This window comes from Fodinibius sp. AD559, assembly GCF_052712805.1.
Map to the genome: position 1 here is coordinate 1 of NZ_JBQPVW010000009.1, position 57,671 is coordinate 57,671.

Consider the following 57,671-nt stretch of genomic DNA (forward strand, 5'->3'; position numbering starts at 1 on the left):
GTCTTCCCGTGGTCTACGTGACCTATCGTTCCTATGTTTACATGTGGCTTGTTTCGCTGAAATGTCTCTTTTGCCATAATACTATTAGTTAATGATGTTTAAGATCGTTCTTCCAGAATTTCTTTTTCTACATTGTCAGGGACAATCTTAAACTCAGCAAATTCCATCGTGGAAGTTGCACGTCCCTGCGTCATTGATCTAAGATCAGTCGTATAACCAAACATTTCTGACAGAGGTACTTTGGCTTTCACAACTGAACCTTCTTTGTTGTTATCCATCTTGCCAATAATACCTCGTCGTCCATTTAGGTCTCCAATTACATCTCCCATAAAGTCTTCGGGGGTAATCACTTCGACGTCCATAATCGGCTCAAGAATCTTCGGTGAAGCCTTTCTTGTTGAGTGACGAAATGCCATCTTCGCACAAAGCTCAAAACTCACCTGGTCAGAGTCTACATCGTGATATGAACCGTCAAACAAGCGAACCCCAATATCTTCGACAGGATAATCAGCCTGAATACCAGAATTCATAGCCTCTTTAAAACCTTTTTCTACAGAAGGAATAAACTCGGTTGGAATATTACCACCTTTTATCTCATTGATGAATTTAAATCCTTCTTCTTCATCAACAGAAACGTTCTTATCCTCCTCGTCAAATTCTTCAAAATGCTCAAGCGGACCGATTTCAAATTCCATATCGGCAAATTTACCGCGGCCACCAGACTGCTTTTTATACGTTTCGCGATGGGTAACGCTTGAAGTAATGGTCTCCCGATAAGACACTTGAGGAGCACCAACATTAGCCTCAACTTTAAACTCGCGTTTCAAGCGATCAACAATAATTTCCAAGTGGAGCTCACCCATTCCGGCAATAACGGTCTGACCCGTTTCCTCATCAGTATTTACCTGGAATGTAGGATCTTCTTCAGCTAATTTAATCAATCCGTTCTGCAACTTTTCAGCATCAGCCTTTGATTTAGGCTCTACAGCCAGCTTAATAACCGGTTCGGGAAATGTAATATCCTCAAGAAGTATTGGGTCTTCCAAATCACAGAAAGAATCTCCCGTTCTCACCTGCTTAACCCCAACTGCAGCAGCAATATCACCGGCACGTACAATCTCGAGGTCTTTCTTTTCATTAGCATGCATCTCAAGTATCCGGCCAACTCGTTCCTTTTCACCCGTCGTGGCATTATATATATATGAACCTTTTTCCAGTTCACCAGAATATACACGGAAAAATGTCAACTTACCCACATAAGGGTCTGTCATAATTTTAAATGCCAAGGCAGAAAACGGTTCCTGCACGCTGGGCTTACGCTCTAACTTCTTGTCGTGATCCTGGGGATGCTTACCAATAATTGGAGGAATATCATAAGGACTTGGCAAATACTTAATAACCTTATCAAGTACCGTTTGAACTCCCTTATTCTTAAGGGCAGAACCACACATTACAACAGTAATATCTCTGTTTAGTGTAGCTTCACGAAGAGCATTTTCAATCTCCTCTTCACTAATTTCTTGATCCATCAGATAATTCTCCATCAGAGCATCATCATGATCAGCAATAGCCTCGATCATTATCTTGCGATACTCCTTAGCCTTTTCTTTGAGATCATCCGGAATTTCAATCTCGTCATACTCCATACCGAGCGTTTCCTCATCCCAGATGATACCCTTCATCTTAATAAGGTCAACAACGCCACGGAATGTATCTTCCACTCCGATTGGAATCTGAATTGGTACCGGATTCGCATTCAGCTTATCTCTCATTTCCTCAACAACGTTGAAGAAATCAGCACCAACACGATCCATCTTATTCACAAAGGCCATTCGGGGCACATCATACTTGTTAGCTTGCCGCCAAACAGTTTCGGATTGCGGCTGAACAGCACCAACTGAATCAAAGACACCGATCATGCCATCCAAAACTCGAAGCGAACGCTCTACCTCAACGGTAAAGTCAACGTGACCGGGAGTGTCAATAATATTAATGCGATGATCTTTCCAGATACAGTGGGTAGCAGCAGAAGTAATTGTAATACCTCGCTCCTTCTCTTGATCCATCCAGTCCATCTGGGAAGCGCCATCATGCGTCTCACCAATACGATGCGTTATACCTGTATAATACAGAATACGTTCTGTCATCGTCGTTTTACCAGCATCTACGTGAGCCGCAATTCCAATATTACGGGTACGCTTAATGCGGTCTACTACTTTTGGATCTGTTTTTGTCTTCGTCTCAGCCATTACTATAAATTAGTATCGTAAATCGTTTAAAATCTAAAGTGTGCAAATGCTTTATTTGCTTCAGCCATGCGGTGAACTTCATCCTTCTTTCGCACCGCTCCGCCTTCATTATTTGATGCATCTAACAGCTCACGAGATATCCGTCGAGCCATCGACTTATCGTTTCGCCCCTTGCTGGCCGAAATCAACCAGCGCATTCCAAGCGCAGTACCTCGATCAGGACGAACCTCCACAGGTACCTGGTATGTTGAGCCACCCACTCGTCGTGCGCGAACCTCAACAACCGGCGTTACATTACTGAGGGCTTCTTTAAATACTTCCATCCCCTCTTCACCGGTTTCTTCTTCAATTATTTCAAAAGCCTGATAAAGAATTTTTCGGGCAACATTTTTCTTGCCGTCTCTCATCAGATTATTAACGAAACGCGTTACCAGCTTATCACCAAATACGGGATCTGGTTGAACATCGCGCTTATCTGCTGTCTTTCTTCTCATATTCTTATCGGTTTATTTCCTACTCAACAATTATATCTAATTTGGCTTCTTAGTACCGTAAAGACTTCGACCCTGCTTGCGATCCTCAACACCAGCAGTATCGAGCGTTCCCCTTACGATATGGTAACGAACACCGGGCAAGTCCTTAACACGACCGCCACGAACAAGCACAATACTGTGCTCTTGCAAATTGTGTCCCTCACCGGGAATATATGCAGTTACCTCATATCCATTCGTCAAACGCACACGAGCAACCTTACGCAAAGCCGAATTTGGCTTTTTGGGCGTAGTAGTATAAACTCGAACGCAGACTCCGCGTTTTTGCGGACAGTTTTCTAAGGCAGGCGCCGTTGTTTTACTCGGCTTACTTTTTCTACCTTTGCGAATAAGTTGTTGTATTGTAGGCACGATTTATAAACGCTTAATTGATTTTTCGGTCGAACAAGAGTTGCCAATGATAAGGAATTTGCACCTACTAATGCAAGAAAAAAATGGTATTTATTTCTATTTTTATCCCATCGGACTCTTTAGTTTGTAAAACGCCCATAAAGTAGCTCAATTTTCCTCAAATAAGTAGTATAAAGTAATATATCAGTATATCTATTTTGAAATTAGTTGATCTTCCAAACTTAAGTACCAAGCGATTAAAGGCCCTTTCTGAGAGCGGAATCGATTCTCTGCTGGACCTGTTAAATTGGTTTCCACACCGGTATTTAGACCGTACAACCGTTCTCCCTATTCGAAAAGTGAAAGGCCAAGGCGAAGAAGTAACTGTAGCTGGGCGCATAAAAAAAATACAGCACAAGGGATACGGAAAAAAGAAAAGACTTGAAGTTATTTTACAGGATGATACTGCATCCCTTAAAGGCGTATGGTTTAAAGGAGGATATTATATAAAGAAACAATTCTCTGAAGGCGACGCAGTGGCCTTCTTTGGAAAAGCCAAACAGTATGGACGCTATATTTCTATGGCACATCCCGAATGGGATAAAATTGATGACACTTCGGATATACAAGATCTCAAACAGATAGTACCCATTTATCCCAGTAACAAAACATTTTCGAAGCGCCGAATCACCAGCAAACTTATTCACCAATGGCAAAAGGTTATCCTAAAACACGAGCGTCCGCCGGAATTTTTACCTGGCGAAATTCGCAATCAACACGATCTGCCAAAGCGGCACGAGAGTTACCGCATGATTCATTTTCCCGAATCCCAATCGGAATACAAACAAGCTTTTAAGCGATTCAAATTTGAGGAGCTCTTCCTTTTTGAGCTAAGTGTAGCTAAAACAAAGCATGAAATTATTGAAAAAGCGCAAGGTCCTCTTTTTGAGGATATGGAAAACTACACCCAGCAATTTTTTAATGAACATCTCCCCTTTAAACTAACTGGCGGGCAAAAGTCCGCTCTTTCGGATATCAAAAAAGATGTGCGCTCGGGCAAACAAATGAATCGACTCATTCAGGGCGATGTGGGATCAGGAAAAACGATCGTTGCACTCGGTGCTATTTTGATGGCACTGGACAATGGTTACCAAGCTGCATTTATGGCTCCGACGGAAATTCTGGCCGAACAGCACTTTCGAACACTTTCGGACTTTTTGGATCCGCTGGATATCAATATTCGGTTACTGGTTGGCAATCAAAAAGCAAGCTTGCGAACTGATATTCTTACTGATATTGAAGGCGGCAATTGCGATATTGTTGTCGGTACTCATGCCGTTATCCAGGATAAAGTCAACTTTAATAAACTCGGATTGGCGGTCATCGATGAACAGCATCGCTTTGGCGTGAAACAGCGCGCCGAAATCCTCACCAAAGGGTCACATCCACATGTGCTTGTAATGTCAGCCACCCCTATCCCCCGCTCATTGGCAATGACTTTATACAGTGATCTGGATATCTCTATCATTAAAGGGATGCCCGGCGGACGCAAACCCGTTAAAACGGCTGTTCGCCATCAAAGTAAACACGATGATATCTATAACTTCGTAGAACAAGAACTCCGTGACGGCGGTCAAGCATATGTGGTTTATCCATTAGTAGAAGAATCTGAAAAAATGGATCTCAAAGATGCTACCGCCGGATATAAAAAACTCAAAAAACGCTTTTCGGATTTTGACGTCGGACTACTCCATGGACAGATGAAATCTGAGGAAAAAGATGGCGTGATGCAGCAATTTATTAATAATGAAATTCAGGTACTTGTTTCAACTACAGTTATTGAAGTAGGGGTTGATGTGCCAAACGCCAGTATTATGATTGTAGAACACGCCGAGCGATTCGGGCTTTCTCAACTCCATCAGTTGAGAGGACGCATTGGACGCGGAAAGCGACAGAGCTACTGCATTTTAGTGTACGGACAAAAAGTAAGTAAAGAAGGACAATTCCGCCTGCGAAAAATGGCACAGACGAGCGATGGATTCAAAATTGCAGAAGCGGATCTCGAACTACGCGGACCGGGAGATTTTCTGGGTACCAAACAAAGCGGACTCCCGGAATTTCGTGTAGCTGATATCGTTGAAGACCAATGGATTCTGGAGCAGGCAAAATCAGCAGCATGGAAGGTTATGAATGACGATCCCGATCTGCAAATATCGAAGCACCAAGAGTTAAAGAAAGTCTTCACTCCCTATTATAAAGAAAAAAGTAAATTTTACGGGATGAGGTAGGAATTAAAACTGATGAATTTTGAATCATGACTATTGTGCTGACGACTAACAATTTCTTTTGTTTTTCCGCATTTGGCCCGAGCTGTCAATTTATTCTAAAATACCAGATCGAGTAGTTCGGCAATAGCCCATCCGATGAGCAGAGTAATCCCTATAAGTATTGCAATAAACTGAATGATCACAAACCATATCCACAGACGACTTTCGGTGGTTGTCTTCTCAGGATGTTCTTGCAATTCATCTAAAATACGGGCATTGCGTAGATTGGCTTTCCAATAGACATCAAAAACTTCTCCTAACACTGGGATTGAGCCAATGAGTACATCCAACAAAATATTGATAAACATACGCCCCAGTACCGATGCCTTACCTCCTAACAAGGCAGCCTGAATCAGAAAATAGACCGAAATCATACCCGCAAATACATCTCCAGCTCCAGGAATAAGTCCAATCAGGGGATCAATTCCAAAACGGATATTGGTATTAGGAATTTTGAACTTGCTGTCAAGGAGTTCGGCAAATTCAGTGGCAGATTTTTGGTTATTGTTTGGCATAAAGCATTTTCATTGTAATATCGTCCTTTTTATTTCAGAGGATCATATTAAACGCACAATAGTTTCCAAGTTGATCCACATACAGCCAAAATAAAAGATGCCATCACATAAGTAATGACATCTTTATACAGTACTTACTTTTGTAATTACCTATGCAAACTGCTTATTCTTCTTTGCTCGCTTACGCTCATTGAAATCGAGATGTTTTTTGCGGATACGCAAACTTTTGGGCGTTACTTCCAGTAGCTCATCATCATCAATAAACTCGATGCACTGCTCCAGACTCATCTTCTTAGCAGGAGCAATTTTCACATCATCAGCACTTTGTGTAGCGCGATGATTCGTCAAATTCTTCTTTTTCACCACATTTACGACCAAATCATCAGAGCGGTTATTGATACCAATAACCTGTCCCTCATACACTTTGTCGCCGGGCTCAACCAGAAACGTACCGCGATCTTGTAATCCTTCAAGAGCATAACTGGTTACTTCTCCTTTTTCCAGTGCAATCAATGTTCCACTATTACGGCCCGGAATTTTTCCTGCAAAAGGCTCATAAGCATCAAACTGTTGATGCATAATACCCGTACCACGTGTTTCGGTAAGCATTTCACCACGGAAACCAATCAAACCGCGGGAAGGTACCTTAAAAACAAGTCGATTGTTTTCTCCCTCCTGGGTCATAGATGTCATAATTCCTTTCCGTTGCTGGAGATTATCAATCACCCGGTTGCTGTAGTCTTCGTGAACATCTACCACCACCTCTTCAAAAGGTTCGTGCTTTTGACCATCAATTTCTTTGTAGAGCACTTCGGGACGAGATACTGAAAATTCATATCCCTCGCGCCGCATCGTCTCGATAAGGATAGCCAGCTGTAGTTCACCACGTCCGGACACTTTATAAATATCCGGATCTTCGGTCTGCTCCACTTCAATAGAAACATTAGTGCGAGTCTCACGCATCAATCGATCTTTAATCTGATTGGATGTCACATAATCCCCTTCCAATCCCGCAAAGGGAGAATCATTCACACGGAAAAACATCGCCATCGTCGGCTGGTCGATATCATAATAATCCAGTGCAGTCATATCGGTAGTGGCCGTAAGCGTATCGCCGATATCCACCTTTTCATATCCGGCCAGCGCAAAAATATCACCGGCTATCGCCTTTTCAACGGGCTCACGCTTTAATCCATTAAACGTAAAAAGTTTTGTCGCCTTGGCTTTCTCTTTGAGATCTCCATTGCGATCGAGCAGTGCAATCTGCTGCCCCTGCTCAATAGTTCCCTGCTCCACACGTCCGATGGCAATACGTCCTACATAATCGTTCCAATCCATACTACTAACCAGCATCTTAAAGGGAGCATCCATCACCTGCTCAGGAGCAGGAATCGTTTCAATGATTTGCTCAAAAAGCGGACTCAAATCGTCGTTGTCATCTTCAAGCTCATTTTTTGCGATGCCGTTGATGCCTTCAGCATAAATGATGGGGAAATCGAGCTGCTCATTCGTGGCATCAAGCATCACAAAAAGATCAAAAATCTCGTTCAATACATCATCGGGACGTGCGTCCTTGCGATCAATCTTATTAATGACAACGATGGGCTCATATCCCAGCTGCAGTGATTTGCGGAGCACAAACTTGGTCTGCGGAAGCGGACCTTCAGCAGCGTCTACCAAAATAATGACTCCATTTACCATTTTAAGGATGCGCTCTACCTCTCCACCAAAATCGGCGTGACCGGGCGTATCCACAATATTGATTTTAGTATCGCCCCATTTAACGGCAGTGTTCTTCGAACTAATCGTAATTCCTTTTTCTTTCTCCAGATCGCCGGAATCCATCACACGCTCAGCGACCTCTTCATTCTCGCGAAACGTACCGCTCTGTTTTAACATTTCATCGACCAACGTTGTTTTGCCGTGGTCAACATGAGCAATAATCGCAATATTTCTGATATCCTTGTACATAAACTGTATTGATTAAAATCGGATTGAATGCCTCACAGCACTAAAATACTATAGTATCACCCTGAATTTATTTTAGAATGACACAGAAGTGCATGTTGATGAGTCGAACAATCCTATAAAATTTAGCCAGCAAAGATACGGTTTTATTTCCCCAATTCATTATTATAAAATTTTGCTTTTCCTGATCTCTGCTTAGTCTTCGATTGCTCATAGATTCTCATTTTGGTATATATACCATCAGTGAAGACTTTTCTATACAATTTGAATATAATTTTTACAAAAGATGGATTTAAAAATTGATGACCAGCGCTTTATCGTTTGTGGCGCAAGCAGCGGATTCGGACGTGCAATTGCGGAACTATTACTGGATGAAGGGGCAACCGTTATTGCCGTTGCCCGCCGGGAAAATAAACTTAAGGAGCTCAAAGAATCATACGATGAACAAGTAGATATCGTAGTCGGTGATTTAACGGATGACGAAACCCACAACGAAATTGAAGCGGCCATCGGCAATGAGCAGCTCCATGGGGTCGTTATTAATGCAGGAGGACCTCCGGCCCTGAGCCCGCTTGAAACAGCTATTTACGACTGGGATGAAGCATACGAAAATGTAATGCGCTGGAAAATCGAGCTGGTACTTCGATTGGTCTCCTATTTTACCTCTAAAGAATACGGGCGTATTCTATTTATAGAAAGCCAGTCGGTAAAACAACCGATTCCCTCATTGGTGCTCAGTAATTCATTCCGCGCCGGTGTAGTAGGATTTGCCAAATCGTTATCACAGGAAGTTGCCAACCAAGGCGTTACAGTAAATATTCTCGCACCCGGATCACACGATACCCCCGCCATTGAACGTGTTATCAAAAAAGTGGTTGATGAATCTGACAAATCCATGAAAGAAGTTCGCGAGGAGATGGAGGCTTCTATTCCGGTCGGACGCTTTGGAAAAGGTGAGGAGCTGGCTTCGCTGGCGGGATGGATTTTATCTCCCCATGCTTCTTACGTTACCGGACAGACCATCAGTCACGACGGCGGCAATATTCAGGGTCTTTTTGGATAATTAATAGAACACGGATAACACAGATTTAACAGATCCTCACGAATTTTTATTTTTAAATCTGTGGAAATCCATGCAATTCGCGTTATCTGCGTTCAATCCTATATTAATATGTGGCATCAAACAAAAATAACGCTTTCGGCGAAGTCACGGGGCTACCATATCATCACCGATAAAATTCTAAAAGAGATTCCAGAGATCAAGAACATAAACACAGGCATTGCCCATATCTTCATTCAGCATACCAGCGCCAGCCTCACCATTAACGAGAATGCAGATCCATCGGTGCGGCGCGATTTTGCCACTCATTTCAAGCGAATGGTTCCAGAAGATACCTCAATGTATGAACATACGCTCGAAGGACCCGATGATATGACTTCGCATATCAAAAGCTCAATATTGGGTCATTCGGTGAGCATACCGATTACTGACGGCAAATTTAATTTGGGAACCTGGCAGGGTATTTATTTATGCGAACACCGCAACAACGGTGGTCCTCGAAAACTGGTCGTAACATTGCACGGAGAGTAAACTATTTTCCCTTGGCAAACCGACACTACAAAATTACTGTTATCCCTTCTTTACCGATTGTAACTTCTTATATTGGGCATCATAAAAATTGAAGATCTGTGTAGTATAAAAGAGGGTCATTACTATTTTGAGGATTGCTGACCAGCTCCAAAAAGGGATTGAATACATACAGGAGGTTTCCCAAGACGAACAATTCTACCTTAGCCTGCGTCATGCTGTCGGGGCTTTAATTCCTCTTGTGATTGGCGAGATGCTGGGCTACCAAACGATTGGCCTGACAATGATGCTTGGGGCCTTTTTTGTATCCGGTGTAGATATCGCAGGTACTTTCCAATCAAAGGCTAAAGCGCTACTTATTACTACGGCCTTGTCGCTCTCTATTACCTTTCTTTTGCTACTTGCCGGAGGACAACAGCTGTTAATACTTGTTTTACTCTTTGTCTTCATTTTTGGTCTTGCCTATATCTCTCCCTTTAGTCTTCGCTATTCTCTTATGGGGATTATGGGGTATCTGGCTATTATCCTGGCCATAAGCATGACTGGACGTTTTGATACCGTATCACAGATATTACACCACTGCTTTTTACTACTCGGCGGGTCGCTTTGGTATATAGCTTATGCTTTAGCCATACACTTTTTTACCGGTACCCGGGTTATTACCCGGCGTCTTGCCCGATGTATGAAACAAACAACACATTACTTTCAACAGCGTGTGGCTCTTGTTGAGCCCGAAGTTGATCATGATCGGGGTATATTCAAATTAGCACAGCTCCAGCAAGAGCTTAACGAAACCCAAGAAAGTGTCCGTGAACTATTATTCAGCAACACCTCTTTACTATCAGGACGAAGTTCTGAGCGGCGCCGGTACTATCTTATCTTTATTGAACTTGTTGATATGCATGAATTGGCCATGGCAACCCCTATTGATTATCCCAAGGTCCGAGACCTGCTCCATCGCTACCCTGAGTATAACATTATTCGTGAAATCATTGACAAGATTCACAATGAAATACATTTACTGGCCGAAGTCTTACTCAAAAACAAAGAATATAATCGCCCTCTTAAACTTCAGGAGGAATTAGAATCACTGGAGCGGCATCTAATCCAACTAAAGCAAGATGCTTTCAGCGACAAAGAACATGATGAAGAGGCTTACCATACCTTAAAGCGCATTGAGCTGTACCTGCATAAGCAGCTCCAAAAAGTAGAAGTAATCCAAAATGTTGTCTTAGACTATAAGACGTATGAAGAAGACAAAGAGGTAACGGATAAAGAACCTTCTACCGACTTATCAACAACTGACTTACCGCAGTTTATTACACCGAACCCATTAAATTGGGGCAGTATTATTGATAACCTCAGCTTTGATTCCAGTTACTTTCGGTATGCACTCAGAACAGCTACTACTGCTGTTGCCGGCTATTCACTGGCTCATTTTTTGGGGTTTCAAAACGCTTATTGGGTACTGTTAACGATACTTGTGGTTATGAAGCCGGGATACGGCGCTACCAATAAACGCTTTTTCCAGCGTATTTTCGGTACACTCATTGGAGCTGCTATTGCCTATGGATTATATCTACTTGATCCCACCCACCTAGCATCACTCGCTATTTTCGGTATTTCCCTAACCCTGGCCTTTACCTATGTTGTGCGCAATTATGTGGTGGCCTCCTCTTTCTTTACTATTTTCGTAATATTTATGTATAGTTTTCTAAATCGTGAAATCCCCTCCATGGTAGTATTTCGCGTAATTGATACCATCGTAGGTGCCGTTCTCGTTATTGGTTCTGTACGATATTTATGGCCTTCATGGGAGTACCAAAAATTTCCGCTCCTATTACAACACTCTCTTCGTGACAACAAAAAATACTTACAAAAGGTCGTAAATTATCTTTTTCAAGGAGACTATGATGAAAAAGAATACCGCCTGGCACGTAAACAGGCCTATGTTAATATGGCGAATGTTATTTCTTCTTACCATCGACTCTCCGATGATCCTAAATCCAAGCAAAAAGGGGCTCAACTATCCTACGATATGGCACTACTAAATTATATGATTCTATCTACCACTACATCTCTGGGGATATTTTTGCAACGACATCCTAATCAACAGTTCCATTATAAAGAGTTTGAAATTATTGGAGAAGGCATTCATGATAACTTAGAACTTGCGGAATACTGCCTGAAATACTCTTCTAATTCAGCGCCCGAAAGTAAAGTTGCTAAATCTGAGCAAATTGAAGAAGCCAGCGAGGCACTGTCTAAACAGATTTATACCCTGAAAGAACAGCTGGGAACTCGTGATATGCCCTCCGCGAATCCCACGGACACGTATTTGCATTATGCCCATTTTAACTATTTGAGCAGACAATTACGCTGGATGCTTGAGCTTAGCCGGTCGATTCTAAATCGTGCTGCTTACCCTGAACGCTATACCAGTGCTTCAGAATCTGTAGATGCTGAAACAAAGCCTGTCCCGACTCATCGGGGTTCAGCATGACATGGAAATAATATTTAGAGTAGCCAACAAGTTACTTCCAAACACTTAAATGAACTACAAACAACAAAAGGCTTCGCCGAGCAAGCTTTTCCAAGCCTGCTCAACAAAGCCTTGGCGTAGTTGAGCGGAGAGGGAGGGATTCGAACCCTCGATACCCCTTATGGGGGTATACTCCCTTAGCAGGGGAGCGCTTTCGACCACTCAGCCACCTCTCCAATAAAGAGTCGCAAATATAAGTGCCTTAGCAAATTTTATCAATGGTTAACTTATATTTCTTTTTATTAATAGAATTTATTTCTCCGCATCACTATCAAGAATATAAATTTGTGCTAAATTTCGTCCCTCTTGGGCATAATCCAATCCATATCCCAATACAAAAAGCGTGGGAATTTCAAATCCCACGTAATCGAGTTGAACATCGTGATGCGTTGCTTCCGGTTTGTGTAAAAGCGTTACCGTAGCAATAGATTCAGGATTTTTCTTCTGCAATTTATCCACCAGATAATTCATCGAGAGCCCGGTATCCACAATATCTTCTACCAAAATAACATGGCGTCCTTCGATATCAGCATCAATATCTTTGAGATCGGTTACTTCTCCCGACGACACTTTTTCATCACCGTAGCTACTGAGCTTCAAAAAGTCGACCTCGCAGGAAATATCAACCTGGCGCATCAAATCAGAAAGAAAAATATACGCCCCGTTAAGTACGCCAATAAAAATAGGATCTCTGCCTTCATACTCCGATGAAAGCTCATCCCCCAATTCCGCTACTCGTTCTTCGAGTTCTTGCTGAGTAAGATATATGTTGAATGTTTCACCGTTACAAGTAACGGTTTCGGGATTATATAGTGACATATATTGGAGTAATTACTTTATTGTAAGGCAATATTTTGTTTCGGAATCACACTTAACCTGTTCCGAAATTGTGCCCGGGGATGACTGATTTTTAATTGGCGGAAAGATAAGAGCACAGATCGTTTCTTCAAAAGATTCTATGACAAGTGCTTTCTGTTTATCAGCAGCACTTACTTTACGGTTTGTTAAGTGTTCTGCAACGGTTTGATGCCCCTGCATTCCCAATGGCTGTAATCGGTCCCCCTCTTCCCATTGACGTATTGTGATAGGCCAGGATATTTTATCGGCATCCATAAAGAGAGCTTTGCTCAAATCAGGTTCGCCAAATTGTTCTACAGTTAGCATATGGTCACCAACCTCAACTTTAAAATTCCCCAACTTGCTTCGCGTAAATGTCTGGGGCTTAAAAGTGTTCTCCCCACTTCGAGTGATCACATAATATTCACGATCCCGGACGATCGAGAACTCTGAGGTAATCCCAATCTTTTTTCCCGTTTGTAATTTTTTTAGCTCGCTAACGCGATGTAAATTTTGTTGTGATATTTGAATACCCGGTTTTTGTTTTTTGATCAGGTACAACACTAATGACCGCTGCAACCCCGGATCTAAATCATCAAAAGCTTGTTTATTGAGGCCATCTTTATCGGAAATCCGGTTGACAATCCATTCCAGTGCATCTTCATAGTTTTGAGCCTCATCCCCTACGCTAAGTATATTCTCTTCCCATCCCGGGAAAAATTCTGATAGTCTATCCGTCCACTCATTGCGCAAAAAGTTCCGGGCAAAATCATTTTCTAAATTAGATTTATCAATTCGATATGGAATTTCTTTTTGTTCAGCATATTGTTCAATTTGTTCGCGTGAAATTGGTAACAACGGACGAAAAAGCTCTCCATCCCATACATCCATACTACTCCAGCTGACCATGCCCGCACCGCGCAGAAGTTTTTGCAATATCGTTTCTACCTGATCGTCTCGGTGATGGGCCAACGCAATCCCATCGGCATCATACTCCTCGGCCAAATCCCTAAAAAAGCGGTATCGAACATCGCGTGCCCACCGCTGAAAGTTTTGTCCCCGGGCTTCGTTGAGATTGGCTTTTTTAAGCTCAAACTCAAATCCCCATTTCTCTGCTTGCTCAGCTACAAGCTCAGCATCTTTATCAGAGGCCTCTCCTCGCTTCTGATAGTTCACATGCGCAACAATTCCCGAAATATTAAACCTATACAAGCTATGGAGTAAACTCATAGAATCTATGCCGCCGCTAACTGCGATAATCAACACGGGCGCTGTACTATCAAAAGTAGAATCTATCGACTCCTTAACGGCCTGTTCAATTGGTAACGAGTTGGATCTGCTCATAAGAAAATGAATCTATTCCGCCATCTCTGTTCAACATCAGTAATGCTCCGTTCTCATCAATACCCAATAACTTATACAATTCATCTTGTATCTCATCATCAATTTTGAGACCAATCCATTGCCCGTATCCAATAATATTCCGGTTAATCGCCTTTATTAAAGATGCTTGCTGCTGCTCCCATAATGTATATTTATACTCAATGCGGTTTAGCAGATCTGCCAAAAATTTCTCGCGATTTATGGTTTCTCCCTTCTCCAGCGAAACAGAGGTGGCAATATCTTCTAACTCATCGGAGAATTTTTGCTGATTGATATTCAAACCAATCCCAATAATTAAACGATCAAAAGTATTACCGCTAAAAACCGTTTCTGTTAAAATGCCGGCCGTTTTTTTATCATTCAGGATAATATCATTGGGCCATTTTATAGCTGCACATGATGCACTTAAAAAGTCATTTAGCTTCTCAACTATCGCTAATGCACAAGCTAAGGTCAAGACATGAAAACGTCCGGTATCGGCAGGTGTAAGCACAATCGAAAATGTAAGGTTTCGTCCTTTTTCGGTCTCCCATCTCCGCTCATATTGTCCCCGTCCCCTCGTTTGATAATCCGTCAAACAAAACAGTCCATGTTCTATTTTTTCGGGTGCCAGTTTTTTTAGATAGGTATTCGTTGACTCTAACTCCTCAAAATACCGAACGCTGTGCCCCAACCATTGGGTATTCAATTGTTGAAGAAATACAGACTGATCAAATGTTGAACTCAATGTTCTGAAATACTAAGGGTTAAATATTATGCTTCAGCCAACTTACTTTTAAGAAGATCTATTTTAGTAATGGGCGTAGGATCTATATTATTCACTATTGCCAGATAGAAGCTTGTCCAGTCAGCCAATTGAATGAGTGAAAACATACGTGTGAGACGTGTTTGTCCTCTTGTTTTCAGGATATGGAGTGAAGCAGTTTGATCTTCTACCAGCTCCTCCACAATCTCCATACGGCGCTGTATCCTCGGATTATCCTCCTTGTCAACCAATAAGATCACCGACAAGCGGCCGGTTAGGTGTACAATACGCTCCCAACCTACAATTTCATTGTGATTCATTTCCGGAAGCGTATTACCGTATGCCAACGTCTTAGCATTTTCTGCAAACTGATTTCGCCACCTAATATTCACCGACTCCATCATTGTAGCATCGGAGTAAACAATCGGTAACGTATCGTTAATCTCTTCCGCTAAGTTTAGTGCTTCGTTATCTTGTGGATTTGAAAATATATCATTCTGCTCGGATAAAAATCGAGCTGTATCTTTCAATGCCCCATCACGCTCGTCGACTATTCCCAAGTGTTGAAAAATTCGATACAACGGCACAAAACTATATCCAAGTGCTGCACGCGGAGGCATTCCCCCGGGGATTTTAATGTAATCAAATTCCTCCTTAGCTGCCTTTACCATCAGCTCACCGCCAGATGTTACGGCTATAATTTGTGCACCCTTTTCTCGCGCAGCCGTTAAAGCCTTTAACGTCTCTTCCGTATTACCAGAAAAGCTACACGCTATAAACAAGGTGTCCTCATCCACCCATTCTGGTATTTCATAGTGTCGCACTACCTGAATAGGATATGGACTACTGTCGTAGCAAAACGACCGGATAAGATCAGCTCCCATTGCGGAGCCGCCCATCCCTGCAAAACATATATTGGAGATATCTTCTTTATCAATGGACAACTCAATATCCTTTGTATTCTTTACAGCTTCTTTCCACTGCTTGGGAAAGGTGGTTAAAAACTCCCACATATTTTGACTATCAATCGATTTAATGTCCTTCAGATCCATATACACTTATCCTTTTGTCTCCCAATTTGAAAATAAATTATCAATATCATCCAACGTTTCAGCTTGTAATACTTTTTTAGCCAGCTGTTGCATTTCAGCGTGAGAATACGATCGCAACATCTGCTTTACCGATGGCAATACCACCGCATTCATGCTCAACGTATCAATTCCGAGCCCCATTAAGCAACTGGCTGCAATCGGATCGGAGGCCAGCTCTCCACATACACTTACCGGTATTTTATTACGTTCACCGGCTTCGGCAACTTCTTTTATTAACCACCAGATAGCTGGATGACGCTGATCGTACAAATTCGATATACGCTCATTCCCCCGATCTACTGCCAAGACGTACTGCGTAAGATCATTAGTACCAATACTTAAGAAATCTGCATGACGGGCAAAAAGATTAGCCTTAAGAGCCACACTCGGTACCTCTACCATTAACCCCAGCGGTATATTTTTGTCAATGTTAATTCCCTCACTTATTAACTCTTCCTGAATCTCCCCAATAATGTTTTTAAGCTTACGAATTTCATCCATCGCTGAAACCATCGGGACCAATATGCGAATACGTCCCATAAAGCTTCCGGATGTTTTAAAGATAGCCCGCAGCTGATTTTTTAACAATTCCGGCTGCTCCAATAACATTCTAATTCCCCTCCAGCCGAGAAAAGGATTCTGTTCCTTTTCTTCATCACCAAAAAACTTATCTCCTCCCACATCAAACAATCGTATTGTAACCTGATGGGGAGCGGTCAGTTCAAGAATGGAAGTATAAAAAGCTACCTGGTGATCAATATTTTGAAAATGTTTTCGGCTTAGATAAATAGACTCTGTTCGCAGCAATCCCACCCCTTGAGCCTGATATTTATTGGCGATACTCAGCTCCTCGGCAAACTCGATATTAGCCTGCAGCGTAAATGGTTTTCCATCAGATGTTTTATTCGGCTTTTTACACAAAGACTCAAAATCAGCCTGCCTTTTACTCTGCTGCTCAATCAGACTTTCATATTTTTGCCGTGTTTCATTTTTAGGATAAACAATCACCTCTCCGTTACGTCCATCAAGCACCACTTCATCATCAGAGTTGATAATTTCAGTCGCCCTTTTAGCTCCTACTACTGTAGGGATATTCATCGACCGGGCAATAATTGCAGCATGTGATGTGGCTCCGCCCCGATCAGTAATTAATCCTTTGATATCACGGCTGGAAAATGAAATAATCTCCCGGGGACTCATTTCTTGGGCTACCAAGATCGTACCCTCTTTAATTTCATCCCCTTTGTTGTGGATGATCTGTAACAAACGATCGCGGATATCAGAAATATCCACTGATTTATTTTGGAACGTCTCTCCATGATTTTCGCGAATTACCTGCAGGTAATTTCGAAAAATACTTTCTACTGCTGAATCAACCGGTTTGTTATTTGCTGAAATTTCTTGCTCCACCCGATCGTGAAGTTCCGGATCTTTTAAGATGGCAATCTGCATCTGAATGAGGTCAGACAAATCTTCCATATCAGTATTCTTCAGCAATATCTCAAGTTCATCCTCGGCTATATCAAGAGCCTCATAGAATTTATGGATGTGATCTTCTACCTCATCATCGGCAATTTGAGTATCAGAGATATGCGGACGCACGCGTTGGTAAAGACTGGCATTACCAATCACAATACCAGGACAGGCAGGAGCCCCGGAAATATACCTCTCTTTATGATCCACCTGGTCACTCATTTTCATCCTCGTAAACTTCACCAAATCCATCATTAATCAGCTCACTAATAGCCTCAAAAGCTTCTTCCTCATCAGGGCCGTCAAGTTCCAGCTCAAGCTCTGCTCCTTTTTCAGCAGCAAGGGTCATTACCCCCAGAATACTCTTACCATTTATCTTATACCCATACAAATGGATGTAAAAATCTGACTCATACTTCGATGCCAACTTTACCAATGCAGCAGCAGGTCGTGCATGCAAACCGGCATCATTAACAATAGTTATTTTCTCTTTTATCATCCTATATTATTTAGTTTAATGCGTAAAATGCCAATTATTAAAGTAACTATCCACAGCTGTTGACAACAAAATACCGTTCACAGAAGGCTTCGAAAGAATTGTAAACTTAGCTGCTGTTTTCTTAACTTATTTGCCATTTATAACTACTAAAACTAAACTTCATGTCTGTAACAAAAAAGGACGTAAACTACGTTGCCGATCTGGCTCGTCTACAACTGAATGAAGAGGAAACGGAATCGTTGGTGAATGATATGAACCAGATTCTTGACTATATGACTACCCTCGAAGAACTCGACACATCTGATGTAGAACCACTCGAGCACGTTATTGATCTGGAATATCGCCTGCGTGATGATAAAGCTAAAGAACCGCTTTCGCACGAAGATGCCCTTAAAAACGCACCCGATGCTGACACCGATTACTTCCGCGTGCCGCGTGTTATTGAATAATATTACTCATGTCATGCTGTCCCGACTATTCGGGATAGCATCTGAATATACTCCAAAACTTAGATCCTGCATATAAGTTCAGGATGACATATTTTAAATTGCATTAAGTCCATTGCCTTGAGTTCTAACAAAGAACAAACCCATTCTTTAAAGGAAGATTTTATTTCAAAACTATCAGCCAATAAGAAACATTGGATTTCACTGGCTGTGCTTTTTATCCTACCGCTGTTGCTATACTCAGCCATCTTTTTTGGCGGCAAGCAATTTCTGGGCAACGACGTTCTGCAGTGGCGGGCCGGTGCCGAGTCTGTCATAGAACATGTTGACACCTACGGTGAGCACCCGCTTTGGGCATCCAATATGTTTTCAGGAATGCCGTCAACTGTCATACATAATCCTCCGCCCCCACCCAGTATCGATTCTTTCTTTAAGTGGATCGGAGGACAAACTCATCCCCTGGCGTTCTTTTGGATATTATTGAGCGGCGCATATGTCTTTTTTGTCGTTCAAAAAGTTCGCCCGTTTTCGGCCGCCATTGGGGCTATCCTTATGGGATTTACAACCTATCTGCCCATCGTTATTGAGGCGGGTCACTACGCTAAATTTATGGCCTTTGCGTTTATCCCCTGGATGTTTGTAGGCTATTATCTGATCTCCCGATCTCAAAAAAAACTGTTAGCCTTTTTTACTTTTGCACTGGCGGTGACGCTACAGCTCCGGGCGAACCATCCCCAGATAACTTATTACTTTTTGTACCTGCTGGGTTTTTGGTGGATGTACGACAGCTGGCTGGCCTATAAAAAAGATGAACTATGGGATTGGGCGCAGCGCACCGGGATCGCCTTTGGAGCGGGTGTTCTGGGAATCATCTGCAGCATCGATTTATACTGGCGGCTCTACGAATATTCACAATACAGTACCCGGGCAGGATCCACCCTCGAAACATCAGGTAGTGGGGGATTAACACTCGAATATGCTTTCAGCTGGTCGCAGGGGGTTGGAGAGCTATTAACACTCATCATCCCGGGACTCTATGGCGGATCATCCGGCGAAGCCTACTGGGGACCAAAATCGTTTACCAGCGGTCCGCACTACTTCGGAGCCATCGCTTTCATCTTAGCCTTAATAGGACTTTTCGCATACCGCAAGAAAATAAAGTACCTCTTCTTTGGCGTGGGTTCGCTGACCCTCATGTTTTCGCTGGGCCACAACCTGCCGGCATTCAATGAATTTGCATTCAACTATATCCCCTATTTTGATAAATTCCGCGTGCCCGAAACCTGGCTTATTGCAACCGTTTTCTGTTTTGCGGTCTTGGCTGTATATGGTATCGAAGCTCTGTTTGATATCGCAAAAGACAAGCAGAAATCCATAAAAGAATTATATACCCCACTGGGTATTGCCATCGGTTTGGGCGTTATTTTTGCCTTCGGCAGTAACGCGCTGCTTTCTTTTGAAAAGCCGGGAGAATTCAAACAGTACGCTCAACAAGTTGCACAACAGAACAATGTATCGCCTGATAATCCCCAGGTACAACAGCGTGTTCAAAACTTTATCAACACGCGGCTAAAACCCGATCGCAAAGATATGGCCAGTAGTGATTCGATCCGCTATCTTATTTTGGCCTTACTTGCAGGGGGACTTATTGTCGGATTTGTAAAACGGAAAGTCAGTAAAGGATATCTGCTCATTGGCTTGCTCGTTCTTGCGGCCTACGATATGCTCAGCGTTGACAGCCGCTACGTTAATGAAGATCAAATGGCTTCGGATGCCCTTGAAGCCGAGCAAATGATCCAACAGCAGCAAACACCGGCCGATAAATTTATTATGCAGAATATTAATTCCGGAGACGGCTATCCCTATCGTGCCTTTGCATTGGATCGCAATCCCTTTAACAACGCCATTCCCTCGTATTTTTATCCTACCCTGGGCGGATACTCCGGGGCAAAGCTGGCCCATTACCAAGACCTGATCGATCACTTGTTAATGGATAATCAAACGGGCTTTAATCACGCTGTTCTGGACATGCTGAATACAAAATATATTACCATTCAGCAGCAACTTCCCTTTGGGGGATATACGGAGGTATTCAGTAAAAATAACCAGCGGGTGTACCGCAACAATGATGTATTACCCAAAGCCTTTTTTGTGGATTCTGTTGCCACCGTTGATTCACCTCAACAGGCCGTTGACCGAATGAAACCTTCGGCTAATTTTAATCCCTCTGCAACAGCTATTGTAGAAACAGATGATGCAGTCAGCTCATCTGCAGATACTGCGGCTCAGGTTACTATAGAAAATTATAAACCTAATGAAATTACGCTCAGCACCAGATCCGAAAAAGAACAGTTTTTAGTACTGAGTGAAATCTACTATCTCGTCGGATGGGAAGCCACCATCGACGAAGAACCTACCGAAATATATAAAACCAATTTTGTGCTTCGTGGGCTGGAGGTTCCGGCCGGTGAGCATACGGTACAATTAACATTTGAGCCGACATCAAACATTTGGGGCGGACGCATCGCCTGGGCGGGACATATTGCGCTATATTTTCTGGGGATTACAATTGTTGTTAAGTCCTTTAGAAAACAGGATCAAGAATAAAGAACTATGGGAAAAGCGTCCGGCATTTCTTTTGTTATTTGTACCTATAACCGGGCACAATATCTACAGGACACCCTGCAATCTCTGCTCGAAAATGAAGCCGATCCCGATCGTTTTGAGCTTTTGATTGTCGATAACAACTCATCTGATGAGACGCCTGATATTGCTCATACATTTATCGACACCTACCCCAACCACGATATCCAATATATAAAAGAACCACAGCAGGGACTTTCATTTGCGCGCAACCGCGGTATCAAAGAGGCGAAAAATCCAATCATTACTTTTCTTGATGACGATATCTCAACGGATATCGACTTCATAAACAACTGGCTTCATTTTTTTGATACTTATCCCAATGCACAATGTGCAGGTGGAAAAATCGAAGTTCAGTTTGACGATCCGCGTCCCCATTGGATGTCTCACTTTCTGCTTCCACTATTGGGACACCACGATTGGGGGGATAGAATTAAAAAATACAAACGGCACCGATATCCATTTGGCGGGAATATGGCATTTAAGCGATCCGTTTTTGATGAGTACGGCTTTTTTGATACGGAACTCGGTCGCAAGGGAAATCAATTAAAAGCCAGCGAAGAAAAAGAGTTTTTCCAGCGCCTGAAAAACGCAAATACTGATATCTATTACGTACCCAATGCAAACCTGTATCACCGGGTTGATAAGCAGCGGCTTACCAAGGAATATATCAAAAGACAAGCTCTTGGATTAGGGCAGAGTATTGCATTACAGCTGAAAGAAAAAACAGTGGCAGATAAATTCGTCAAAGGTGCCGGCGAAATTTTCAAAATGATAATTACGCTGGGATTATTCCTGCCCTATACCCTAACTTTTCAACTTTCGAAGGCTGTAATGCTTATCAAATTTCGTAAATGGATTATAGAAGGCTACCTTTCGGTTAGTAAATAAATTTATATCGGTTTATCGATTCAGATTTATATCTAATTTTGCCTGACAATGATTTTAACAAACGACTTTGTCTTTATTCATTTTCCAAAGAATGCCGGATCATTTGTCACCCAGTGCTTAAAGAAAGTCTACGATGGCAGATCCGATAAAACCGAAGAGAAAAAAATAACAGACTACTTTTATTACCTCTTCGACGGGGAACGCACGAACTATTCCAAAAAATACATGTCGAAAGCACTGGCCTACACCGGGAAAAAAATAAAGACGCAACATCAGGGGTGCGACGAGATTCCACAAAAACATCGACATAAGCCCATTGTAAGCACGATACGAAACCCATTTGACCGGTATGTATCACAATATAACTTTGGCTGGTGGAAAAGGAACCCGGTTTTAAAAGAAGAAAGGCTCAAACAGATATTTCCCAGCTTCCCGGATCTCAGCTTTTCTGAATACCTTGACCTTGTACTGAATTACAACTTGGAAAATACCAAGCAGAAAAATGATATAACGCTGGATATCGGTATTTACAGCCTCTACTACATCAAGCTTTTCGGCAAAAACTATTTAGAGTTACTCTCCTCAATAAATAGTATTGATGATCTGGAGGAGCACCATTTTTATGATGCAGATTTCCTACACCAGGAAAATTTACGTGAAGATCTGTTTCAGTATCTAAAACAGTTTGGATGGCCTGAAGAAAAACTTCAGGTGGTCTATGAACACAACAAAGTAAATACCAGCCGAGATGATTTTTCGTACCGTGAATATTATTCACAGGATAATATCGACTTGATTAAAGAGAAAGAAGCCTTAATATTCAAGTTATTTCCATCTTATTCATTTTAAACACGTGGGGAATTTCCCTGATTTTAACATCTATGGTTACTCTTCCCACAATGAATATTTTATGATAAAGAAGTTAACAAATTATTTTCCTGCTGGATTAAACATATTTGCAAGAAGAACACTCAACAAGCTTTTAAAGCCTACGAAAGAACGAGTTTTTTGCATCTCCATGCAGCGAACCGGTACGACTTCAACGGGTGATTTCCTGGCTGATCACGGCTATTCTGTCGCCGGATGGACGGTATCAGACTATTATAATTGGCCGTACCTTTGCTCCACTGGCAACTATAATGCTATTTTCAATTCTGCTTCTTTTAACGCACATAATGCCTTTGAAGATTCTCCGTGGTATCATCCCGGCATGTATAAAAAGCTGTATCACCGGTTTCCAAATTCTAAATTTATTTTATTTCAGCGGGATAGTGACAAATGGTTCGACTCAATGATCAGACATTCTGGTGGCAAGACCCCGGGAAACACCTTTCGCCACTGTCAGGTCTATAATCGATTACCGGAATTTTACAAACGACTGGAAAACGACGATGATTTTCGTCCGACGCTTAACCAAAACGACAACCTTATGAGCCTAAAAGGAAAAAGAGAACACTACAAAAAGGTTTATGAAAGTTACAACAATGAGGTTATTTCTTTTTTTGAACACTCAAATCCTGACAGGCTGTTTACTGGACAACTTGAGAACCCGGATAAATGGAAAAAGCTGGGCGACTTTTTGGACCTTAGCGTAGATAACAATTATCACAAGCATTCTAATAAATCCTGATGAGCACTGTTTTAAATATAATAGCTCATCAACAAAACGTACCCGATGGAAGATAAGATACCTGTTACACAACCTTTTTTGCCTCCGCGTGAGGAATACGAGTCATTCCTGGCAGATATTTGGGATCGCAACTGGCTTACCAATAACGGACCTTTGGTACAGGAACTGGAAGATAAGCTGAGTAACTATCTTGGAGTCAATGAGCTCAGTTTAGTCAGTAATGGTACTATTGCACTTCAAATTGCTATGAAAGCCCTGAATTTGGAAGGTGAAATTATTACAACACCTTTTTCGTATGTAGCAACCACAAGCAGTATTGTTTGGGAAAACCACACCCCTGTTTTTGTTGATATCCATCCGGATACGTTTAACCTGGATCCTCACAAAATTGAAGAAGCGATTACCCCAAAAACATCGGCCATCATTGCCACGCACGTTTATGGAAATCCTTGCGATATTGAAAGTATACAGGCCGTCGCCGACCGCCATGATCTTAAGGTTATCTATGATGCAGCCCACTGTTTTGGCACAAAATATAAGGGGCAATCTATCTTCAACTATGGAGATATCAGCACATGCAGTTTCCACGCCACAAAACTTTTCCATACCGTAGAAGGAGGAGCCGTTGTCACCGATGATCCAGACTTGCGACAAAAAATAAACCTGATGCGAAATTTTGGTCACGATGGGCTAAACAATTTTACCGGCGTAGGCATTAACGGCAAAAATTCTGAGCTACATGCGGCCATGGGGCTGGTAAATCTCCGGTATATTGATTCAGTACTTGCCCAACGCAAAAAGCTGAGCGGAATCTATGACCGCCATTTAGAAGATGCTGATATTAGCAAGCCTACCATACAATCCCATTCGGAATACAATTTTTCTTATTATCCGGTGTTGTTTAACAGCGAAAAACAGCTTACCGAAGTTCAGGAAAAGTTAACGGAAGCGAACATCCAAACGCGCCGGTACTTCTATCCCTTACTTTCCAAACTCGATTACATAAACGGAAGGGCTACACCTGTTGCAAATCGAATTTCTAAACGGATTTTATGTCTCCCCTTTTATCATAAGCTTTCTGAAGAGACGATTACAAGAATCTGTAAGATCATAAAAAGCGTTTAATTATGGAACTCAAACGAGTTTTTATCCTTTACTCAGAACGGTCTGGCAGCAACTTACTCCGCGTTCTTTTAGGTAATCATCCCGATCTTGCAGCTCCGGTTTCTCCACAGTTTTTTGACAGCTTTACCCCTCATGTTGAAAAGTTTGGGGATCTTAGAAAAAAGGAGAACAGCATCAAGCTTATTTCACATTTGATCAAATATGCCAATCATCCATTCAGTGACTGGAACCTTGATATTTCAGCGGAGGATATCTATTCTGAATTCAGTCCTCGGAATTTTATTGAAGCAGTGGATGCCTTATACGCTTCCAAAGCTCAAGAGGAGGACAAGTCAGGCTATGTATGCAAAGAAAGACATTTATTTAACTACAGTGGACTTGTAATAGCCAGCTTATCTGATATAAACTGGATTTTTCTGCATCGCGATCCCCGTGATGTCGTAAGTTCCTGGCTAAAAAACAATATGCTTTACTTCACTGCCTACGAAGCAGCACAATCTTGGAAAGAAGATCAAAAAAAGTGCCTCGCATTGCACCATGCCTATAACGTCTCTTACCATCAGCTGAGTTATGAACAACTTATTACCGATACAGAACAAACCCTGACGCCCCTGTTGAAATATATAAGCCTAAATATCGAGGAACAGTGCTTCCAAAATGAGCAAGATAACGAGGAAGCTAGTCGAAATGTGCTGTGGAAGAACCTGAACAAACCCATTGATTCATCAAACAAAAAGAATTACGTGGATATTCTTTCCCAAAAACAAACCTTGATTGTTGAATCCGTCTGCAAACAACAGATGAAAACACTTGGCTATCAATTAGAAACGGATGGACAATGGGCTCCCGCTATCGGAGAGAACAATTATCAATATTTTAACAAGGTCAAAGAGCTTTTGAATCAAAAAATACGGTCAAATAACGAAACCTCTGATCTTCTACAAGACCGAAAGAAATTGAAGCACGAACTTATAAGCCGTTTATAACATGAGTATCGGAATTGTCCAGCCATATCTCTTTCCCTACATCGGATATTTTCAACTAATATCTGAGGTAGATACCTTTGTTTTCTATGATGATGTGAACTTTATTACGCAGGGATGGATCAACAGAAATAAAGTGCTTGTCAATGGTAAGGCCAATTATTTTACCATTCCATGCAAAGACGCCTCACAGAACAAGTTCATCAACGAGGTCAAACATGCGATGACGGACAAAAAGCGGGGCAAGCTTCTCCGAAAGATCAAGTTTTCTTATAGCAATGCCCCCTTTTTTGATGATGTATTTACCATTGTTGAAAATGTACTGCATACCGAAAGCAGCTATATTGCCGATTTGGCGATGCAAAGTATCCGCCAAACCTGCAGTTACCTGAACCTGGATACTACATTTAAAATCAGCTCTGAAGAATACCGTAATACAGATCTTGGAAAAGCAGAACGACTTATCGACATCTGCAAACAAGAGAAGATAACAACGTATATAAATCCCACAGGTGGAAAAGAGCTTTACAGTAAAGCGGAATTCCAAAAAGAAGGCATCACATTACAATTCATCGAACCATCCCTAAAAGAATACCAACAATTTGATAACGATTTTGTGCCCGGATTATCCATTATTGATGTTATGATGTTTAATTCTCCTGAAAAAATACGCAACGATCATTTAACAGCCTATAACCTGGTATGATATGCAGAACGTAGCAATTTTCGGCGTGCCCAGATCAGGAACTTCTTGGCTCGGCCAAATTTTCAACAGCTCACCAAAGGTAGTTTACCGCTATCAACCGATTTTCGCCTATTCATTTGATGGAAGTCTCACTGCCGAAAGCAGCTCCAAAGAGATCGCCCGGTTTCATGAAGAGCTATTGCACACGGATGATGATTTTGTGTGTCAAAAACAAAATATAAGCGGCAATCAAACGCCAACATTTTCTAAAGAAGAGTGTACTCATCTGGTATGGAAAGAGGTGCGATACCTCGATATCATTCACAATCTTTTAGAACAATCAGAAATAAAAATTGTTGGTATTGTCCGTCATCCCTGTGGAACGATACATTCCTGGCAGAAAGCCCCAAGGGAATTCAATAACCAATGGGATATTTTAGAAGAATGGCGGCATGCTGATAAAAAGAATACTTCTGAACACGATTTCTACGGGTATGAACGCTGGCTGGATGCCACCCGGATGTTTCTCCACCTTCAGGAAAATTTTCCAAATCGCTTTCATCTGCTTTGCTATGAAAAATTGGCTGATGATCCCGAAAAATATACAAAAGAAGCTTTCGATTTCGCAGGACTTGCCATGGAAGAGCAGACAGAAACTTTTTTAAAAGAAAGTACCGCTTCCACGTCGGATGATCCCTATGACGTCTACCGGAAAAATAAAACCGGATTTGAATGGATAAGTCAGCTTAATCCCGTTATCATAAATGAGATTAAAACGGATGACCGATTTCTTGAAATTGAAAAGCATTTTGGATGGAATACCTTGGAACAGAAAAAGCGGTAAATAAGATAGAACCGCAGGTATCAGTCTGTATCACCACCTATCAACATGCTCCGTTCATCAAAAAATGCGTGAAAAGTGCACTCGAGCAACAGACGAATTTCCCGATAGAAATTATTATAGGAGAAGATGAATCTACCGATGGAACGCGAGAAATTTGCAAACAGTTAGCCGAACAGCATCAGGATAGCATTCGGCTGTTTCTGCGCTCGAGAGAAAATGTGCGCTACATAAATGGTAATCCCACCGGACGTCATAACTTTTTGGAAACGCTGAAAGCAGCCCGCGGGAAATATATCGCTTTTTGCGACGGTGATGACTATTGGATCGATTCCCGAAAATTGCAAAAGCAATATGAGTACATGGAATCGAATACGGATATTTCCCTGTCACTCCATAACGCCTATGTGGTCGATAAAAAGGGGCAGAAAAAATCTATTTTTCCAAAAATACAGGATCAGTCCATTATCAATCCGGAAAAAATTATTGAGAAAGGAGGCGGATTTTGTGCTACGAACAGTGTCTTTTTTCGTAGCAATATGCTAACAAATATGCCAGACTGGTTTATCGATTCCTATGTCGGTGACTACTCGCTGTACTTGCTGGCTATCGAACACGGTAAAATCGGGGCCCTGCCGGATATAATGAGCTGCTACCGAAGCGGGCATACCAATTCCTGGAGTAATTTAAGTAACCAAGCACAGCATTTGAATCAATACCTCGAATCATTAAAGATGATGCTCTTTGAATTCAATGAATTTTCAGATCATCAATACAACTACAGCATCCATATCCGAATAGCACTTGAGGAGATATACACGGCTTTTAAAATCATTCTCAGTGGTAAGTTGAGCTACCTCAAAAAGCTTTCTATCCATAATAAACGGTACACCTTGCCCGCTTTTAAAAAGATTTTAAAACGTAAACTTGGATTGTGATATTTTCTACACAACTCCTATGATAACCGATCAAAAATATTATTAAGTTCTCATACCTTTTTAAATAACGAGCAACCGTTTTGGGAGTCATATTCAGGCAAAGCATTCAAAACACGATCATCTCCTATATAGGCGTAGCCCTGGGATTTGTGATTACTATCTGGATGTATCCCAATATTCTCACTCCTGAGCAGTATGGACTTACCCGAGTACTGTTGTCACTGGCTATGGTCTCGACTCAGCTGGGCAGTTTGGGCATCAAAAACACGATCATACGATTCTTTCCCTTTTTTAGAGACAAAGAAGAGAATCATCACGGCTTCCTATTTTTATCTCTTATTGTTCCCCTTGTGGGATTCCTATTACTCGGATTGGGACTCTATATCTTCCGCCCCCAGATCACCCAATATTTTGTAGAACGCTCGGAGCTGCTTCTCGATTATTACTGGTTTATACTTCCACTGGCGTTCTCCATTCTTTTCTTTCATGTTATTACCAAGTTTGTACAGGCACTATACGATACAGTGCTCTCTTCATTCCTGATGGATGTCGCCGTCCGCATTTTAACGGCCCTGTTACTAATCATCTATTTTATGGGATGGGTCACTTTTTATCAGTTTATCATCCTGTTCGTCCTAAACTACGGCATCGTCCTTTTTATTCTTTTTGTCTACATGCTCTGGACTTCCAACGTATCACTCATTCCCGATTTCGATTTCCTGAACAGGTCGCTCATTCAAAAGATGATGAACTACAGCCTGTTCTCTTTTTTCGGAGGCATTGCATCCATTATTGTCTCCAATATCGATATTATCATGCTCAGCTCCCTCGCTGGACTGGACGATACCGGAATTTATGCCATCGCATTTTATATTGGATCGGCAATAACCATTACCCGGCAATCAATCTATAAAATATCATCGCCGGTAATTGCAGATGCTTTCAAGGATCGTAACTTTGACCTCATCGAACAGATCTACAAACGATCTTCACTAAATCAGGTTCTGGCCGGTGGATTACTATTCTGTGGAGTGATTGCAAGCCTGTATAATCTTATGGATATACTCCCCGAGGAATATTCGGGAGGTGCAAGGGTCATTATCATTATCGGGCTGGCCAACATGTTTGATATGGTAACCGGCATTAACGGGGCGATTATCCTTAATTCAAAGCACTATCGGTTTGACCTCTATTCAACGGTACTGCTCATTATCATAACCGTGATCTTAAACTACCTATTAATTCCTATATACGGGATTGTTGGCGCCGCTATCGGTACCGGATCAGCGATCATTATTTATAATACGCTCAAATTATTTTACGTGTGGTTGCGCTTTTCCATGCAACCTTTCCAATGGAAAATGTTGCTGATAGTACTCATTGGGATACTGTCGCTCGCAGTCGCTTACCTCATCCCCCATCCCATAAACAACTATTTAGATATACTTTTACGCTCTGTTGTTGTTACTATTACATATGTACTTCCCTTGTGGATGATGAATATTTCTGATGAATTAAATCAGCTTATTGAGGGTATTCTCAACCAAGCAAAAGCACTATTATCTAAAAAGAATTAAACGACTTTCTACTGTTATGCAAGCAATTCACGTTATCAACCAGGATGAACAAAATACTCTTGAAATTGGCCCAGTCCCAGATCCCAAACTTTCGGATAAAACCATTCTTGTAAAAATAGAAGCCACCGCGCTCAACCGTGCCGATTTGCTTCAACGTACGGGAAACTATCCTCCTCCTAAAGGTGCCAGCGAAATATTGGGACTCGAGATGGCAGGTGTTGTGGAAGAAGTTGGTTCCGAAGTTACAAAATGGCAAGCCGGCGATCGTACCTTTGGATTACTGGCCGGCGGCGGATATGCGGAATACTGCACCATCCACGAAGATATGGCGATGGGGATTCCGGAGAACCTGTCTTTTGAAGAAGCGGCCGCCATTCCCGAAACCTTTTTGACAGCCTTCCAGGCACTGGATTGGCTGGCGGAGCTGAAAGAGCAAGAAACTGTTCTCATTCATGCTGCGGGCAGCGGTGTGGGGACTTCAGCTATTCAACTGGCACGCCACCTATACAATGCAAGAATCATTGCTACCGCCGGAAAACAGCACAAGTTGGATACGGCAAAAGAGTTGGGCGCAAATTATGCCTACAATTATAAAGGGCAAAATTACGCCGAAGAAATCATTAGTGATGTCGGTCCGGATTCTGTTGATGCAATTATCGATTTTATCGGCAAGCCCTATTGGCATAAAAATGTGGAGGTACTGGCCATGGATGGACGGGTGGTCTACCTGTCGTTTTTGGGCGGACACAAAGTCGAAGAGGTAAGCTTAGTACCTATTCTCCGCAAACGATTGTCTATTATGGGATCAACGCTGCGCAATCGATCCGAGCAATATAAAATTGATCTCACCAAGGATTTTACCCAAAAAGCACTTCCACTGCTTAAAACCGGGTCCCTCTCTCCTGTCATCGATTCTATTTATGACTGGACGGATACCGAAGAAGCCCACCAGCGCATGCAAAACAACAAAAACACCGGCAAAATTGTTTTGACAGGAATGTAGGTTTAGCCACAGATTTTCACTGATTTAAACTGATTTGTCTTTAATCTGTGAAGATCTGTGGCCTCATAGTCACTTATCAAAAATGAATCTCTTGAACTCGGGTTTATCACCAAAATTCATTAAAAGCCCCAATTCAATGTCAGTAACTTTCAAATAATTGATCAATTGTGCTTTATGCTCAGGCAATAATTTAGAAACAGCCTTTAATTCAACTATAACCTTATTTTCAACCAATAAATCTGCCTGACAATTACCCACAACTCTATTTCTAAATCGCACTTTAATAGGTTTTTGAGTAACCGCATCTAAATCAAAATTATCTTTTATTACCATTAACATTGCTTTCTCATAAACTGACTCAAGAAAGCCAGTACCCAACTCATTATAAACTTTGTAATATCCTTTTATAATTTTACGAGTTAGCTTGTGATATTTATAAGTATTCATCAGTCTATTATCTGTGTTGATCTGTGGCCAACTATAAGTAAGACCATTATTACAAGCACTCCTTACGAAATTGGGTGAGAATTTCTACAGGCAGACTCTTATCTTTGGAGCGAATAATTTTTAGAACCGAACTGATTTACATTCATGGCGCAACCGACCTTTAGCACGCATGTGGGAATGGTAGACATCCTGCCCGGCGAAGTAGAAAAATGGCAAGCACTGGAACGCATCATCCACGAAGAGGCCAAAAAGTTTAACTTTGAGGAGATCCGAACGCCCATCATGGAGCAAACTGAGCTTATTGCTCGCGGCGTGGGACAGCTTACTGATATCGTCTCCAAAGAGATGTTTGCCTTTGAACGCGGTGATGACCAGTATGTGCTTCGTCCCGAGTGCACCGCACCTGTAGCGCGCGCCTTCGTTGAACATCACCTGGAGCAGCGCGGGGGCACACAGAATCTTTACTATATCGGACCAATGTTCCGGGCAGAAAAGCCGCAAAAAGGTCGACAGCGTCAGTTCCACCAGTTCGGGGCAGAAATTATCGGCGCCGATGATCCCGCTGCTGACGTCGATATTATTGCGCTCATGATGTCGATTTATGATCGCGTCGGTATCACCAATACCTCGCTAAAGATTAACTCTGTAGGAGATCCTGAAAGTCGAAAGGCGTATACCGAAGCGCTCAAAGATTATTTTCGTCCCCATCTTGATAAGATGAGCGATATTTCCAAGGAACGCTTCGAAAAAAATCCCCTGCGGATTCTGGATTCTAAAGAGGAAGAAGACCAGTCATTTATTGAAGATGCGCCTGTAATAACAGATTTTCTCACAGAGGAGACAGAAACACACTACGCCCGAGTCAAAGAATTACTGAATGAACTGGAAATTCCCTTCGAAGAAGACCCGTATTTAGTACGGGGACTCGATTACTATACGCGTACCGCCTTTGAACTCATTAGTCCAGATTTAGGAGCACAAGATGCGTTGGGGGGTGGCGGTCGCTATGATCTTCTTATTGAAGAAATTGGTGGACAGCATACCCCAGCGGTGGGATTTGCAGCCGGTATGGAACGATTATTTATTGCTTGTGAGGAGCTCGATATCAATCTGGTGGAAGAAGAAATGCTGGATGTGTATATCGTTACGCTCGGTGAAGAGGCACGCACTTGGGGAATGAAACATCTGCCGAAACTTCGCAAAGCCGGACTCTCGGCCTCCATGGATTACATCGGTCGCTCGATAAAAGCACAAATGAAGGACGCCGACCGCGAAAATGCACGTCATGTAATTATTGTAGGCGGCAATGAACTGGCTGAGGGTAAATTCACGCTTCGCAACATGAAAGCCAGCGAAGAAGATGCTTATAGTTTTGAAGAAATCCTTAACAAGCTAACGAATTAAAACAGTGCGCATCCTATGAAGAACATAAAATATTATCTCATAGGTGCTCTTGTACTTGTTATAGCTATCATTGGGTATCATTTCTTAGCGGCCTCACAAGCTGAACAGCAAATTGATGAGGCTATCCAGGAACAGATTGGAAAATCAAATTCGATATCGGTTCAGTATTCCGAGATTAATATTACCCCCTTCTCGGCAGATATCGTCATTAGTAACCTCAATATTATTTTCGGAAATCATATTGAACGAGCCCACCAACTCAAGCTCGATCTGGGATACTTTGATTTTCTCAATATCTATTTTGGCGGAACCGAATACGGCTTACATCATTTAAATAAGGCAATTATAACTGCTGTATCCTCCTCATATACAAACAAGGTAGAGCTGCAAGAAGTTAAATCCGATTCACTTACAATTACATACCAAGGTGATGCCTTTGATGGCATTCAAAGTGCTGTCAATGGTACCCCATTTGGTGCAAATCAGTCTATTGAAATTCAAGGTAGTAATATAACTTTTTCTGTCCCCCGAACGCTGCTTTCAAAAGTTAAAGCACAAAAGCTGAATTATTCAGGCACTATTTCGAAAACACAAACAAACTTTTGGAAAGAGGGTACTCATAATATTCGTTTGGATTCCCTGCTTTGGACACCCCCAAAATCATTTCAAAACAAGTACAGTTTCTTTATCAAAGGTTTTGGCTACCCAAGCGATGCCATCCCCTTCCAATCTATAGAACTGCGGACAAAACCTGTCTCTCAAGCTGATGATACATTAGAGATTAACTCTACCGTTAAATCGGAATTGGCTTTACTTACCAGCCGGGGAAACATCATTCTAAAAAAGCCCTTGCAAGATTCCGAATTTCAAAATATGAAGATTTCCCTTTCTAATTTCTCGGAAACATTCAGCAACGTGTTAAACAATATTGAGCAACTGTTATCTATCTCACTGCCAAAATCCAAAGAGGGAATAACCATTCAACTACAAGGCTCTATTGATAATCCCAAAGTCACTGAATAGAATTCATCTAAGCTTCCCATACTTCTTGCCCAATCCCCCATAAACTTCAATGAATATCCAATAAAAAAGGCGACCCGAAGGTCGCCTTTTTTAACTATCAAACTAAGTTATGTGAGAATTAAGAAGTTGCCTCGCTTCCCTCAGGTACATCGTAGGGTTGTTGCGTTTCTGCTCCGTAATCCGGACGTCGGCTCAAGAAGTAATAACCCAATAGGCCACTGGCAAGAGAACCAATTAAAATTCCCACCTTCCCAAATTCAAGAACTTCCGATCCAGCCTCAAATGAGAGGTTTGCAATAAACAGTGACATCGTAAATCCAATTCCGGCAAGCAGCGCAACGCCATATACTACTTTCCAGGTTTCCTTATTGTCAGCCAAATCAGTAAAACCTAACTTGGTGAGTATCCAGGTAAACCCTAAGATGCCTATCTGCTTACCCATAAATAATCCAATCGCGATTCCCCACGTTAAGGTCGAAACAAATGCATGTCCCATCACTTCAGCATCAAAGACAACGCCGGCATTGGCAAAAGCAAATATTGGCATAATGAGAAAGTATACCGAGAAATGTAGCTTGTGCTCCAAGCGATGGAGAGGTGATTCTGCGTGACTCACGGTTTCTTCCATGTGATGAAGTGCCTGTTCTTTGGTAACGGACATATCTTCGTCTTCAGCCTGCTTAAACAGATCAAAGCCTTCCTGTGCGTATTCTTTCAAGCGCTCCAGGCTCCATCCGCGGCTGGCCGGCATCACAAACCCAAGCATTACACCTGCGATGGTTGCGTGAACACCGGATTTTAGAACGGCCCACCACATGATAAATCCAATAATCATATACGGAGAAATTCTATTAACTCCACGATAATTAAGAAGCATCAAAAAGAGGAAAGAAATACCGGCAACGCCCAGCGCCATCATACTTATGGATTCGGTATAAAAGAAGGCAATAACCAGCACAGCAATCAGATCATCAACGACTGCAATAGCTGTCACAAAAACCTTGGCCCAAACCGGAACACGGGAGCCAAGTAGTGCCACAATACCAATTACAAAAGCAATATCGGTAGCCATCGGAATGGCCCAGCCGTCCATGTAGCCCGTTCCTGCATTAAATCCCCAGAATATTAACGCCGGTAATGCAGCCCCACCAACTGCCGCTACAGCCGGTAATAAGGCTGACTGCACGGTTGAAAGCTCACCATATTTAAGTTCCCGTTTAATTTCTAACCCAACGAGAAGAAAAAATATGGCCATCAGCCCATCATTAATCCAATGGTGAACCGATTCATCAATCATCAAGTCACCAACTCCTATCGAGATATGGAGTTCTAACAGATGATGATACCACTCATAGAGCGGACTATTTGCTACAATTAGGGCAAGTATGGTAGCATACAAGAGCATCATACCTGCCGCTGAGTCTCTTTGGAAAAAACTCTTAATTTTCTGTGTTAAACCGTTACTGTTATCTGTCACTTTCCTATTATTTTGGATTTAATATTATTTGTTCAACAATTCATTTACGCCTTAATCGAATACCAATTAATTATTAGCCTCTGATTTTCGCCACTCATTTATTTTCTCTATATCTCCAACTTCTCCTATTATCGATAACTCATCCCCTTCTTCCAATAGCGTATGGCCGTGAGGAATTTTGATATCTCCGTTTCGCTTTAGAATAGTTATTAAACTCTCACCCGGAAGATCAATATCCATAATTTTTTTGCCGATGAACTTACGAGTAATATTACTTTTACTAACCTTAATATTTATAAATCGTTCGTCTCTTAGTAAGATCTCCCGCAATTGAGATTCATTATCAGCACTTTTCCAACGTTCAATAAAATGTCTGCTATCAATCATCTCAGCCAAGTGTGCAATTAATCGCAAGTGTTGACTGGAATTTTCAGATGAACTCACCAAAAAGATCATTGCACATAAGTTTTCAACTTCTCCTGTTTCATCTTCATCGAGCACATCAAAGCCCTCGGTAGAAACAGTTATACTTTCTGGAATACGCACCAGTACCATCTGTGGCTCACAGTCTTCATCAACTCGAATATGATTAATAACTGTGTTATTGCCAAGCGGAATCGTACCCATGTCCTGAGCCTTGCAAAAATTATTAACAAGAAAATCCCGGTCCAAATTCAAACGATCGGCAAAAATATCTGATGCCTGTTTTATAATCGTTTTATAACTCAGCTTTTTATTTGGCTCATCTATAACCGCAGCACTGGCCACTACATGCTCATAAGGATCTTCTTCACGAAGTCCTTTCTCTCGAAGTATACCACGCATTTCTCGTTCGAGTCCCTGATCTTTGCGTTTACCAAGACGAGCCGTTACATGAAAGATAGCTCCTTCGCGCTCTATCTCCCCATACGCATAGTAATAAAACCATCCTACACTGAAGATACTCACCACCAGGGTAAAGAGAATGGAGAGGAGCCCCATCTCCAAAATAAGAACAGCCGAAAGAATCATCCCCGCTATTTGAATCCAAGGATAAAATGGTGAATTAAAACCGGGATCATATTCCTCAATTTTACTTTCCCGCATTACAATTACTGCCAGATTCAGTAATCCAAACAGCAGTAGCTGAAAAGCACTGGCTAATTTTGCTACCTGGGCAACATCAAAAGCTACAAGAAAGAAAATCATTAAAAATACTGTAGCAATAATTGCAATCACCGGCGTACCCATTGTACCAATTTTTGAAAACCGGTAATCAATAAGCTTATCGCGAGCCATCGCCAACGGATAACGCGAAGCAGACATAATTCCGGCATTTCCGGTTGAGGCAAATGCGGCTACCGCTGCTATCACAACAAGTATTATACCCAGATCTCCCGGCAACCAACTCATAAAAGCTTCTCCGGCCGTGGCAACGGGTGTAAGATCTTCTCGAAATTCACCGGGATCCAACACCGAAACCATGATAAACACACCGGCTACATACACAAATATCGCCGACATAATAGAGAGGAACATGCCCCACGGAATATTTTTATCGGGATTTCTGACCTCTTCGGCCACACTGGCTACTTTTGTGAGTCCGGCATAGGATACAAAAACCATTCCCACTGTAGCCCAAAATCCGGTAGCCCCATCAATAAAAAGAGGAGTAAACTGATTACGGGTCACCTCAAAAAAGTCAGCAGAAAAAACAGAGAATAATCCCTGGGCGATGTAAAATGTCATAATACTTATCAGAGCGGCAACAAGAACTTTTTGAAGCGCCGTTGTTTCTTTGGCACCTACTATATTTAACAAACCAAAAACAAGGGTGAGAACTATGGCAACCGGAACAATAGGTACCTCGATAAAAATAGAGATATAAGCCCCCATCCCAATCAATGCAAAAGCACTTTTTAATACTAATGCAAACCAGGATCCGTATCCACCAACCGTACCCATCACCGGACCAAGGCTCCGGTCAATAATATAATAAGTCCCTCCTGCTTTGGGCATGGCTGTAGCCAACTCTGCCACGCTAAACATGGTTGGTAGCACAAGGAGTCCCGAAACAAAATACGCAATAAATACCGACGGACCTGTTATTGCTGCAGCAATACCCGGCAATAGAAAAAAGCCGGAACTAAACATCGCTCCAGTAGCAATTGCATATACATCCCACAATCCAAGTTGCTTTTCCAGTTTTTCGTGCTGCATGCTCTTTTTTAGATTAAAACGTTTATAAATTTTTAATTCAGAGTTTAAGAAAATAACTTATTTTCTTAAAAAACTTCTCAGATATCTTTTTTTAATACAACATCAATAAACGTAGTACCTTCTTATTACTGTACCGAGTGCCGTTCCCAACTATTTTCTTTTGAGTTCTTTTATCTCCTCAATATCCTCAATCTGTCCGATGATCGACAATTTATCTCCCTCATGAATTTCTGTATTGCCATGGGGAATATTAACACTTTCTCCTCTTTTCAATATAGCTACAAGGCTTTCTCCCGGTAGATCGATCTCATATACTTTTTTCCCAATCAACTTGGACGTTTTGTCATCAGAGCGGACATAAATATTAATAAACCGTTCATTTCGTAGTAATACTTCCCGTAATTCCGCCTCATCTTTTGCCGAAGTCCAACGATCAAAGAAGTTCTCATTATCAATCATTTCGGCCATATGAGCTAAAAACCGGAGGTGCTGCGTAGCATCTTTTTCTGAGCTAACTAAGAAGAACAGAGCATAAAATGTATGTTTTTGCTGATCTTCGCCCTCATCCTCAAAACAGGTATCTTGCGTAACTAACCCATCTTTTATTCGCACGATAAACAGCTCCGGCTCTGCCTCAACAGGTATTCTTGTATGATTTAGCGCCGCTCCCTTACCAATCGAAAGTGCTCCGAAATCATCCTCTGTGTGGAATGCCTTAATCAGCTCTTCCTTATCCATACTCACTTTTGTTGCCAGTGTGGCACAGGCTTTTTCCACAATATCTTCATAGGATGTCTGTTTATCGGTTACATCCAAAATTGCAGCCTTACTGACTACCAGCTCGTATGGATCTTCGTCACGTAATCCTTTCTCTTGCAAAATATGACGCATCTCATGCTCAAGGCCACGATCTTTATATTGCCCCAATCGCTCATGGACATGAAATATAGCCCCTTGCCGGTCAACCTCTCCATAGGCATAGTAATAGTACCAAGCTACGGACAATATGGTAATAGCTACAGTAAACAGAATAGATAGAAGGCCCATCTCAAAAATCAACAGTCCAGAGGTTAACATGCCCAGCATTTGCACCCAGGGATAAAATGGCGATTTATAACCGGGATCATACTCCTCAATTTGGCTTTCGCGCATCACAATAACAGCCAAATTGAGGAGCCCGAACAGCAATAACTTAAAAGCACTGGCCAGCTTGGCCACTTCTTTTACATTAAAGACTAATAACAGGAATATCATCATCCCGGTCGTTGCAACGATGGAATAGACCGGGGTATCAAACTTGCCCAACTTCGAGAAGTTGGAGTGAACCAGCTTATCGCGGGCCATAGCCAATGGAAATCGAGAGGCAGACATAATACCGGCATTACCGGTGGAGGCAAATGCGGCAATTGCAGCTATAACCACTAAAATGAGACCTGTATCCCCTGGCAGCCAATCTAAAAATACGTTACCGGCAGTAGCAACAGGGGTTAAATCTTTATAAAAGGCTTCAGGTTCCAATACGGATGTCATCAAAAAAACGCCTGCAACATATACCACGATGGCGGTTAGTATCGATAGAAACATACCCCGCGGTAGATTTTTATCCGGATCTTCCACCTCTTCTGCCACGCTTACAACTTTCGTAAGTCCAGCATAAGACACAAATACCATCCCTACTGTAGCAAAGAACCCCTGCATCCCATCCTTAAAAAATGGAGTAAACTTCTCCCGATGGATATCCAACATGTCTAAGGAAAAGAAGTGTGAAAATCCTTGCACCAGGTAAAAAGCCATGACTGAGAGCAGCGTAATGACAAGGATATTCTGAAGCCTGCTCGTTTCTTTAGCTCCAAATATATTAAGTGCGCCAAAGGCAATTGTTAAGATAATTGCAACCGGTGTTATAGGCACTTCGAAAAAGATTGAGATATAGGCTCCCATTCCAATGAGCGCAAAAGCACTTTTAAAAATCAGGGATAGCCACGAACCAAATCCACCAATACTACCCATTAACGGACCCAAGGTCCGATCAATAATGTAGTAGGTTCCACCGGCACGGGGGAAAGCTGTCCCAAGTTCTGCTTTGCTCAACATGGTGGGCAGCACCAATATGCCCGAAACTAAGTAAGCCAAGAAAACTGACGGGCCCGTAACACCTGCTGCTAAGCCTGGCAACAAAAACAACCCGGAACTAAACATAGCTCCCGTTGCTATTGCAAATACATCAAATGCTCCGAGTGTTTTGTTAAGTTTTTTGGAATTTTTCAGTTCTGCCAAAGTGCAATAATTGTGATTTTGAAGCTATTCAGAATTGAAAAAACAGCTTGTTAAAAAATTATTTGCCGAGAAATGTTATTCCCGTTCTCCGGATTCTTCTTCATCATCGTCAAAAACAATGACTCCCTGTTTACCCATTCTTGCAATCATACGAATAATATATGCGATTACAACAAGACCGATCAATCCTTGAATCTTAACCCCCAATATCGGATGCAGGTCGAAAATCTCTATAATAGCATACTCTAATGCAGCTGATGCAATAATAATTCCCAACAGCCAGGAAAATTCTGTAATAAGTTTACTTTTTATTTGGCTGTTCATCTTTCTTTACTTAATAGGTTATATTGATTGAGAGCACTTAAAATACAAGGATTGTATTGTTCTTAAAATTATTGGTGCAATTTTAACAAATTTTTGATCATATATAGTAATATTAGGACATTCCATTCCCAAGTTATTTAACCAAGGATCTGTCACCAAAAACTCTTCAATAACAAATCTGGAATAATTTTGTTTCTAACACCTCATTTATAGATTTTCACCTTCTACAATTATAACAATATTATTCCCGACAATTTATGGGTGAACATCTCTTAATTGGCATAACAAGCATTTTAGTATTTGGTATTGGGGCACAATGGATTGCCTGGCGCTTTAAACTGCCTGCTATTTTACTTCTGCTTATTAGCGGTGTCCTTGCAGGACCGGTCTTTGGTCTTCTTGATCCAGATCATTTAATGGGTGATCTGCTGGCTCCGTTTATTTCGGTTTCTGTTGCTATTATTCTTTTCGAAGGAGGCTTAAGTCTTCGCTTTTCAGAACTCAAAGATATTGGCAGCACCGTTGGCAATCTGGTAAGTATAGGGGTGGTTTTAACCTGGGGGATTACCTCTGTATCAGCTTACTACTTGTTTGTGTTTGACTGGGAACTTGCTATACTCCTCGGAGCTATTCTGGTAGTCACCGGTCCAACTGTTATTATCCCTTTGCTTCGTCAGGTTCGCCCCTCAGGACAGGTAGGTTCTATTCTTAAATGGGAGGGCATTGTTATTGATCCCATTGGAGCCATGCTTGCTGTTCTCGTCTTTGAAGTGATTTTGAGCACCAGCTTATCAGCTGCTACCAGCGTTGCTGTGATGAGCATAATGAAAACAATCTTTTTTGGCACACTCGTAGGCTTGGGAGGTGCCGCATTAATATATTTCCTCCTTAAGCGTCATCTCCTTCCCGATTATCTGCAAAACCCGGTAAGTCTGATGGTAGTAGTTACCGTATTTACCATTTCTAATATGCTTCAACATGAATCAGGGCTTTGGGCCACCACCTTGATGGGTATTGCATTAGCGAACCAAAAAACGGCTCGCATTAATCATATCACAGAATTTAAAGAAAACTTGAGAGTACTTCTGCTGTCTGCGCTATTTATACTTTTGGCAGCACGGGTAGAGTTAAGCAGCTTAATCCAAAACCTAAACTGGAGCCTCGCAGCCTTTCTTGCTATTCTCATTCTTATTGCCCGGCCAATCGGCGTCTATATTTCTACTTATTTTGCGGATATTAACTGGCGCGAAAAACTTTTCCTCTGCTGGATGGCACCGCGCGGTGTTGTGGCAGCGTCGATCTCTTCAATTTTTGCGATAAATTTAGCACAAAATGGTTTTGAAAATGCCGACCAACTGGTGCCTGTTGTTTTTCTTGTGATTATTGGAACGGTAACTATTTATGGTCTGCCGGCCGCATGGGTAGCCCGTAAATTAGGTGTTGCCAAACCTGTACCCAACGGGGTACTGATACTTGGTGCTCACAAATGGGCCTTAAAAATAGCTGAAGCAATTAAGAAAGTAGAATTGAAGGTCTTGGTTGCAGACTCAAACTGGAAAAATATTTCCAAGGCACGTTCCAAAGGACTCGAAACATACCACGGCAATATTTTATCAGAATTTGCTTTGGAAGAACTCGATCTTGATGGTGTTGGACGAATGCTTTCTTTAACCCCTAATGATGAAACAAACTCACTTGCCGCCTTGCGATTCGGAGAAATATTTGGACGTTCTCATGTTTTTCAGTTGGCTCCCAATACCCAAGGTCAGATGGAAAATACAGATGTAACCAGCCATCTAAGCGGAAGAATTCTGTTTCACGAACGCTTGAACTTTGAAAATTTGTCGCGCTTCTTTTCTGAACATACCGAAATCCAATCGATGACGTTTGACGAGGAAAATCTGGCAGCTGAATTTGAAGAACAAATTGGAGAAGAATATATCCCTCTTTTTTTAATTACCCCAAACAACGAAATTCGTCCTTATACAGTTGATAATCCCCCCTCACCGACCAAAGGTGACAAAGCATTTTATATCAATCTGGATGATGAAATCCGCCAACAAATTAAACAGGAAAGTAACTCCTTGGAAGATTTGGCTCCTGATCAGCTAAAATCATAGAATCTCATATACTAACCGGATTTAGTAATTCGTTTTAAAAGTGGTGAGAGGTTTTTGTAAACTAAGTAAAACCATTCAGTATCACTTTTTGCAGCAGCTTTTAAGAAACAATTACACCATGAAAAATTGGTTAGCAATATTATCCCTGTTTTCCATTGCTTTAATACTTACTTTTTGCAGTAGCACTCAACAATCAGCTTCTACCGAATCTTCTGGTCAGCAGCCACAAGAAGAATATTCTGAATACTACACTTCTGCTTTTCCACACAAAGATATCAGTTCACAGTTAAAAAATGCCCAGCAATCGGTCGTTCGAATTGTATCTACCGGATTTTATGACAACTATAACTTTAGCGACAAAGCTATAACGTTGGCTGATATCAAAACCAACAATCCGGGAGATATTGCCACATCTCAAACATCTGCAGAAGAAAGTACCAGCGGAACAGCTATTATTCTGGGCCGAAATAAGCAAAATTCTCTGCTTATTACCTGTGAACATACGGTCTTTTTCCCTGATACCATGATTACTTATTACAAGGGGCCGGAGATTCCTGAGGAGACTTACATCGAATCTATCAGTATCAAAAAAAACCAAACCAATCTTGTCTACACTTCTTCTGAGTTGCAACCATTCGAGGTTATAGCCACCAATCCTCGCTCAGATTTAGCCCTCCTGAATGTAGAGTTCGAACAAATTGGAAACCTCGACCTTTACCCCCTCACAATAGAAGCGGGCAACAGCGACTTTTTACAATTGGGCTCTTTTTTATATGTCTTGGGATTTCCCAAAAGCTATCCCATGGTTACACGCGGGCTGGCCAGCTCTTCAGAAAGCTGGAATGATCGTTTTTTTGTTACCGATGCCACCTTTAATCCCGGTATCAGCGGGGGATTGATTCTTGCTTCGGATACTAATTATGAAACCTTTGAGTGGGTAGGCATGGCAAGTTCATCAACGGCTTCCAGAGAAGAAGTGCTTGTCCCTCATCCCCAAAACGACAACTACTCGAGAATAATACGTCCCTATTCTGATTCCGTTTTTGTACAACAAAAAACTCGCATTAATTATGGCATCACTCAAGCCATTCCTATTAACCAGATAAAAGAGTTTTTGAATGCTCAGCAATCCCTTCTTAAGCGCAAGGGTTTTAAACAACTATCCACATTACAATAGGTCAAAATTTTGTTTGTAAAATCGGATCTTCCCTATTTTTTTACGCCCATTAATAAATTATCACTACAAAATTAGAGGTTGATGCATATCCTCAAGTTCGGCGGAACCTCAATGAGCAACGCAAAAACCTGGCAACAGGTATTTGATATTATTAAACGCTATGAATCTCCTTTCGTAGTTGTTTCTGCTACAGCTCGGACAACCCGATCATTGATAAAAGCGGCCCATAAGGCCATTGACCACCCCCAAGAAGCACAGATGATTGCCGACGATATTGCAACCCGCCACAATAATATCGTCGAACACTTTTTGGCGGATTATGATGATTCCAGCCAAACCCTTATGGCTTGCCATAACTGGATTAACATTTGTATCGAGGAATTGAAAGAACATCTTGCCACCATCCACAGTCAACAGGAGCTTACAGAACAGCTCAAAGATGTTATAGCTTCGATTGGGGAACGACTGTCTTCCTATTTATTCACCGAGTGTGGATACGCAGCAGGATTATATACCACTTGGCTGGATGCTACTCAAATTGTTCGTACCGATTCCAACTTTGGAAAAGCTTCCCCGAACCTTGATTTTATTTCCGGTAAAATAAATTCACTGCAACAGAAAATATCTGCTGATAACATTCCGGTTATGGGGGGCTACTACGGAATGGATGCCAACGAAAACATCACGACTTTGGGTCTTGAGGGCTCCGATTACTCCGCAAGCCTTATTGGGGCGGCCCTTGACGCCGAAGCCATTGAAATATGGACCGACGTAAGCGGCATTTATACTTGTGATCCCCGCTTTATATCCGATGCCAAACCAATTCCACAGCTCAGCTTTCAAGAAGCCACTGAGCTGGCTTATTTTGGTGCCAAGGTACTACATCCCTCTACAACCAAACCGGCATCAAAAAAACAGATTCCCGTCTGGGTGAAAAATATTTTTGAACCCGATGAACCCGGAACCTGTATTTCTACAGAATCCACCACCGGCGGACCGGTTAAAGCGATTACCTATAAAGAAAACTGCACAATCGTTACGGTCACATCCTCACAAACCGTAATGGGCTATGAATTTTTGGCGGGCGTTTTCGATATTCTTCGCTGGCACCATCTGGCTGTCGACGTCGTCACAACAACTGAGGCATCCGTCTCTATTGGCATCGAAAATGGTGCCAACCTTGATGATGCCATTGAACAACTTAATGGCTATGGATCGGTAGACGTATTAAACAATCAGGGGATTATCAGCCTGGTTGGTTGCAACAGTGATAATTGCCTGGTTACCGATATTCTTTCTCAAGTTAGAAATGTACCGCAAAATTTAATCTCTTACAGCAAGTCCAAAGGAAACCTTAATCTTGTTGTTGATAACGATCAGGTTCTTTCAATTGTCAAGACTATTCACAAAAAACTGTTTAGCTGACTGACCACCTGGAGTTCTAATCTTCTAAAACATTAGAAATTATTGTAGATGTACCAGAGCACCTTTTCCATCTCTTCTTTTACCACAGATGAAGAGCCCACATAGTGATTATTCATAAAGCTGAAGTACAGCTTCTTGCCACTTTTGGTCAATAAGTAGCCACTCAACGAGTGGTTATTGCTGAGTGTGCCCGTCTTTGCAAAAATGTACGGTTTTTTTCTGTTATCTCGGGGGGCATACCAACTACTGATTGTCCCCCGTTCCCCTCCAGCCGGAAGCAAGTGAAACAATTTTTCATCATTGGCAAACTCATCATCAATAGCACCCAACAGACGAATCATAGATTCGGGCGTAAACATATTATAGCGCGACAATCCCGATCCATCCACCCACTGCGGCTCTCTGGGCAGAATATCCAGATACTCTTCTTTCATCTTCTCGATCACACTTCTGGAATTCAGCGGCTTCCCCAGCTCCGAGGCCGTCACCAGCAACAGCTGTTCGGCAATAAAATTATCACTTGGCTGCAACATCCGCTTGTAAGCCGTATCCGATTTTATGCTGTATACTTCTCTCGGGGATTTCGGACGCTCGATATCCACGTACTTTACCGTTTTACCCAGCGTGTCAGATAACATTTCAGTAACTAACTCGGGACTATAATGAAATGGCTTATCGATAGTATAGGTATTGGTATCGGCCTCTTGGTCATATAAAAATGTATTATTAGTCATTCCACGGTGCAGAAAATCATCGCGATCTCCATTTTCTTCTACGAATGACTGAAAGTATTTGGGAGAAACAGCCAACCCGCTGTCAGTTTCGGCAATCTTGCGAAGTTCAATCTCCTGTATCGTAAACCGGGCTACATTTCCAAAAATAGGAAAAGGTACTTTCTCGGTCTGATAGTAATACTGATAATCGCTCCACGACCATCCCGGACCCAGCAGCTCATCATCAAAATTGGAATCGGAAAAATAGAGATCTTCATCCCGGTTTTTTAGAAACTCATAGACCTTTTTATTGCCAAAATCTGGATGCAAAAACGAGGGATCCCCCGTTCCCCAGAAAATAAGTGAGTCTCCGCGCACTTCGTACTCCAGTGCTTTCAGCGAATCCGGCAGGAGTTTCAATCCGGTATAGAAGGTAAAAAGCTTGGTGTTTGAGGCCGGAGTGAAATAACGATTCCCGTTTTGACTGTGAATCATTGAATCAACCTCCGGATCATAAAGGGCAAATCCCGTCAGATTTGCCGAAAATACTTGGGAGGTATCAATCATTGCTGACAGCAGAGTTCGCGGCGTTTCTTTTTCTGATTTCTTGGTTTCTGAGAATGGTTCTGAAGATTTACATCCCACCGCCAGTATAGCAATCAAAAGAACCGAAACTAATATTTTCCTTTCCATCTTTCTCAAACTAAAGATTAATATTTAGCCAAACTCTATGCATTAACTCCACTAAAATAAGCGGGAGCTGTTATGTCAAGCATGGTCTTAAGTCCCGGCGCAGCTCTGCTTATCGATCGTATCGCATTCACAATGATAGCAGAAGTTGCAATATCACCGTTTATTCCACCGTCAATAGTAGAAGTAAACGTAGGACTCCCGATTATATGAATACTGTCATGAGATTCTTCTATTCCAACGGCTGCTTTGAAAACTAAAGTAATTACTTCACTATCGCTTTGGTAGCCGCGAGCCACTTGTCGAACACCTGCAACATCACCCTCTTGGACCTTTCCACTGTCCATTGATATCGTTTTTTCAGCAAAAACAGGATGCATCGTCTCACTTACTTCACTTAGTTTCCAGTTCATAGCTTCGGCAATCATGTGGACCGATTCGGGCAACCCCACATGGCGAATGGCACCCCTGTTTTCCTCGAATTCAGTACCCGTAAGCCCGGCCCCAATTTTATCTCTAAATGGCTTGCGACGCGGTCGTGCGTCTTGAATACGCTCCACTTTAATATGCTTTACCTCGCGACAAACCGACGTAAGTACCGAAGGCAGATAATCCATCAAAAAGCCGGGGTTGACGCCCGTACCCACACATGAAATATCTTTTTCTTTGCAATAGTCATTAATTCTGTGGGCACATTCCGGATGCGTTTTCCAGGGATGCGAAAGCTCTTCACAAGTCGATACGATATCTAATCCGTAATCTGCCACTTCCCGAATTTGGACTTCCATCTTTTCCAGGAATGAAACCGTAGATATTATAGCTACATCAGCCTGCCGAATGGCAGCACAGGAATCAAGATTCGGTGAGATGGAAACACCCAACGCTTTAATATCGGCATGCTCTCCCACATCTTTTTTAACCTTTTGGGGATCAGGATCAACTGCTCCCACAATTTGTATTCCTTCTCGCTCGAAAAGATATCGTGTAAGGCGCTGACCAATGGGTCCTAACCCCAGTTGTATTACGTTAATCATTATATCTCGTACATATCTTCTACGTCAATGATATTACCTTCTTTATGCTGCAGATATCGACGCGATTCGAGATAGCGATTAAGATTATATTCATCGTAGTTTTCTGCTTCAGGATCAATGCTGCTCACCTTTACTCTTCCCGCAGAATGGATGAATTCGTCATTGCCAATCCACATACCTACATGTACAACGCGCCGATCCCGTTCTTCGGTTGCTTCACTACCAAAAAATAGTAGGTCACCAGGACGTAACTTCTCAAAATGACCGGTAGAATCAACCAATTCGCCAGCATGAACCTGCTGAGATGCATCACGCGGGATAATCCAACCGTTCATAAAATAGATGGTCTTGGTAAAGCCACTGCAATCCATTCCTTTAGAGGATGTTCCTCCCCACAGATAAGGCGCCCCCTTCATCGATTTTGCCTCTTCTACCAGTTTGTTTTCGGACGCTTTGACAGATGCCTTCCAATCGTCAAATGAACGGGCTTCAGATCGGTTTACAAAACCGGTTCGCCCATCGGGATAGCTAACCTCATAATAATTTCCTTCTGTCCCTGTAACTTTAAGGATGCTTCCGCTCACCAGATCAGATACTTTTAGTGACTCTCGATTCGGCTGCTCATAAGCATATCCATTGGTTTCGAGATAAATAATTTTATCCGCTGATTTCCACTCTTCATATTCCTCTTGGCCCATTTGATGGATCCCTCCATAATCAACCCACGACAGGTAATCATCCGGGGTCTGTATAAAGTACCAGCTGCCTTCTTTTCTCAGAACCTTTACGGGCATACCCAACGTAGCCTGGGTAACGAGTTGTGCGGGATGTGAGGGGCGTGACCGAAGGTTCGCTACCGAGTTATTAATAATTCCCAGCGTCTTCCCCTCGAGCTCATCATCCGGCAGCACATTGATGCTGTCAACAGTCGTAACATTCATTGCAGAAAGCGAATCAAGCAATGCCTCTTTGGCTTTGGGAAGATTTGTTTCTCCCTTCAGAACCCATTTCCCATCATTTGATTTCGCTTCCACATCAAATAAAGCCACTCTACTGTCGGGCGCAAAGTGTTGAGAAGTATTGGTAATTTTCTGTTGGATATCCCGCTCATGGGATGGTCCGCAAGCTATCAGCGAAACAAATAGAAAAATTATTAATGGTATGGATAGATATCGGTACTTCATCAGGTTACATTTTTTTAATGAATATTAATGCTATATAAAAGGCACAGGGATGTAACTCCTGTGCCTTTTATCAAATTAGTGGAACAGTTTTATAATTACCAAGCAGAGTTTATTGCTTTGGGATTATTCTACATCCCACCAGAGTCGACCGTAAATTGAGTTGTCGCCATTAAACTGACGATCAACGGCTTCCTGGTAGTTTTCGGTATTGTTCAATTCCTCATCAGAGGTATAAGCCTGTCGCAACGGCACATCTCTGCCTTGTGGGTTTACCATATTATCGGGAAAGCCGGTTCGACGATATTCTGCCCATGCCTCATATCCATGCATGAAAAGGTGCAGATATCGCTGCTCCGATATCATCTCGATGCCATTAGCAGGATCATAAATAACATCGGGCTCATTCAGATAGCTTTGCACACCAGCATCACTACCCGTCCACTGCACAATAGAAGCCTCGATAGCCTCATTGTAATGTGTTTCGGGGATATCTGTCGTCCAATCACGCTCGGCCGCCTCTGCCAGTGCAAATTTGGCCTGTGCATACGTAACCAAGTAAACCGGGGCATCCTGCTCATAGATGTCTGTTCCTAATAGTGAGTAATCATCGGCCTCAACACTATTGGGAGTACCATACGGCAAACCGGTATAATCGCCGGTATTTGCAGCCTGCTCTGCATAAACCGGTAGTCTGGGGTCATTGTTCGGTTCCATCATATTAATAATTCTAACAGGAATGGCCCACCATACCCGAGATTGCCGTATAATCTGATTATACCAGTAATTTTCATTGTTTTCGTTCGCCAGATGCTGGAATACGAAATTATCATCATTCGATGTCATAATTCCATCATCCATGGCATTAGTGAACTCATCTTCTGCCCATGCTTCGTCTCTTTCAGATAAGCGAAGTGCCATCAGCATACGAACAGTATTACCGAACTTTCTCCACTTTTCGATATCACCATTATAGATAATATCATTTGAAAGACCAGCACCCACTTCGAGCTGATCTCTGGCTTCTTTCAACAATGCAAAGAGATTTTCATAAATCTCTTGTTGCGTATCATAGGCCGGAGTAAAATCTTCGGTCCCGTTCAACGCTTCAGAATAAGGGATATCTCCCCAGCGATCCGTCATATGCCAGAAATAATAGGCTTTGAGGATCTTGGCAACAGCCGCCTCATTAGCAACATTAGTGTTTTCGATAGCTGTTTGAAGATTTATCAATGGTCCTTGGTACAGCCAATAAAAACTGGTTGTACTTTCAGGATAAAGAGAATCATCGATATAAATAATCTCCGACAAATACTGTGCATTGTACTCTCCTTGTGGAGAAGAGCTCAATGACGGCAGCGAAAGCATCGCATTGGCAATAAGCTGAGAAGGTTCAGCTTCACTCGGTAAGTTAGGGTTTTTATTTATGTCGTCATCAAAGTTTGCTATTTCACAGCTACTAACCAGAAATGCAATAACTGTTATGGATAATATTAGTTTCTTCATAGTTATACTCTTAGAAAGTTAAGCTTAAGTTCAAGCCGAATGTGCGGACGGTATTTAACTGTCCAGTCTCTGTCCAGGTGATATCCTGGCTCCCCGTTGACAACTCTGAGGGATCCAACCCTTTTGGTGCTGCCTGCCAAATCATAACCGGATTTTTGGCATAAACAGCAACTTCAGCTGAACGGATAGGCAACCTATCCATCAAATCGTTGCCAAACGTATATCCAAATTTAACTTCGCTTAGCTTGATATACGAAGCATCGGTAACCCAATCTTCATAAATATCATCGCCCAGCACACCTCTATAATAGTCGCGTGCATCAACGTACGTAGAAACTTCTTGTCCAGTAGAGGCTGAAATACCTTCTACTTTAACGCCACCGCCATCTGCAACAGGATCGCGAACGTTATTGCCGCGATCATTGACAGCCGCTGTAGCCGGTGCCAGTCCTGTTTTGTGGGCCAGCATTCGCGACCAGCTAAAGAACTGTCCGCCAGACTGGAAACTAATCATCGTAGCAAGGCTAAAGTTTTTATAGTTGAATGTATTCTGGAAACCACCGGTAAATTCAGGAAGAACACTTCCAAAATTGTGGGTAGCATCTGTCCACATCGGCAAATTATTATTATCCAACAAAATTTTGCCAGTCTCCTCATCGCGCTGATAAGCTTGCCCTACCAAAGCACCGTATTCTTGCCCTTCATAGGAGTTCAAATAGCTTTCTGTACCGGAATAAACATGACTACCGTGTGTATAAACATCAATATCCGGGTGCAGTTCTACAACTTCATTTTGATTTCTTCCCAGGTTAAATTTCGAATCCCACATGAAATCACTCGACTCAAGGGGAGTCCCAGAAAGTGCTACTTCAATACCTTTGTTTTCGATAAGTCCGGCATTAATAGTAGCAGTATTATATCCACTGGCTCCTGAGATATCCAATGGAATTATCTGGTTTCTACTCTGCTGTTCGTAATAGGTGAAATTAAGCTTCAAGCGTCCAAAGAAGCTTAAGTCAAAACCACCTTCATAAGAGTGTGAAAATGATGGTTCAATTTCCGGATTGTTGAGATTGTTCGGTACCGAAAGTGTATTTACTGCGTTTCCTTGCTCACTATAAACAGTACCAATGCTATAAACAGAGGTGGTCTGGTATGGATCCAAATCTGAACCTGCCTGTGCATAACTCAATCGGAGTTTACCAAATGTTAACGGATCCCAATCAATTAGCTCGCTAAAAACGAAACTACCTGATATTGAAGGATACCAGTATGAATTATTATCCTCTGGCAAGGTGGATGTTTTGTCATTACGGAGACTTACATCCACGAAATACGTTTCATCGTATCCCAGAGAAAGCAGTCCATACGCACTGTATATCTGCTTCTCAAGTTTATAAGACGTATTATCAGGGCGATCGACCGAGGCTGCAATATTGTAGTAACCCGGTGTTGACAGCCCGCCTACCGTTGACTGGCGCAGATATGAATAATTGCGATCATAGATATTTCCTCCGAGAGTAGCATCTACAGAAAACTTATCCCAACTGTTGGTATATTGAGCCGAAACATCATAGTTCATTTCTCGGTTTTCGTATTTGCCAACCGTATAGCCGGAAGTTCCTGTACCACCGACTGCTGACTTCCACTCAATATGCTGTACGTATACATCCCCCCGAAGTGACGCATTCAATGTCAATCCGGGCATTACATTGTATTCTATCCCGAAGTCACCAAATACGCGGTTTCGGTCGTCCTGAGTCTCATTTTCGTGAGCCAGAAAATAAGGGTTATCCCAATAAACAGCACTGGGGGTTTCGCCCGGAGAAGGAACCCCAATATTCCAATGTTTAATGGTCCCATCATCATATTGATAATCCTTCAATTCTTTCATGCTCACATTACGCTGGAACCACTGTCGAAAATATTGGGATCCATAACCATAACCCTGAGGCGGACGTTGTCCACTGTTTCGAGCATAGTTGAGATTTGTAGTAAATCGCCAATCTTCATTTATATCAATGCCCGCACTTACACCCAGATTATTTCTTTGGTGCCAAGTATTCGGATAAACTCCTTCAGTTCTGGAATCATTAAAACTCAACCGATAGTTACTATTTTCACCACTACCGGAAATAGTAATTCCCTGGTTAGATTTAAACCCGGTTTCAAAGAAGTTCTTCACATTATCCGGATGGGGTTCAAATGGAGTTAATTCTCCATATCTCGGATCCTGCGGATAAAAGCTGAAATATTCCCGAACCATGGTGCCATCCATTCTGGGTCCCCAGCTTTCATCCCAATTCGTTGCTACATAGGGATCACCATTGCTAAGGGTATTAAAATCCAATTTGTAACCGGCACCATACTTATTCTGGTATTCCATGAAATTACCGGCTCGCTGCACTTCAAAACTTGAATTGAAATCTACAGAGAAATCTCTTTGCCCAGAACCGCTCTTGGTTGTAATCATTACAACTCCATACTGGCCACGGATACCATATAATGCAGAAGCAGCCGGCCCTTTAAGCACGTTTACTGATTCGATATCATTGGGATTTACATCCTGTGCCAAGTTACCGAAATCGGCACCACCACTACCGGCAAAATTCTGGTTGGAAATAGGAGTACCATCAACCACAATTAATGGCTGACCTTCACCGCTTAACGAATTAACGCCGCGAATTTTAATAGTCTGAGTACCTCCCATACTTGCACCGGAAGATCCCGAAATTTGAACACCTGCAATTTTACCTGACAGAGAGCCAATTACATTTTGATCTTGGGAATACGTAAGCTCATCTCCTCCTACTTCCTGGGATGAATACCCAATGGATCGTTCATCACGCGTAATTCCCAATGCCGTTACTACAACATCATCTGCAAACGTTTGTACCTCAGATTGTAGTTGTACATTTATGGTACTTCGCCCATTAATAGGGACTATCTGCCGCTGATACCCGATAAAAGAAAACGCTAAGCTATCAGCTTCATCGGGAGCTGTAATAGAATACTCCCCATTCTCATCGGTTGACGTACCAACCGTAGTATTGGGTACCATCACGTTAACTCCAGGCAACGGATCACCTGTTTCAGCATCCGTTACAGTACCGGAAATTTCCTGCTGAAACTGTATTAACAGAGGTTGAGGATCAGGCCGATCCCGCAATACTATTTCTCTTGTTTTCGAAATAGCAGCCTCATACGGCGTGCTCTTAAGCACCTTTTGTAAAGCTTCGGCTACCGTTACATTTTTCATATCAACCGTTATTGACTGCTCTAACGAGAGCAGCTCGGCATTATAGGCTATTCCAAGATCTGCTCGCGATACAATATTCTCCAACACTTCTCGTATCGGCGCATCCTCCACGTCTACTGAAATAATTCCCTGTAATTCCGGAATACGATCGGAATACTCGCTAACCGAGTAAAATGATTTGTTGATGGACTCATTTGCAGCAGACGTAAGATACTGTCCCTGAGCATTGGTCGTGTATGCCTGACTTACTGGCGAAACCAACAATACCGCCAGGCACCAGAGCACCGACTTTGACAAAATATGCAATAACGATTCTTTCATAGAACCTCCGTTTGGATTGATTTTTTATTTTAAACTTATCGCTTTTGAATTACTACGTTTTCTGTTTTAATGAAACCGGTTACAAAACATCATTTTTATATCTCAACTAATTATTTCATAAAAGTGACTTTATTGTCATTTAATTGATATTCAATCTCCAAAGATGTTGTAATCACATCCAATACGTTCCGGAGCGACCGACTCTTTAAATATGCTGTAAGTAAAAGATCCTTTAGAGCCGGATCCTTGAAAAAGACCTCCACATCATATCGCCGCTCCAAGGACTTCGCTACATCATTCAATAATGTTTCTTCAAATTTTAAATAGCCATTTCTCCAGCTCATATATAATTCAATATCTTCCACCGTTCGAGTGGCTACGGTATGTGTTGAAAGATCAAAAGTTCCCAATTCATTACGATTTAAAATCGCTTTTTGATCCTCCGCTTCTTTTTTTTGCCCGAATGATACCCGTCCTTCTTCAACAACAACTTGTACCTGTTGGTCTTCGGGATATGATCTTACAGAGAAAGCCGTTCCCAGAACCCGAACTATTGACCCGTTCGAGTGTACTAAAAATGGTTTGTCCACATTCTCTGATACTTTAAAATAGGCCTCACCGTCCAGATGGACTTCACGAACATCAGCGGCAAATTCTGTTGGAAGTTCAAGTTCACTATCAGCATTAAGCATAACTTCAGTGCCATCGGCCAGTGTAAGGTTCGCTCTCTGTCCATTATCGGTACTAATTTGTCGCAGGACCGGTTCTTGCTCTTTTTGCTCTGGCTGGTACCAGTTATGGTAGGATAGTACCCCCAAAAGACCTGCGACTAAAAAAACCGCAGCTATTCGAATAAATTTCTGAGTTCCCGAATGGATTGAAGAACTCCGAAAAGACCAATAGCGCTTTTTATCGGCAATCTTACCACGTGATGAAACCTTCTCTTTACTTATTTGTCTACCGATCCGATTCCATTCCTGATCAACATTCCACTCCATATCCTTAGACGAAACGGCATCGCTGGAAAGCTGCCAAAGGCGGCGTAATTCCTGAAACTGTTTCTTATTCTCTTGATTCTGATCAATCCATTGCTCAACCTTTCTTCGTTCCTGGACGGTACATTCGCCCGCCAGATAGTTGGCAATCATTTGGTACTCTTTTCCATTTAGCTCCATCACACTGTCTTTTAATGATCGATCTCTTCTTCACCTATAAGACAGTTGTAACAAGCGCTCCCCCCAATAAAACTTTAGAGAGGTGAAAGCTGTATTTGAAAAGAATTGATAGGGATTTAAGAAGGATTCTCACTAAAAAATAAACCCAATAATGGTCTTGGCTTATCCCATTTGTGCGCGAATATCTTTAAGAGCTAATCCCATGTGATTTTCAACAGTCTTGCGACTAATATCCAGTACTTCAGAAATTTCGTCGTAACTAAGACCATGTCGGTGATAAAGGATAAATACTCTGCGTCGGCGTTTGGGCATTGCATCAACAGCTTCCCAGATTTGATCAACCAACTTTTTCTCTTCCTCAAGTCCCAAATCAACCGATGGCTTTATATTTTGCAGCCTCTCTTTTGAAAAAGTCTCCCGGACTTCACTGCGATGCCCTCTTTTGTTAATGTGATTAATTGCGGAATTGCGAACTGCTTTTAAAAGATAGGCCTTAACAGAACGGCGAATTTTCCAGTTTTCGCGGCGATTCCAAATTTTTACGAACACATCTTGCACAAGATCTTTAGCCCTTTCATTACAGCTCGTAAACTGATAAGCAAAAGAACATAAATCATAATAGTACTCACAAAAGAGCTTCTCAAAAGCCTGTTCGTCCCCTTGGCGAATCCTTTCCACCAGATTACTGCCAGGCATATTCTTTTTTTCTTTTGTGAGATTCATACGTTAGCAAAAACTGATATTACAATCAGTATTTCCGTCCTAATGTCCGTTCTAATTAAGGGTTAGGCTAATATTATTAGTAGATTAGTACCTTATAATTAAAAATATAAATGAAAATAGATACCATAAAATACCTCATTCTCAAGTTTTCAATTAGTGCTAAACTTCAGCAGACCTTATCCACACTATTTTATCACACCTACATGTTAAAGTCCTTATTATTTCTTTAATAGAATACAATCTATTAGGTGCATTTTACTAAAATGCTGATAAAAATATTTAACCTCATTAAGAACGGTATTAAATACACTTCATTCAGAAACTTATAAATAATGATACAAATGGCGAGCCTAAAACAGTAAAAAAATGTAAGTCACATTTTTAAATGTATAGGATAATCCCTATTAGCACCCGATTATTTGTTAATTGTAAATGATTAACAAATCAAACAAATAAGGTATTTACTACAAAGGTAATGCCGAAAAAAGTTTATGGGAAAGTTTTTTTACCAGTTGTTACGAAGCTGAATCCAGTGAAGAGGCATCTTCGGGGACAATACCCAAGCGCTTTGCCCGCTCCATCCATTTCTTGCGCGCCATCTTCTGCATATCTTCGATCGTATCCACCTCATCAATGATTTCCATGCCAAGCAAGGTTTCTACAAGATCTTCCATACTAACAACTCCAGCAAAACCACCGTATTCATCAACTACTATAGCGATGTGCTCCTGCTTTTTCATTAACTGCTCAAAGAAATCCTGCAGCGGCATCATCTCAGGGACAATAAGAATATCGCGCTTTAATTCTTTTAACTCCTTATCTGTTTCACCACGTGCCAACATTAGTAAAATATCATTTTTAAGTACATAGCCGGTAACCTCGTCGCGACCGTTTCCATAAATTGGCAACCGTGAAAAATGCAGCTGCTCGATATTATCCCTGACATCATCCACCTTGAGCGTTTCGTCAAAACCTACCACAACCGTTCTCGGCGTCATTATATCCTTAACACGCAATGAATTAAAGCGAATTAAATTTTTGAAGATCCGGGATTCCTCCTCCTCAAAAATACCTTCTTCCACTCCGCGATCTGCCAATGCACCAAATTCTTCGCGACTAAAGCTTGGCATTTTTTCATCCTCTGCAAGCCATCTTGTAATGGCTTTCGACATAACTACCAACGGATACATCAAAAACAACAGTACGCGTAAGGTTTTTGCTGCGAAAGGCGCTAATCTTCTCCAGTAGGTTGCCCCAATAGTTTTGGGGATAATTTCAGAAAGTACCAGAATCAGAAAAGTAAGCACAGCTGATGTGATAGCTACATATGCATCCCCAAAAACAATTTGCGCCTGTGCCCCCACTCCTGCAGCACCTACGGTATGGGCAATGGTATTTAAACTAAGAATAGCGGAAAGCGGACGATCCACATCCTCCTTATAATAGCGCAACAACTTACCGACTTTTGTACCCTTCCGCTCCATAATGGCGATATATGAATGACTCACTGAAAGCAACACCGCCTCCAGAACCGAACACAGAAACGATACGCCAATAGCAAGCGACAAATAAAATATCAGTAAATACATAGATCAAAAATAGAACAATTGTACCTGATTAAAAAGCTTCCTTCACGGAATTCGAAATTGCTCGTTTGTCAAAAAAATCTAAAAAATCATTTAGCTCCACGGCTTTGATGGTTATATTAAGTGCCAATTTTAAAGAACTTATATTCTTGCTTCAACTCGAAAATATATCCCTTTCATTTGGCGACGAAACGTTGCTCGATGGCATCAGCACAATCATTAATCCCGGCGAACGCGTCGGACTCGTAGGTCCGAACGGTGCCGGCAAATCGACTCTGCTCAAAATTATTGCTGGAGAAGTTGAACCCAACGGCGGAAATATCACCATGTCGAAAGCGGCTACCGTTGGCTATCTGCCTCAGGATGGAGTAGATCCTGACCCGGATTTGACGGTCTATGAAGAGATGGAAAGTGCTTTTGCCGATATCCAGGAGCTGGAAGAGAAAGTGCAAAAAGCACGCGAAGAGTTGGCAACTTTTGACGAAGGTAGTCAAGAATATAAAACAGCTATGGAGCAGGTTGGCAAGCTCCAAAATCGCATCGAACAATCCGGGGCTTATGCACTGGAATCAAATATCGAAAAAGTTTTGATGGGACTTGGATTTACACCGGATGATTTTCAGCGTTCAACTACAGAATTCAGCGGGGGCTGGCTGATGCGTATTGCGCTCGGTAAGCTCCTGCTTCAACGTCCCATGTACCTATTATTGGATGAGCCCACGAACCATCTGGATATTAAATCGCTAAGGT

47 protein-coding genes and 1 tRNA gene (1 of these 48 running past the window's edge) are annotated in these 57,671 nt (G+C 42.0%); 22 read left to right on the forward strand and 26 right to left on the reverse strand.

The genetic code is table 11. The features are described 5' to 3' along the window. The 4 genes from ACQ4LT_RS13865 to rpsL form a co-directional block, all read right to left on the reverse strand. Positions 1–77 (reverse strand): hypothetical protein (locus tag ACQ4LT_RS13865; protein WP_441000376.1); only part of this gene is annotated, 77 nt, incomplete at its 3' end. A 21-nt stretch (positions 78–98) separates the two neighbouring features. Further along, a complete protein-coding gene (gene fusA / locus ACQ4LT_RS13870) occupies positions 99–2,249 on the reverse strand; it encodes an elongation factor G (protein ID WP_445666658.1) in 2,151 nt (716 codons plus the stop codon). A gap of 26 nt (positions 2,250–2,275) precedes the next feature. After that, entirely contained in the window at positions 2,276–2,743 is a 468-nt protein-coding gene (gene rpsG, locus ACQ4LT_RS13875; RefSeq protein ID WP_445666659.1) for a 30S ribosomal protein S7, read from the reverse strand. 36 nt (positions 2,744–2,779) lie between these two features. Next, positions 2,780–3,151 carry a 30S ribosomal protein S12 gene (gene rpsL / locus ACQ4LT_RS13880; protein ID WP_095607485.1) on the reverse strand — a complete coding sequence of 124 codons (372 nt, stop codon included), beginning with the start codon at positions 3,149–3,151 and terminating at the stop codon, positions 2,780–2,782. Between the two features lie 197 nt (positions 3,152–3,348). Between rpsL and recG the strand changes: the two genes are divergently transcribed. Next, entirely contained in the window at positions 3,349–5,418 is a 2,070-nt protein-coding gene (gene recG / locus ACQ4LT_RS13885) for an ATP-dependent DNA helicase RecG (RefSeq protein ID WP_445666660.1), read from the forward strand. A 95-nt stretch (positions 5,419–5,513) separates the two neighbouring features. Here the strand turns inward: recG and ACQ4LT_RS13890 are convergent, their stop codons facing one another. Together ACQ4LT_RS13890 and typA are read right to left on the reverse strand one after the other, a co-directional pair. Continuing rightward, the gene (locus tag ACQ4LT_RS13890) at positions 5,514–5,972 is read right to left on the reverse strand and encodes a DUF4112 domain-containing protein (RefSeq protein WP_445666661.1); all 459 of its coding nucleotides are present in this window, start codon (positions 5,970–5,972) and stop codon (positions 5,514–5,516) included. Between the two features lie 150 nt (positions 5,973–6,122). Continuing rightward, a complete protein-coding gene (gene typA, locus ACQ4LT_RS13895; RefSeq protein WP_445666662.1) occupies positions 6,123–7,943 on the reverse strand; it encodes a translational GTPase TypA in 1,821 nt (606 codons plus the stop codon). Positions 7,944–8,226: 283 nt separating this feature from the next. Here typA and ACQ4LT_RS13900 point away from each other — a divergent pair, with 283 nt between their 5' ends. From ACQ4LT_RS13900 to ACQ4LT_RS13910, 3 genes are all read left to right on the forward strand, one after another. Continuing rightward, entirely contained in the window at positions 8,227–9,003 is a 777-nt protein-coding gene (locus ACQ4LT_RS13900) for an SDR family oxidoreductase (protein ID WP_445666663.1), read from the forward strand. Positions 9,004–9,111: 108 nt separating this feature from the next. After that, positions 9,112–9,531 carry a secondary thiamine-phosphate synthase enzyme YjbQ gene (locus tag ACQ4LT_RS13905; RefSeq protein WP_445666753.1) on the forward strand — a complete coding sequence of 140 codons (420 nt, stop codon included), beginning with the start codon at positions 9,112–9,114 and terminating at the stop codon, positions 9,529–9,531. 127 nt (positions 9,532–9,658) lie between these two features. Further along, positions 9,659–12,031, forward strand: coding sequence for an FUSC family membrane protein (locus tag ACQ4LT_RS13910; protein ID WP_445666664.1), 2,373 nt, complete (start codon positions 9,659–9,661; stop codon positions 12,029–12,031). Between the two features lie 125 nt (positions 12,032–12,156). Here the strand turns inward: ACQ4LT_RS13910 and ACQ4LT_RS13915 are convergent. The 7 genes from ACQ4LT_RS13915 to ACQ4LT_RS13945 all read right to left on the reverse strand — a co-directional run bounded on the left by ACQ4LT_RS13915 (position 12,157) and on the right by ACQ4LT_RS13945 (position 18,098). Beyond that, positions 12,157–12,246 (reverse strand) — tRNA-Ser (locus ACQ4LT_RS13915). Positions 12,247–12,322: 76 nt separating this feature from the next. Next, positions 12,323–12,889, reverse strand: coding sequence for a hypoxanthine phosphoribosyltransferase (gene hpt / locus ACQ4LT_RS13920; RefSeq protein WP_445666665.1), 567 nt, complete (start codon positions 12,887–12,889; stop codon positions 12,323–12,325). Positions 12,890–12,901: 12 nt separating this feature from the next. After that, the gene (tilS, locus tag ACQ4LT_RS13925; RefSeq protein ID WP_445666666.1) at positions 12,902–14,251 is read right to left on the reverse strand and encodes a tRNA lysidine(34) synthetase TilS; all 1,350 of its coding nucleotides are present in this window, start codon (positions 14,249–14,251) and stop codon (positions 12,902–12,904) included. Next, entirely contained in the window at positions 14,223–15,017 is a 795-nt protein-coding gene (locus ACQ4LT_RS13930) for a biotin--[acetyl-CoA-carboxylase] ligase (protein WP_445666667.1), read from the reverse strand. The genes tilS and ACQ4LT_RS13930 overlap by 29 nt, the downstream gene beginning before the upstream one ends. Before the next feature lie 26 nt (positions 15,018–15,043). Then, positions 15,044–16,087 carry a bifunctional phosphoglucose/phosphomannose isomerase gene (locus ACQ4LT_RS13935; RefSeq protein ID WP_445666668.1) on the reverse strand — a complete coding sequence of 348 codons (1,044 nt, stop codon included), beginning with the start codon at positions 16,085–16,087 and terminating at the stop codon, positions 15,044–15,046. Positions 16,088–16,093: 6 nt separating this feature from the next. Further along, a complete protein-coding gene (gene ptsP, locus ACQ4LT_RS13940; RefSeq protein WP_445666669.1) occupies positions 16,094–17,821 on the reverse strand; it encodes a phosphoenolpyruvate--protein phosphotransferase in 1,728 nt (575 codons plus the stop codon). After that, positions 17,814–18,098, reverse strand: coding sequence for an HPr family phosphocarrier protein (locus tag ACQ4LT_RS13945; protein ID WP_445666670.1), 285 nt, complete (start codon positions 18,096–18,098; stop codon positions 17,814–17,816). The genes ptsP and ACQ4LT_RS13945 overlap by 8 nt, the downstream gene beginning before the upstream one ends. Before the next feature lie 161 nt (positions 18,099–18,259). On the opposite strand from ACQ4LT_RS13945, the gene gatC reads away from it, so the two are divergent. From gatC to ACQ4LT_RS14005, 12 genes are all read left to right on the forward strand, one after another. Further along, positions 18,260–18,547 carry an Asp-tRNA(Asn)/Glu-tRNA(Gln) amidotransferase subunit GatC gene (gene gatC, locus ACQ4LT_RS13950; RefSeq protein WP_445666671.1) on the forward strand — a complete coding sequence of 96 codons (288 nt, stop codon included), beginning with the start codon at positions 18,260–18,262 and terminating at the stop codon, positions 18,545–18,547. A 117-nt stretch (positions 18,548–18,664) separates the two neighbouring features. Then, entirely contained in the window at positions 18,665–21,151 is a 2,487-nt protein-coding gene (locus ACQ4LT_RS13955; RefSeq protein WP_445666672.1) for a YfhO family protein, read from the forward strand. A gap of 6 nt (positions 21,152–21,157) precedes the next feature. Continuing rightward, on the forward strand, positions 21,158–22,078 hold the full coding sequence (locus tag ACQ4LT_RS13960; RefSeq protein ID WP_445666673.1) for a glycosyltransferase: 921 nt from the start codon (positions 21,158–21,160) through the stop codon (positions 22,076–22,078). A gap of 48 nt (positions 22,079–22,126) precedes the next feature. Further along, positions 22,127–22,927 carry a sulfotransferase family 2 domain-containing protein gene (locus ACQ4LT_RS13965; protein WP_445666674.1) on the forward strand — a complete coding sequence of 267 codons (801 nt, stop codon included), beginning with the start codon at positions 22,127–22,129 and terminating at the stop codon, positions 22,925–22,927. 61 nt (positions 22,928–22,988) lie between these two features. Continuing rightward, positions 22,989–23,708, forward strand: coding sequence for a sulfotransferase (locus tag ACQ4LT_RS13970; RefSeq protein WP_445666675.1), 720 nt, complete (start codon positions 22,989–22,991; stop codon positions 23,706–23,708). Between the two features lie 45 nt (positions 23,709–23,753). Continuing rightward, positions 23,754–24,833 carry a DegT/DnrJ/EryC1/StrS family aminotransferase gene (locus ACQ4LT_RS13975; protein WP_445666676.1) on the forward strand — a complete coding sequence of 360 codons (1,080 nt, stop codon included), beginning with the start codon at positions 23,754–23,756 and terminating at the stop codon, positions 24,831–24,833. Positions 24,834–24,835: 2 nt separating this feature from the next. Further along, complete coding sequence (locus tag ACQ4LT_RS13980) at positions 24,836–25,819, forward strand: sulfotransferase (RefSeq protein ID WP_445666677.1); 984 nt, start codon at positions 24,836–24,838, stop codon at positions 25,817–25,819. Position 25,820: 1 nt separating this feature from the next. Beyond that, entirely contained in the window at positions 25,821–26,522 is a 702-nt protein-coding gene (locus tag ACQ4LT_RS13985; RefSeq protein ID WP_445666678.1) for a WbqC family protein, read from the forward strand. 1 nt (position 26,523) lies between these two features. Next, complete coding sequence (locus tag ACQ4LT_RS13990) at positions 26,524–27,345, forward strand: sulfotransferase family protein (protein WP_445666679.1); 822 nt, start codon at positions 26,524–26,526, stop codon at positions 27,343–27,345. Next, positions 27,315–28,280 (forward strand): glycosyltransferase family 2 protein, encoded by a 966-nt coding sequence (locus ACQ4LT_RS13995; RefSeq protein ID WP_445666680.1) that lies wholly within the window; start codon positions 27,315–27,317, stop codon positions 28,278–28,280. The genes ACQ4LT_RS13990 and ACQ4LT_RS13995 overlap by 31 nt, the downstream gene beginning before the upstream one ends. 80 nt (positions 28,281–28,360) lie before the next feature. Beyond that, positions 28,361–29,857: a lipopolysaccharide biosynthesis protein gene (locus ACQ4LT_RS14000; protein ID WP_445666681.1), complete on the forward strand. Its 1,497-nt coding sequence runs from the start codon at positions 28,361–28,363 to the stop codon at positions 29,855–29,857. A gap of 16 nt (positions 29,858–29,873) precedes the next feature. Continuing rightward, positions 29,874–30,860, forward strand: a complete 987-nt coding sequence (locus tag ACQ4LT_RS14005) for an NAD(P)H-quinone oxidoreductase (protein ID WP_445666682.1) — start codon at positions 29,874–29,876, stop codon at positions 30,858–30,860. A gap of 69 nt (positions 30,861–30,929) precedes the next feature. On the opposite strand, the gene ACQ4LT_RS14010 is transcribed toward ACQ4LT_RS14005, so the two are convergent. Continuing rightward, a complete protein-coding gene (locus ACQ4LT_RS14010; RefSeq protein WP_445666683.1) occupies positions 30,930–31,307 on the reverse strand; it encodes a GxxExxY protein in 378 nt (125 codons plus the stop codon). 144 nt (positions 31,308–31,451) lie between these two features. Here ACQ4LT_RS14010 and hisS point away from each other — a divergent pair, with 144 nt between their 5' ends. Both hisS and ACQ4LT_RS14020 read left to right on the forward strand, forming a co-directional pair. Next, complete coding sequence (gene hisS, locus ACQ4LT_RS14015; protein ID WP_445666684.1) at positions 31,452–32,711, forward strand: histidine--tRNA ligase; 1,260 nt, start codon at positions 31,452–31,454, stop codon at positions 32,709–32,711. A 15-nt stretch (positions 32,712–32,726) separates the two neighbouring features. Further along, a complete protein-coding gene (locus ACQ4LT_RS14020) occupies positions 32,727–33,734 on the forward strand; it encodes a hypothetical protein (protein WP_445666685.1) in 1,008 nt (335 codons plus the stop codon). Positions 33,735–33,852: 118 nt separating this feature from the next. Here ACQ4LT_RS14020 and nhaA read toward each other — a convergent pair whose 3' ends face one another. The 4 genes from nhaA to ACQ4LT_RS14040 all read right to left on the reverse strand — a co-directional run bounded on the left by nhaA (position 33,853) and on the right by ACQ4LT_RS14040 (position 40,011). Next, positions 33,853–35,211, reverse strand: a complete 1,359-nt coding sequence (gene nhaA / locus ACQ4LT_RS14025; protein ID WP_445666686.1) for a Na+/H+ antiporter NhaA — start codon at positions 35,209–35,211, stop codon at positions 33,853–33,855. Between the two features lie 66 nt (positions 35,212–35,277). Next, complete coding sequence (locus ACQ4LT_RS14030) at positions 35,278–37,410, reverse strand: amino acid permease (RefSeq protein ID WP_445666687.1); 2,133 nt, start codon at positions 37,408–37,410, stop codon at positions 35,278–35,280. 150 nt (positions 37,411–37,560) lie between these two features. After that, a complete protein-coding gene (locus tag ACQ4LT_RS14035; protein WP_445666688.1) occupies positions 37,561–39,687 on the reverse strand; it encodes an amino acid permease in 2,127 nt (708 codons plus the stop codon). A 75-nt stretch (positions 39,688–39,762) separates the two neighbouring features. Beyond that, positions 39,763–40,011 carry a hypothetical protein gene (locus ACQ4LT_RS14040; protein WP_445666689.1) on the reverse strand — a complete coding sequence of 83 codons (249 nt, stop codon included), beginning with the start codon at positions 40,009–40,011 and terminating at the stop codon, positions 39,763–39,765. A 257-nt stretch (positions 40,012–40,268) separates the two neighbouring features. Between ACQ4LT_RS14040 and ACQ4LT_RS14045 the strand changes: the two genes are divergently transcribed. From ACQ4LT_RS14045 to ACQ4LT_RS14055, 3 genes are all read left to right on the forward strand, one after another. Then, positions 40,269–42,131, forward strand: a complete 1,863-nt coding sequence (locus ACQ4LT_RS14045) for a cation:proton antiporter (RefSeq protein WP_445666690.1) — start codon at positions 40,269–40,271, stop codon at positions 42,129–42,131. Positions 42,132–42,249: 118 nt separating this feature from the next. Continuing rightward, positions 42,250–43,308, forward strand: coding sequence for a trypsin-like peptidase domain-containing protein (locus tag ACQ4LT_RS14050; protein ID WP_445666691.1), 1,059 nt, complete (start codon positions 42,250–42,252; stop codon positions 43,306–43,308). 81 nt (positions 43,309–43,389) lie between these two features. Continuing rightward, positions 43,390–44,733 carry an aspartate kinase gene (locus tag ACQ4LT_RS14055; protein ID WP_445666692.1) on the forward strand — a complete coding sequence of 448 codons (1,344 nt, stop codon included), beginning with the start codon at positions 43,390–43,392 and terminating at the stop codon, positions 44,731–44,733. Positions 44,734–44,765: 32 nt separating this feature from the next. Here the strand turns inward: ACQ4LT_RS14055 and ACQ4LT_RS14060 are convergent, their stop codons facing one another. From ACQ4LT_RS14060 to ACQ4LT_RS14095, 8 genes are all read right to left on the reverse strand, one after another. Further along, the gene (locus tag ACQ4LT_RS14060; protein ID WP_445666693.1) at positions 44,766–46,139 is read right to left on the reverse strand and encodes a D-alanyl-D-alanine carboxypeptidase; all 1,374 of its coding nucleotides are present in this window, start codon (positions 46,137–46,139) and stop codon (positions 44,766–44,768) included. A 35-nt stretch (positions 46,140–46,174) separates the two neighbouring features. Further along, entirely contained in the window at positions 46,175–47,170 is a 996-nt protein-coding gene (locus ACQ4LT_RS14065; RefSeq protein WP_445666694.1) for an NAD(P)H-dependent amine dehydrogenase family protein, read from the reverse strand. Continuing rightward, positions 47,170–48,354, reverse strand: a complete 1,185-nt coding sequence (locus tag ACQ4LT_RS14070) for a C40 family peptidase (RefSeq protein WP_445666695.1) — start codon at positions 48,352–48,354, stop codon at positions 47,170–47,172. Before ACQ4LT_RS14070 ends, ACQ4LT_RS14065 begins: the two co-directional genes overlap by 1 nt. Before the next feature lie 123 nt (positions 48,355–48,477). Then, the gene (locus ACQ4LT_RS14075; RefSeq protein ID WP_445666696.1) at positions 48,478–49,857 is read right to left on the reverse strand and encodes a SusD/RagB family nutrient-binding outer membrane lipoprotein; all 1,380 of its coding nucleotides are present in this window, start codon (positions 49,855–49,857) and stop codon (positions 48,478–48,480) included. A gap of 10 nt (positions 49,858–49,867) precedes the next feature. Further along, entirely contained in the window at positions 49,868–53,437 is a 3,570-nt protein-coding gene (locus tag ACQ4LT_RS14080; protein ID WP_445666697.1) for a SusC/RagA family TonB-linked outer membrane protein, read from the reverse strand. A gap of 110 nt (positions 53,438–53,547) precedes the next feature. Then, positions 53,548–54,612 (reverse strand): FecR domain-containing protein, encoded by a 1,065-nt coding sequence (locus tag ACQ4LT_RS14085; RefSeq protein WP_445666698.1) that lies wholly within the window; start codon positions 54,610–54,612, stop codon positions 53,548–53,550. A gap of 162 nt (positions 54,613–54,774) precedes the next feature. Continuing rightward, positions 54,775–55,335 carry an RNA polymerase sigma-70 factor gene (locus ACQ4LT_RS14090; protein WP_445666699.1) on the reverse strand — a complete coding sequence of 187 codons (561 nt, stop codon included), beginning with the start codon at positions 55,333–55,335 and terminating at the stop codon, positions 54,775–54,777. A gap of 515 nt (positions 55,336–55,850) precedes the next feature. After that, on the reverse strand, positions 55,851–56,924 hold the full coding sequence (locus tag ACQ4LT_RS14095) for a CNNM domain-containing protein (protein ID WP_445666700.1): 1,074 nt from the start codon (positions 56,922–56,924) through the stop codon (positions 55,851–55,853). A 65-nt stretch (positions 56,925–56,989) separates the two neighbouring features. Between ACQ4LT_RS14095 and ACQ4LT_RS14100 the strand changes: the two genes are divergently transcribed. After that, positions 56,990–57,671, forward strand: the beginning of a protein-coding gene (locus tag ACQ4LT_RS14100) for an ABC-F family ATP-binding cassette domain-containing protein (RefSeq protein ID WP_445666701.1). 1,364 nt of this gene lie beyond the right edge of the window; the window shows 682 of its 2,046 coding nt (coding positions 1–682); the start codon lies at positions 56,990–56,992; the stop codon falls past the right edge of the window.

What these genes read in the sequence shown, in the direction of transcription:
- ACQ4LT_RS13935 (WP_445666668.1), bottom strand. Translation starts at nt 16,087, where the DNA reads ATGGATCTGAAGGACATTAAATCGATTGATAGTCAAAATATGTGGGAG.
- gatC (WP_445666671.1), top strand. Translation starts at nt 18,260, where the DNA reads ATGTCTGTAACAAAAAAGGACGTAAACTACGTTGCCGATCTGGCTCGT.
- ACQ4LT_RS13985 (WP_445666678.1), top strand. Translation starts at nt 25,821, where the DNA reads ATGAGTATCGGAATTGTCCAGCCATATCTCTTTCCCTACATCGGATAT.
- ACQ4LT_RS14040 (WP_445666689.1), bottom strand. Translation starts at nt 40,011, where the DNA reads ATGAACAGCCAAATAAAAAGTAAACTTATTACAGAATTTTCCTGGCTG.
- ACQ4LT_RS14010 (WP_445666683.1), bottom strand. Translation starts at nt 31,307, where the DNA reads ATGAATACTTATAAATATCACAAGCTAACTCGTAAAATTATAAAAGGA.
- ACQ4LT_RS14085 (WP_445666698.1), bottom strand. Translation starts at nt 54,612, where the DNA reads ATGGAGCTAAATGGAAAAGAGTACCAAATGATTGCCAACTATCTGGCG.
- ACQ4LT_RS13965 (WP_445666674.1), top strand. Translation starts at nt 22,127, where the DNA reads ATGATTTTAACAAACGACTTTGTCTTTATTCATTTTCCAAAGAATGCC.
- ACQ4LT_RS14005 (WP_445666682.1), top strand. Translation starts at nt 29,874, where the DNA reads ATGCAAGCAATTCACGTTATCAACCAGGATGAACAAAATACTCTTGAA.
- ACQ4LT_RS14030 (WP_445666687.1), bottom strand. Translation starts at nt 37,410, where the DNA reads ATGCAGCACGAAAAACTGGAAAAGCAACTTGGATTGTGGGATGTATAT.
- ACQ4LT_RS14020 (WP_445666685.1), top strand. Translation starts at nt 32,727, where the DNA reads ATGAAGAACATAAAATATTATCTCATAGGTGCTCTTGTACTTGTTATA.
- rpsG (WP_445666659.1), bottom strand. Translation starts at nt 2,743, where the DNA reads ATGAGAAGAAAGACAGCAGATAAGCGCGATGTTCAACCAGATCCCGTA.
- ACQ4LT_RS14075 (WP_445666696.1), bottom strand. Translation starts at nt 49,857, where the DNA reads ATGAAGAAACTAATATTATCCATAACAGTTATTGCATTTCTGGTTAGT.
- ACQ4LT_RS13960 (WP_445666673.1), top strand. Translation starts at nt 21,158, where the DNA reads ATGGGAAAAGCGTCCGGCATTTCTTTTGTTATTTGTACCTATAACCGG.
- tilS (WP_445666666.1), bottom strand. Translation starts at nt 14,251, where the DNA reads ATGAGCAGATCCAACTCGTTACCAATTGAACAGGCCGTTAAGGAGTCG.
- ACQ4LT_RS14070 (WP_445666695.1), bottom strand. Translation starts at nt 48,354, where the DNA reads ATGAAGTACCGATATCTATCCATACCATTAATAATTTTTCTATTTGTT.
- ACQ4LT_RS14045 (WP_445666690.1), top strand. Translation starts at nt 40,269, where the DNA reads ATGGGTGAACATCTCTTAATTGGCATAACAAGCATTTTAGTATTTGGT.
- ACQ4LT_RS14095 (WP_445666700.1), bottom strand. Translation starts at nt 56,924, where the DNA reads ATGTATTTACTGATATTTTATTTGTCGCTTGCTATTGGCGTATCGTTT.
- typA (WP_445666662.1), bottom strand. Translation starts at nt 7,943, where the DNA reads ATGTACAAGGATATCAGAAATATTGCGATTATTGCTCATGTTGACCAC.
- fusA (WP_445666658.1), bottom strand. Translation starts at nt 2,249, where the DNA reads ATGGCTGAGACGAAGACAAAAACAGATCCAAAAGTAGTAGACCGCATT.
- ACQ4LT_RS13980 (WP_445666677.1), top strand. Translation starts at nt 24,836, where the DNA reads ATGGAACTCAAACGAGTTTTTATCCTTTACTCAGAACGGTCTGGCAGC.
- ACQ4LT_RS13995 (WP_445666680.1), top strand. Translation starts at nt 27,315, where the DNA reads ATGGAATACCTTGGAACAGAAAAAGCGGTAAATAAGATAGAACCGCAG.
- ACQ4LT_RS14055 (WP_445666692.1), top strand. Translation starts at nt 43,390, where the DNA reads ATGCATATCCTCAAGTTCGGCGGAACCTCAATGAGCAACGCAAAAACC.
- ACQ4LT_RS13990 (WP_445666679.1), top strand. Translation starts at nt 26,524, where the DNA reads ATGCAGAACGTAGCAATTTTCGGCGTGCCCAGATCAGGAACTTCTTGG.
- hisS (WP_445666684.1), top strand. Translation starts at nt 31,452, where the DNA reads ATGGCGCAACCGACCTTTAGCACGCATGTGGGAATGGTAGACATCCTG.
- ACQ4LT_RS13900 (WP_445666663.1), top strand. Translation starts at nt 8,227, where the DNA reads ATGGATTTAAAAATTGATGACCAGCGCTTTATCGTTTGTGGCGCAAGC.
- ACQ4LT_RS14065 (WP_445666694.1), bottom strand. Translation starts at nt 47,170, where the DNA reads ATGATTAACGTAATACAACTGGGGTTAGGACCCATTGGTCAGCGCCTT.
- ACQ4LT_RS13970 (WP_445666675.1), top strand. Translation starts at nt 22,989, where the DNA reads ATGATAAAGAAGTTAACAAATTATTTTCCTGCTGGATTAAACATATTT.
- ACQ4LT_RS13905 (WP_445666753.1), top strand. Translation starts at nt 9,112, where the DNA reads ATGTGGCATCAAACAAAAATAACGCTTTCGGCGAAGTCACGGGGCTAC.
- ACQ4LT_RS13975 (WP_445666676.1), top strand. Translation starts at nt 23,754, where the DNA reads ATGGAAGATAAGATACCTGTTACACAACCTTTTTTGCCTCCGCGTGAG.
- ACQ4LT_RS14080 (WP_445666697.1), bottom strand. Translation starts at nt 53,437, where the DNA reads ATGAAAGAATCGTTATTGCATATTTTGTCAAAGTCGGTGCTCTGGTGC.
- ptsP (WP_445666669.1), bottom strand. Translation starts at nt 17,821, where the DNA reads ATGAGTGACCAGGTGGATCATAAAGAGAGGTATATTTCCGGGGCTCCT.
- ACQ4LT_RS14050 (WP_445666691.1), top strand. Translation starts at nt 42,250, where the DNA reads ATGAAAAATTGGTTAGCAATATTATCCCTGTTTTCCATTGCTTTAATA.
- ACQ4LT_RS14090 (WP_445666699.1), bottom strand. Translation starts at nt 55,335, where the DNA reads ATGAATCTCACAAAAGAAAAAAAGAATATGCCTGGCAGTAATCTGGTG.
- ACQ4LT_RS13890 (WP_445666661.1), bottom strand. Translation starts at nt 5,972, where the DNA reads ATGCCAAACAATAACCAAAAATCTGCCACTGAATTTGCCGAACTCCTT.
- ACQ4LT_RS13945 (WP_445666670.1), bottom strand. Translation starts at nt 18,098, where the DNA reads ATGATAAAAGAGAAAATAACTATTGTTAATGATGCCGGTTTGCATGCA.
- ACQ4LT_RS14060 (WP_445666693.1), bottom strand. Translation starts at nt 46,139, where the DNA reads ATGGAAAGGAAAATATTAGTTTCGGTTCTTTTGATTGCTATACTGGCG.
- hpt (WP_445666665.1), bottom strand. Translation starts at nt 12,889, where the DNA reads ATGTCACTATATAATCCCGAAACCGTTACTTGTAACGGTGAAACATTC.